Consider the following 57,671-nt stretch of genomic DNA (forward strand, 5'->3'; position numbering starts at 1 on the left):
TTCGTCGACCAGGTGAAGATGTAACCCGACGCGGCGCCGGTGCGACGGGAACGCCACCCGTCGGCGCCGGCGCCGCGCGGGCCGAATTCTGATTCACGGAGACGAAGCATCATGTGTGCAATGGCGTATGCGGAATTTCAACAGGAGTTGAAGAAGGCACAGCTGACGGCGCGCGAGTTCGCCCGCCTGATCAAGATGAACGAAAGTTCGATCACGAACTATTCGAGCAAGGGCACGGTCCCGTCCCACCTCGCGGTCATCGCGAAACTGATCGGCACGATGGCGGCGCACGAGATCGATTTCCGGCGCGTGATCCGACAGATGCGGATCGAACCGAAACGGCCGCGCGGCGGCGGTGCGTTTCCTGCGGTGGAAAAACCACGTTCCAGAAAAACGGCGAAAGCCGACGCCTGAGCACAGGCATGCGTCGACAACGGCACGGGGCTTGCCGCTCGACGCTGAATCGAATGTCATCTCACGGGCAACGCGACACGCGACGCCCGACCAATCACCCCACCGCCCGCATGTGATCGAGCAGCGCCTGCAACGGGTGCCGCACCTGCTTCGACGACATCCGCTTCACCTGGCTGCGGCACGAATAGCCGGTCGCCAGCGCCTCGCCTTCGTCCTCCGGCCCGTCCACGTGTGACGCCCACGACTGCGCGTAGATCGTCTTCGACGTCGCGAGATTGCGCGCCTCGTGCCCGTAGGTACCCGACATCCCGCAGCACCCGGTCGCCTGGACCTTCAAGCGCAGCCCGCGCCGCGCGAATACCTGGGCCCATTGCTTGCCGCTGTCGGGCGCATTGGTCTTCTCGGTGCAGTGCGGCAGCAACCGGTACGACGTGGGCACGCCGCCGACACCGTCGCCAGTACCAGCCTCCGGCAACGCCTGCAGCAACCACTCCTGCGGCAGCGCAACTTTCGGCACATCGGTGAGCCCCGTCACCTTCAGGTACTCCTGCCGATACGTGAGCGTCATCGCCGGATCGAGGCCGACCAGCGCGACACCCGAGCGCGCCAGCGCGGCCAGCTGCGTCGCATTGCGGATCGCCGCCTGCTCGAACGCGCGCAGGAAGCCCTGCACATGCAGCGCCTTGCCGTTCGGCGCGAGCGGCGCGAGCCACACCTGGAAGCCCATACGCGCCGCCAGCTCGATCAGCGTCGCCAGTTGCTCGGTATCGAAATAGCGCGTGAAGGTGTCCTGCACGATGACGACGCTGCGTGCGCGCTGCGCGTCGCTCAACGCGGCGAGCGCCTGCGGATCGGCCGGCTTCACCTGCCATTGACGGATCACCGCCGCGAGATCGAAGCGGCTCAGCAGCGGGCTGTCGACCATGCCGACGTGCCGCTCCAGCACCGCGCGCACCCATCCCGAGCGCATCAGCCCGTTGTACAGCGCGGGCACCCGCGCCATCCACGGCATCGTGAATTCGAGCGAGCCGATCAGGTAGTCGCGCAGCGGCCGCAGGTAACGCTGGTGATACAGCTCGAGGAAGCGCGAGCGAAACTCCGGCACGTTCACCTTCACCGGGCACTGCCCCGCGCACGACTTGCACGCGAGGCACCCGGCCATCGCGTCGTACACCTCGTGCGAAAAATCGGCTTCGCCGCTGCGCGCCGCGCGGCTGTTGCGCCAGCGCGTGGCAAGACCGCCCAGGAACGGCTGCCGCGCACGCGCCGCCGCGACGACGTCGACGCCGGCCTGCCCTTGCAGGCGCAACCATTCGCGCATCAGCGACGCACGCCCCTTCGGCGATTGCACGCGTTCGCGCGTCGCCTTCCACGACGGGCACATTGCATCGTCCGGATCGAAGTTGTAGCACGCGCCGTTGCCGTTGCAGTGCATCGCGGTGCCGTAGCTCTGCCATACACGCTCGTCGATCTGCCGGTCGTGGTCGCCGCGCGTCGGCACTTCGTCGATCTTCAGCAGCCGCATCGTGTTCTCCGGCGGCGTCGCGATCTTGCCCGGGTTGAACTGGTTGTGCGGATCGAACGCGGCCTTCAGTTGCTGCAGCGACGGATACAGCTCGCCGAAGAACGCCGGCGCATATTCGGAGCGTACGCCCTTGCCGTGCTCGCCCCACAACAGGCCGCCGTGGCGCTGCGTGAGCGCCGCCACCGCATCCGACACGGGCCGCACCAGCGCCGCCTGCTTCGGGTCCTTCATGTCGAGCGCCGGCCGCACGTGCAACACGCCGGCATCGACGTGCCCGAACATCCCGTATTGCAGCCCGTGGCCGTCGAGCAGCGCGCGGAATTCGGCGATGTACGCGGCAAGGTTTTCGGGCGGCACCGCGGTGTCCTCGACGAACGGCTGCGGGCGCGCCTCGCCCTGCACGTTGCCGAGCAGGCCGACCGCGCGCTTGCGCATCGCATACACGCGCTTCACCGCGTCGTCGCCGGCCGCGAGCGTGTGGCCCAGGCGCTCCACGCTCGAATCGGTGCGCAGATGATCGACGAATGCGCGCACGCGTGCGTCGACGTCCTCCGCATCGTCGCCGCTGAATTCGATCAGGTTGATGCCAAGCGTCGGCCGGGCATCGTCCTGCGGGAAATACTCGGCCACGCTGCTCCACACGAAGTCCTTCATCGCCAGCATCAGCACCTTCGAGTCGACCGTCTCGATCGACAGCGGCTGGTGCGCGAGCAGCGCGCGCGCGTCGCGCAGCGCGTCCATGAAGCCCGCATAGCGCACGTTGACCAGCACCGAGACCTTCGGGATCGGCAGCACGTTGAGCTTCGCCTCGACGACGAAGCCGAGCGAGCCTTCCGCGCCGCACAGCACGCTGTTCAGGTTGAAGCGGCCGTCCGGTTCGCGCAGGTGCGCGAGGTCGTAGCCGGTCAGGCAGCGGTTGAGCTTCGGAAACTTCGCTTCGATCAGCGCCGCCTTGTCGTCGCTGATGCGCCGCGCGGTGCGGTAGACCTTGCCGATGCGGTCCTCGCGCGCGCAGCGGCGCTCGAGCTCGTCGTCCGCGAGTGCTTCGCTGTGCAGCTGCTCGCCGCCCATCAGCACGAAATCGAGCTCGAGCACGTGGTCGCGCGTCTTGCCGTACGTGCAGCTGCCCTGCCCGCTCGCGTCGGTGTTGATCATTCCGCCGACGGTCGCGCGGTTCGACGTCGACAGTTCCGGCGCGAAGAACAGCCCGTGCGGCTTCAGTGCCGCGTTGAGCTGATCCTTGACGACGCCCGCCTGCACGCGCACCCAGCGCTGCTCGACGTCGATTTCGAGGATCCGGTTCATGTTGCGCGACAGGTCGACCACCACGCCGTCGGTCAGCGACTGCCCGTTGGTGCCCGTGCCGCCGCCGCGCGCGGCCACCGCGACGTCGCGATGCGCGGGCTCGGCGAGCAGCCGTGCCAGCAGCCGGACGTCGTCCGCATGCGCGGGGCAGATCACCGCTTGCGGCAGACGCTGGTAGATCGAGTTGTCGGTGGCCTGCACCGTCCGGTTCGCATGGTCCGCGCGGATTTCCCCGGCGAATCCGGCGGCCCGCAGCGCGGCGAGAAAGTCACGGTACGCATGCGCGGGCGGGCTGGCGGGACGGGGCAACGAGGCGATCGACATGGGGCAAAAGCGGCAACGTGAGTGGAACCGGCCGGCTCGCATGGCCGAAACATGATTTTTTAGCAAGTTTCCACGCGACCGGGAATTCCAGTATCTTTGGATACTTCGCGAGAAACAAACGAATTCTGCTCCGGCGAATATTGCATAAAACTCATGAATTACCGTCGCCTCACCCCGTCGATGTCGCTGCTGCTGGTGTTCGAGGCCGCCGCGCGGCATGAAAGCTACACGCGCGCGGCCGAGGAGCTGTCGCTGAGCCAGAGCGCGATCAGCCGGCAGGTCCAGACGCTCGAGGATCAGCTCGGCGTGCCACTGTTCCGGCGCGAGGGCCGCTCGGTCAAGCTGACCGAAGTCGGGCGCCGCTACTTCAGCGAGCTGAGCGGCGCACTGGGGCGCATCCGCGGCGCGACGCTGCAGGCGATGTCGCACCAGGCGGGCGCCGGCACGCTGCGGCTCGCAACGCTGCCCACGTTCGGCTCGAAATGGCTGCTGCCGCACCTGCACGATTTCTACGCCGCGCATCCGGGCGTGACCGTGCACCTCCATTCGCGGATCGGCGGCATCGATTTCCTCAACGACGACCTCGATGCGGCCATCACCGTCGGCGCAGGCGACTGGCCGGGCCTGCACGCGCACCGGCTGTACAACGAGTTCCTGATCGCGATCGCGCCGCCGGACACGGGCAGCGCAAGCCGCCGCAAGGCCGACGCACGCACGCCGGCGTGGGCCGCCAAGCAGACGCTGCTCGGCGTGACGAGCAACCAGCAGGCGTGGGCGGAGTGGTTTTCGCACTTTCGGCTCGACCATCGGCAGATGCGCATCGGCCCGAGCTTCGAGCTCACGTCGCACCTGATCCAGGCGGTGCGGGCCGGGATGGGGATCGGGCTCGTGCCGAAGGTGCTGGTGGAAGACGAGCTGAGCCGCCACGAGCTCGTGTCGATCGGCGACGCGATCACCAGCCAGCGCAGCTACTACCTCGTCTACCCGCCGGGGAACGAGACGCTGCCGTCGCTCGTCGCCTTCCGCGAATGGCTGCTGAAATCCTGCTGAAACGCGGCCGGCGGCGGCCCGCTCAGGTGCGCCATTCGCCGAGAATCTGCTCGGCCAGGTAGTCGCACGGCGGGCGCGCGGACTGCGCGCTGCGCGCAAGCACGACCTCCATTTCACCGAGCGGCGGCAGCCCGTGGCTTTCCGACAGCTGCACGAGATGATCGGGAATGCAGCAGCGCGCCAGCGGCGCGACCGCGAGCCCGGCCTCCACCATGCTGAGCAGGCCGAGGTGGCTCGGGCTCTCGTACGACATCCGGTACGGGATCTTCCGCCGGTTCAGCGCCTTGACCGCGTGATCGCGCGCCGCGCTGCCGCCGTGCGTGAAAAAGGCCACCGGCAGCGGCCGCTCTTCCCACACATTGCGCTTCGGCGACCCGGCCCAGACGAGCGGCTCGAGCCGGATCAGCTCGCCGGTCACCCCCTTGATCCGCGTGAGGCACGCGAGGTCCACCGTGTTGTCCTTCAGCATCGGCACGAGCGCGCTGCTCGGCTGGCCGATCACGCGTATTTCCACGCGCGGATGCATCGCGGCGAACTTGCCGAGCACCTGCGGCAGCAGCGACGAAATGTAATCGTCGGGCACGCCGATCGTCACGCGGCCGCGGACCTCCGGGCGCACGACCGACGCCCAGGCCTCGTCGCGCATCGCCAGCATCCGGCGGCCGTATTCGGCGAGCATCGTGCCGTCGTCGGTCGGCGTCACGTTGCGCGTGTCGCGGATGAAGAGCGGCTTGCCGAGCGCGTCTTCCAGCGCCTTGATCTGCATGCTCACCGCCGACGGCGACCGGTGCACGGCCTGCGCGCCCTGCGCGAACGATCCGGATTCCGCGACGGCCACCACCATCGCGAGCACATCGAGGTCGAGCTTTTTCATCGTCTTCAGAAAAACTGATTAATCGATTCAGTTTATCCCGTTTTACTGTTCTCCTCCACGGTCGGACAATGCATCCCGTCAGCCCTTACTCGTTGCAGGAATCATCAGACATGCATACGTCCGGATCGCTCTACGGATTTCTCGTCATCGGCGGCATGCTCGCGGTCACGCCCGGGCCGAACATGGTCTACGTGATGTCGCGCTCGATCGCTCAAGGTCGCACCGCGGGGCTCATCTCGCTCGGCGGCGTGATGATCGGCTACCTGTTCTACATGTTCGGTGCGGCGTTCGGGATCACGACGCTGTTCATGAGCGTGCCCTACGCGGGCAGCGGGCTGGCCGTGGTCGGTGCGGCGTACCTGTTGTATCTCGCGTGGCAGACCGTCAGGCCCGGCGGCCGCTCGCCGTTCGAGGTGCGGGCGTTGCCCAGCGAGCGCCCGCTTCGTTTGCTGGCGATGGGCGCGACGACCAGCGTGCTGAACCCGAAGCTCGCGATGCTGTTCATTTCGTTGCTGCCGCAGTTCATCGACTACCGGAAAGGCAGCGTGCTCGGGCAATCGCTGTTTCTCGGTTCGCTGCTGATCACCGCGTTCGCTTGCGCGAACGGGCTGGTGGCGATCTGTTCGAGCAGCATCGCGACGTTCCTGCACGGGCGCCCGATGCTGCTGCTCGCGCAGCGCTGGGCGATGGGGCTCATTCTCGGCGGGCTCGGCGTGCAGATGGTGGTCGATGCGTCGAAGATGGCGGGCATGGCATAGTGCGCCAATCACGCCATCGAGCGGATGCCACCGGAACCAGGACAGCCGCGCGCCGGTTTTACGCGAGATAGCCGGAAACGCCGTCCCAGAGCAGTTTCAACGCGGTCACCGCGAGCAATCCGTAGCAACTCCGGTAGATCAGGCGCTGATCCAGCCTGCCGTGAAGCCGCCAGCCGCACACCACGCCGGCCGGAATGGCAAGCAGGCACACCGCCATCAACGCCCAGACATTCGCGGTCGGCCGCACGATCAGCAGCCACGGCACCGCCTTGATCGCATTGCCCACGGTGAAGAACAGGCTCGTCGTTCCCGCGTACATCTCCTTGCTGAGGCCGAGCGGCAGCAGATACATCGCGAGCGGCGGACCGCCCGAGTGCGCGACCATCGTCGTGACGCCCGATGCAAGGCCGGCCGAGACGGCCTTCGGCGACGAACGCGGACGAACCGTCGGTTTCGCGCCGCCCCTCACCCACAACCCGACGAAGACCAGCGTGACCACCGCCATCAACAGCTCGATGGCGCGATGGTCGAGGAAGCGGAAAGCCAGGTAACCGAACCCGATACCGATCACCAGCCCCGGCAGGAGCAGCACGAGGTCGGGCTTCGACCATGTCGACGGCTTCCAGTACCGCAGCGCGAACAGATCCATCGCGATGAACAACGGGGCGAGCAAGCCGCCGGCCGTCACCGGGTCCATCACGAGTGACAGCAGCGGAATGCCGATGATCGCGAATCCGCCACCGAACGCGCCGCGCATGAGCGCGATCACGAACACGCCGGCAAACGCGATCAGGATCGTGGCCAGCGTCAATTGCAGGCCCATCGCAGCAGGGGTCGCCATCACGACCTCCGTGCCGGTTCGAATCGCGGCGTGGCGGACTGCCACGGAGCGGGTCGCACGGGCGGCATCGCCGCACGGTGGATCCGGGTTGAACGCGTTGCACGCATGCTGCTTCTCCAATGGGATGCCGGGGAGATGCGGTACACCAACGCACCGTGGGCCGCACGGGCCGCACAAGCATGTCAGCCCCGGTACAATCGACTTGATGAAAGCAGAATGCACCGCCGTTAGACTCAGTGCAATTAAAACATTGACCTCGGTGCAATAATCATTGTTATCGGTGCAATCCATGTCGAATTCCGAGTATCTGCAGTTGGCAGACGCGATCGCCGCCCAAATTGCCGACGGCACGCTCAGGCCGGGCGACCGCCTGCCTCCGCAGCGTCATTTCGCTGACCAGCATGGCATCGCCGCATCGACGGCGGGACGGGTTTATGCGGAATTGCTGCGCCGCGGCCTGGTGGTCGGTGAAGTCGGTCGGGGCACTTTCGTGTCGGGCGAGACGCGACGCGGGGCCGCTGCGCCGGGCGAGCCGCGCGGCGTTCGGATCGATCTCGAGTTCAACTACCCGACCGTCCCGGCCCAGACCGCGTTGATCACCAGAAGCCTGCGCGGATTGCACCGACCTGGGGAGCTCGACGCCGCGTTACGCGAGGCGACGAGTACCGGGACCCCGGCCATCCGAAGCGTTGCCGCCGCGTATCTGGCGCAGCATGAATGGGCCCCATCGCCCGACCAGCTCGTGTTTACCGGCAACGGGCGGCAAAGCATCGCCGCGGCCGTTGCCGCCGTCGTGCCGACCGGCGGGCGCTGTGGCGTGGAGGCACTGACCTACCCGTTCATCAAGGGCATCGCGGCCAAGCTGGGGATCTCGCTGGTGCCGCTGGCGATGGACGAAGACGGCGTTCGGCCCGACGCCGTGCAAAAGGCTCACCGCGAGGCCAGGCTGTCGGCGATCTACGTTCAGCCGGCCATCCAGAATCCGCTGGGCACGACGATGAGCGCCGCTCGCCGCGCCGACCTGCTGCGTGTCGTCGACAAGCTCGACATACCGGTCATCGAAGACAACGTTTACGGTTTTCTCGGCGACGAGCCGCCGCTGGCCGCACTCGCTCCAGATGCCTGCATCGTGATCGACAGCCTGTCCAAGCGGGTCACGCCAGGCCTGACCCTCGGCTTCATCGTGCCGCCGCCGCGGCTGCACGAAAGCGTGATGGCGTCGGTACGCTCGGGGGGATGGACCGCTTCCGGGTTCGCGTTTGCAGCCGCGCAGCGATTGATGCGCGACGGCACCGTGGCCGAACTCGCGAGATTGAAACGCATCGACGCCAGCGCGCGTCAGGCGCTGGCGATCGAGCGCCTCGCGGGTTTCGATGTCCGGACCAACGGCAAGTGCTATCACCTGTGGCTGACGTTGCCGGCGCACTGGCGTTCGCAAGCCCTCGTCGCAGCCGCGGCCCGGCGCGACATCGGGCTGACGCCGTCGACCACCTTCGCCGTGTCGTCCGGCCATGCGCCGAACGCAGTCCGGCTCGCGCTGGCCGCGCCGACCATGGATCAGCTCGATGCCGGCCTGCGCACGCTGACCGCGATGCTGAACGGCCGGGAGGACGATTTCGACGCGACCGAGTAAGCAGCGCGCGGATGCGTCGGTATGCACCGCCCCCTGATTCGGTATCCGGATCAATATCACGCCGTCACCGCCGACCACCCGCCAGCGGCGCCACGCCGTCACTTCGTCAGCAGCTCGGCCTCCAGCTCGCGCAGCCGCTCCGGGAACCGGACGCGCAATACCAGGAACCACCCGAGCCCGATCGCCAGCAAGGCGACGAACACATAAGGCAGCCACGCATAGACGCCCGCCGGCACCGGATACACGCTGCCGGCCAGCGGAATCGCGAGCAGCACGACCGCCACGACGCTGATCGCCACATGCCGTGCACGCAGCCGGCGCTGCCGGCGCAGATAAAGCGGCGCGCCGATCGCCACCAGCACGTACGCAAGCAGCCAGCCGTACGTCGCGATCGAACTCAGATAACCATACGAATCGAGCAGCGCGGTGCCGCGTGCGGTGAACACCAGCGCGGTCACCAGCGCCAGCACCGCGATCAGCGCCACCGCGACGTGCGGCGTCGCATTCCGCTCGTGCGCCTGGCCCGTCGACGCATGCAGCACACCCTGCCGCCCGAACGTATAGACGATCCGCGCCGCCGCATTGATCGACGAGAAGAACGCCGCGAAGAAACTCAACGCCACGCCCGCGTCGATCAGCACGCCGACCCAGCCGGCCCCGAGCCGATGCGCGAGCACCGCGAGCGGGCCGTCGACCTGATCGAGCGACGGCGTCTGCCCGTGGAACGCGCTCACCATCCCGTACGCGCCGATCACGAACAGGATCGCCGGCCCGACGACGCTGATCAGCACCGCGCGCGGAATCGCACGGAACGGGTCACGCGCTTCCGCGCCGAGCACGGTCGCACTCTCGAACCCGGTGAAGCTGAAGAACGCGAGCACCATCCCGAGCTGCAACTGCGTCGGCTTCACGCCTTCCAGCGTCAGTTGCGCGCGATCGACCGGATGCCCGCCGAACGCGATCGTCCCGATCACGACGACGGCGATCAGCAGCAGCGTCGCGAGTTCGACGAACAGCGTGAAGCGCGTGGACAGCCGGATGTCGCGAAACGCGATGTACCACGCAGCGAACGCGGTGACGACCGTCAGCCCGAGCACCGCGCCGAGCGGCGTCGCGCTGCCGAGCAGCCCGGTTTCGCGGCCCAGCACCAGAAACGTGTTGATCGTCCCCTGCAGGATGCCCGCGGCGGCCACCGCATAGGCAATCAGCAGCGACCAGCCGCAGATCGCGCCCCAGACCGGCCCGATGCCGGCCGACACGTACGCATACAGCGCGCCCGGCGACGCCGAGTCGCGTGCGAACACCGCGATGCTCCACGACGCGAACAGCAGCGCGACGATCGCGAACAGGTACGCGAGCCAGGTCCCGTTGCCGGCCGTCGCGAATACGGCGGGAATCAGTACGCCGATCCCGCCCGACACGCCGACGAGGCCGATCGACTGCGCGATCAGTTCGGGCAGGCTCAGGTAGTTGCGCCGCAGGCCGCCTGCCTGCGGCACGGCGCTTTGCGCAGGGAGTGCCTGCGCGGTGCTTGCTGGATGACTCATTGGTTTACCTCGTCAGGAATGAAGCAGTGACGCGTGGGCCAACTACGCGGCGGTGGCGGCTGCCGGTGCGGCCACCCCAATTCCTTGCCCATGTTTCGTTGCGTTGAATACGCCGGCGCGAGCCGGTCAATTCCAGGAATGGCGCGCGGGCCTCACGCCGTTGAGGTAGTAGTTACCGATCGCGTGATACTTCCAGCGCACCGGATCGTGCAGCGTATGCACGCGCGCGTTGCGCCAGTGGCGGTCGAAGTTGTATTTCGCGAGCGTCGACTTGCTGCCGCCGAGCTCGAACAGCTTGCTCGCCGCGAGCAGCGACACCTCGGTCGTCGCGATCTTCGCCTCGCCCACCGCGATCGCGGCCTGCGCGACCGTTTCCTCGCTCGGCTCGCGCTTCGCCGCGTCGACGAAGCGCCCCGAGCGCGCGAGCAGCGCTTCGGCCGCGTGCACGCGGTACGCGATGTCGCCGATCTGCGCGACCGTCAACGGATCCTCGCTCGCGCGTTCGACGCGGCTGTCGATCCACGGGCGCGCATGCTGCTGCACGAACGCGATCGTGTCCTCCAGCGCGGCGCGCGCAATACCGAGGTCGATCGCGGCGGTCGTGATCTGCGCGAACGGGCCCGCGAAGGTCGGGCGGTCGTACGAACGCTGCGTGTGGAAGATCTCGAACGGGCTCACGCGCACGTTCTCGACGATCACCGTGCCGCTCGCGGTCGTGCGCTGCCCAAAGCCGCTCCAGTCGTCCACGACGGTCAGCCCGGGCGCGCCCTGCCGCACGAACGCGAGCACGGCCTGGTCCGACTCGTCGAGCGCGAGCACCGGAATCCAGTGCGCGAACAGCGTGCCGGTCGAATAGAACTTGCGGCCGTTCAGCACGAACGCGTCGCCGTCGCGGCGCACACGCGTCTGGATATCGAGCACGTTCTTGCCGCCCGCTTCCGAGAATGCGTTCCCATAGCGCGTGCCCTTCAGCACGAGATCGAAGAAGAAGCGCTTCTGCGCATCGCTGCCTTCGAGGCGGATGTCCTCGATCAAGCAGTAATGGTTCTGCGGGATCTGGCCGAGCGACGGGTCCGCCTGCGAAACGATCGCGATCACCTCCGCGAGCGTCACGTTCGACACCTCCGCGCCACCGTATTCGCGCGGCACGGTGATGCCCCACAGGCCGCTCGACGAGAACAGCTCGATCTCGTCGAACGGCAGCTTGCGCTCGCGGTCGCGCAACGCGGCGTGCTCGGCCAGTCGTGCCGCGACCCGGTGCGCGACGTCGAGTGCCTCGGCATCCGAGCCGATGACGGGAACGGGAGCTTGGGTAGTACCCGCTTGCGGTTGCACGTTTTCTTCGATGAATTCCGTAGACATGTAGATTCCGGTAAAGCGCATGAACCGGCCGGCGGTGCCGCGAGGCCTCCGCCAGCCTCCTGTTTCGATATCCGAAACGTTGAACCTGGATGACCCGCAAGAGCGGTCGATGTCACCCGTTCGATCGGCCCGCGCACGGCATGCGTGAACGCGCGCCGCGCACCGGCCTCCGCATCACGCGGCAACCGCCTGCCGCTGCGCCTCGAGTTCGCGCACGAGCGGCAGCACGCGTTGGCCGAAGTACTCGACTTCCTCGATGAAATGCAGGAACCCCGCGAGCACCAGATCGACGCCGATCGCCTTCAGCGCGACGATGCGCTCGGCGATCTGCTGCGGCGTGCCGATCAGGTTCGTGCGGAAGCCGTCGTTGTACTGCACGAGATCCTCGAACGTCGACTTCGCCCAGTTGCCCTCGCCTTCGGGCGATGCCTTGCCGGCCTGCTTCACCGCGTCGCCGAACGCGTGCACGGCCTCGACGTGCGCGTGCCGGATGATGTCGTCGAGCACGGCCTTCGCCTCTTCCTCGGTATCGCGCGCGATCACGAACGCGTTGACGCCGATGCGCACGCGATGATTGTTCGCCGCCGCCTTCGCGCGGATGTCGTCGATCTGCGTCTTCAGGTTCTCCGGCGTATTGCCGTTCGTGAAGTACCAGTCCGACACGCTCGCCGCGTTGTCGCGCGCCGCCCGCGAGCTGCCGCCCTGGAAAATCTCCGGGTGGGGCTTCTGCACCGGCTTCGGGCTCAGCGTGTAGTCGTTGAAGCGGTAGAAGTCGCCCTTGAACGTGAAGTTGTCCTGCGTCCAGATGCCCTTCAGCGCCTGGATGAATTCCTTCGAGCGCCGATAGCGTTCGTCGTGCTCGAGCCACGGCTCGCCGATCGCGGTGAATTCGCCCTTGAACCAGCCGCTCACCACGTTGATCGCGATGCGCCCGTTCGAGATGTGGTCGATCGTCGCGAGCTGCTTCGCGACCACGGCCGGATGCCACGGCCCCGGCAGGATCGCGGCGAGCACCTTGAGCTTCGTCGTCGCATGCAGCAGCGCCTGGCTGAACGACACCGACTCGTGCTGGTATTCGGCGCCGTAGCCGGCCGTGAAGCGGATCTGGCTCAGCGCGTAGTCGAAGCCGGCCGCCTCGGCCGTGCGCGCGAGCTGCTGGTTGTATTCGAGGCTCCAGTCGGTGCGCTGCTCGATCGTGCTGACGACGAGGCCGCCGCTGACGTTCGGCACCCAGTAGGCGAACTTGACGCCGTCGGCGGAAGGGTCGGGATGGCTCATGAGTGTGTCCTGGTCGGAAAAGAAAACGCAGGCGGCCTACGCGGCCGCGACGGAAAGCGCATGCGGGCGCAATTGCGGCACCGCGCGATCGACGGCGAGCGCGATACGCGCGCGCAGCGCCGGGTTCGTGATCTGGTACTGGTCGAAATCGCTTTCGGACGCATACACGCCGATCGGCAGCGTGCGGGCCTGGAAGAAGCTGAACAGCGGACGGAGCTGATGGTCGATCACGAGCGCATGACGCTCGCTGCCGCCGGTGGCCGCGAGCAGCACGGGCACGTCGATCAGCGCTTCGTGATGCACGAGATCGAACAGGTGCTTGAAGAGGCCCGTGTACGACGCGCGATACACGGGGCTCGCGACGACGAGCGCATCCGCCGTCTCGATCGCGCGGATCTGCGCGTCGAGGTCGGCCGGCACCTGCGCGCGCGTCAGCGCGCCGGCCAGCCGGCCGCCGATCTCGCCGAGTTCGATCAGCCGTGTTTCGATCGGCAGCGCGGCGCCGAGCGCTGCGACGATCGCGTCGGTCAGCGCCAGCGTGCGCGACGGCCGCTGCAGGCCGCCCGATATCGCGACCACGTTGATTGCATTGCTCATCGGTTGCATTCCCATTGTCGAGTCGGGTGCCGACGCACCCGTCACGTCTTGGGTCAGCAAGGAGCGTGCCATTTCAACGATCGAGACGGAAACCGATCGTCTGCATGACGAAATGCATCGCGATCGACCGCCAGTCGAGGCGCCGCCGTTGTTCGCGCACGTCGATAAGCGTGCCAGCCATGGCGTCACAACCATATTCCGCAGCGCGATGAACTCGGGGAAACAACGCTGCTGCTGCGCTGCTGCGTGATCAGCAGCACGGTGTGCGGCAGGCAGGTTTTTCCGCTTCGACACGGATTCCGGCAGGCGCACGGCATCCATCGGCAGGCATGGGCGCCCGCTTTTCCCGTTCACGCGCCGGCGCGACGCCTCCCACCCTTGCAGCAGCGCCGGCATGGCTGCTGCATCGTCGCTTTGCGTGCCGCCGATCGCCGTGCCGCGCGACCTTGCCGTGCGCGACTGCGTCCAGCGCAGCAATCCCGCATTGGTTATCAGAAATCGATGTTTCCCGCGTTGCGCGAAACGTTGAACACTCTGCTGATCACGCAGCACCCGGCCAGCAACGCCCGCCGCGGCCTGAGCGTTTTCGTGCGGCAACCCGACACATTCATCGCCATGACACCCATTTCCGTATCGCCCCGCGCGGAAGGCCTGCGCGTCGTCGCGCCGCCCCGCGACGAACCGGCGCCCCCTGACGCGTTGCAAACCGCCGAGCGCCTGGCAACCGGCTTTGCACGCACCGCGGCCGAGCGCGACCAGCAGGGCGGCACGCCGAAGGCCGAGCGCGATCAGCTGCGCGACAGCGGCCTGCTCGCGCTGAGCATCCCGGCCGCCTACGGCGGCCTCGGCGCGAGCTGGCGCACGACACTCGACGTCGTCCGCGTGCTCGCGGCCGCCGACAGTTCGCTCGCGCACGTGTTCGGTTTCCACCACTTGATGCTCGCGACCGTGCGGCTGTTCGGCGCACCCGCGCAGTGGGAATCGTGGTTCGAGCGCACCGCGCGCCAGCAGTGGTTCTGGGGCAATGCGCTGAATCCGCTCGACGCGCGCACAGTAAGCCGCTCGCGCGGCGCGTGGCATGAATTCAGCGGCCAGAAGAGTTTTTGCTCGGGGGCGCTCGATTCACAGATGCTGATCGCGTCCGCGCACGATGCGCAGACGCGCGCATTCCTGATCGCGGCCGTGCCGACGCAGCGCAGCGGCATCTCGATCGCCGACGACTGGAACAACATCGGCCAGCGCCAGACCGACAGCGGCACGGTCACGTTCGAGAAGGTGCGCGTCGAGGATCACGAACTGCTGACGGACCCCGGCCCGCTGTCGACGCCGTTCGCGTGCCTGCGCCCGCTCGTCGCGCAGCTCGTGCTGACGAACGTGTATCTCGGCATCGCCGAAGCCGCGTTCAACGACGCGCGGCACTACACGCTGCACGAGGCGCGGCCGTGGCCCGGCGCGCAGGTCGCGAGCACCGGCGACGATCCGTACATCCTCGGCCAGTACGGCGAATTCTGGGTCGGGCTCGAAGCCGCGCGCGTGCTCGCCGACCGCGCGGCGGACCGGCTCGACGCCGCATGGTCCCGCGATGCGGCGCTCACCCAGGCGGAGCGCGGCCAGGTCGCGCTCGCCACGGCCGCCGCGAAGGTGTCGGCCGCGCGCACCGGGCTCGATCTCTGCACGCGGATGTTCGACGTCGCCGGCGCACGCGCGACGCACGGCGCGCTGCGGCTCGACCGGCACTGGCGCAACCTGCGCACCCACACGCTCCACGATCCGCTCGCGTACAAGATTCGCGAGATCGGCGAATGGGCGCTCAAGCGAACCTATCCGACACCGGGCTTCTACTCGTGAACCACACCCCTACCGATGCGTGGCCCGACGCCGCGCCCGTCCTCACGCTGCCCGACCGCCCCGCGCTCGCAACATCCATTCGTGCCCGCGCGCAGGTGTTCGTCGATCCGCGCTCGGTCGCGCTGCTCGACCGGATTCGCCTGGTCGCGCCGAGCGATGCGAACGTGCTGATCGTCGGCGAGACCGGCACCGGCAAGGAACTGATCGCGCGCCACGTGCATGGCCTCAGCCGCCGCAGCAGCGGGCCGTTCATCGCGGTGAACTGCGGCGCCTTCTCCGAGACGCTCGTCGAGAGCGAACTGTACGGTCACGAGAAAGGCGCGTTTACCGGCGCGTTCAGCGCGAAGCCCGGCTGGTTCGAGGCCGCGAACGGCGGCACGCTGTTTCTCGACGAGATCGGCGACCTGCCGCTGTCGATGCAGGTCAAGCTGCTGCGCGTGCTGCAGGAGCGCGAGGTCGTGCGGCTCGGTTCGCGCACCGGCGTGCCGATCGACGTGCGCGTGGTTGCCGCGACCAACGTGGATCTGCAGCAAGCCGTCGCGAACGGGCAGTTTCGCGGCGACCTGTTTTACCGGCTCAACGTCGTGCAGCTCGCGGTGCCGACGCTGCGCGAACGCCCGGGCGACATCCTGCCGCTCGCACGCCACTTCTTCGACGACTACCGCAGCCGCCTCGGCTACGGGCCGCGCAGCATCGACCCGCGCGCCGAGCGCCGGCTCGAGGCACACAGCTGGCCGGGCAACATCCGCGAACTCGAGAACGTGATCCATCATGCGTTGCTCGTGAGCCGGAACGACTCGCTGCAGGAGGCCGATCTGCATATCGCGTCGCCGGGTGTGCCGACGGCCGCCTCGAGTACGTCAACGCCGGAACCCGACCCGGCCACCGGCGCACAAGCCGCACTCGAACGCGCGCTGCGCGACCTGTTCGACGAGGATCACGGCAACCTGTTCGAACGCATCGAGGACACCGTGATGCGCGTCGCGTTCGAATTCAGCCACCGCAACCAGATCCAGGCCGCACGGCTGCTCGGCATCAGCCGCAACGTGCTGCGGGCGCGGTTGATTCGCGCGAAGGAAATTGCGGCGATGAAGTAGCCGCGTATGGGGGCGCACCGCTGCCCGGCTCCGGCGCGATCGCGCAGCGTTATGTGCATCAACGTTCAAACCTGATGTATCGCGGCGCGATCCAGAGCTTGAGCAGGCGATCGTACCGTAGCGGCAAACGATCAACGCAGCGTCTTTGTCGGCCACAGGTGCCCACCTCCCCAATCGGTGGACACCCATGCTCGTTGGTCAGCGCGCCGTGACATAGCCGTCGAGAATGGCCCCCTTACGGTCGATCAACTTCAATTGCTATAGATCAGACCGCGAGCGGCGCCGTTGACGTAAATCCTGCCATACGTGTTCCAGTCGCCGGCCATCACGGCGGAATCGCCGAATTGGTGCGCGTCATCGTTGAAGCGCGCCCACGTTGCACCCCCGTCGTCGGAATGGTAAATGCCCCAGACGCCGTTCAATGTGCCTTCCACATAGACCGCGGCCGAGTACGACGAACCGGTCGGTGCCCTGCCCAACGCGATCACGGTGGCGCCCGGGGTGCCATTGGTCGACGCAAAGACGCCGAGCTTCGTCCAGGTCGCCCCCGAGTCCACCGAGTGGTACACGGCCGTGCCGTCGGCCAGCCAGAGGTCACCCTCGGCGTTCGGATTGACCGCCATCGACGTATCCCGCCACGAATTCCAGGCCAGGTTCGCGTTCACCGAGCCCTGGCTCAGCGCGAACGTGTGGCCGCCGTCGTTCGAGACGTAGATCTTGCCGCGCTGCCAGCTCCACGGTGCGCCGCCGGAGTCGTAGGCATAGACCTTGTTCGGGTTCTTGCGGTCCGCGGCCAGGCGGTAGGCACGCGGGAAGCCGTTCCATGTGGCACTGAACGCCGGCAGGTTGGTCGCCGTCCAGCTGGCGCCATTGTTTGTCGTGTACGACGGCACCGAGTCCGGCGGTGCCCAGGTCACGTTGTTGCGGGACGAGACGACCAGGTTGCCCACGTTGCTCTGGCTTGCCGCGGCGCCGATGGGCAGCGACGCGAACGTCGACCAGCTATTGCCGCTGTCGCCGGACCAGAAGCCCTTGGTCGCATGGCCGTTGGCGTTGTCGACGCCCGCGGCGGCGATGTACGTCGGATCGGACCACGACATGTCGGCCGAATTGCCGCTGCTCCACGTGCTCAACGGGCCTTTCGTCGGCCTCGTCGTGAGATCCGTATTGACCCACGTGCCGATGTCGCCGGCGCTGTTGATGAACTTGTACGACGCACCGGGCGGCGCCGTGACGAGCGCCAGCGTCACGGTTTCCTCGAGGTTGTCGACCTTGGCGCGCCAGGTTGGCGTGGGCGACGAGGCGTTCATGGTTTCGCAGATGCCGCCGCCGTGGACGTGCATGACGTGATCGCGATTGGCCGGGTCGATGGCGACGCTCTCGACCCAGCCGGCGCAGCCACCCGAGGCAGTGCCGATATGCGGCATGCCGGCCTCGATCTCGCGCCACGTACTGCCGCCGTCGTCGGATAGCTGGATGGTCTTGCTGGTGTCGCTCCAGCCGGTCATGCCCAATGCGATGCGGGCGGACGCGCCCAGACCGGAGACGGACAGGCCGCCAAAGCCGTTGCTGCTGGAGCGGTTGAGCAGCGTCCAGTTGCTGTCGTTGCTTCCGCCGAACTTGTAGAGAGAGCTCGGCCCGCCGATGCCCTGGCCGACGCCCGCGTTGAACACCACGTAGAAGTTGCCGTCGGACGTGCGCACGGCGTGCGGGATGTAGTAGCCGGACACCGTCGGCGGGACGGGCACCGGCGTCCACGAGAAGCCGCCGTTGGTGGACTTGTACAGGGTCGACGTCAGGCCCGCCGCGTTGGCGTAATCCGGGGCGACGGTGGCCCACATGATCCAGGTCGGCTGGCCACTCCCCTTGCCCGACGTATCGAAGATCACCTGTTCGACGCCGATCGGGGAACTGCCGCCGCTGATCGTGGTGGAGGACAGACCCGTGACCTGCGCCCAGGTGCGGCCCGAATCGGCACTCTTCCACAGGCCGGCCGTGCGCGATCCGTAGAACAGCGTCGACGGATTGTTCGGGTCGACCTGCAGGCGCTCGCCCGTGGCGCGGCCGTTGTCGTTGCCGCCCACCGGGAACGGCAGGTCGTAGTGCGTCCAGGTATCGCCGCGGTTGCTCGAGATGTAGATGCGGCCGTTGTGACCCTGCGTCACGGTAATGCCGGTCACCATGTAGACGAGCTGATCGTTGTTCGGGTCGAGCGCGAGGCTTTCGACGCCGTGGAAATCGCCCTCGCCCGAGCCGAAACCGATGCCGTCGGTGATGGGCGTCCACGTCGAGTTGGTCGCGTTCCAGCGGTACGCGCCGCCAACGTCGGTACGTGCGTACAGCAGGCTCGCGTTGACGGGATGGTAGATCAGGCCGGTCACATAGCCGCCGCCGCCCCACTTGACGCTGGTCCAGCTGGCCGCCGGCAGGTTGCTGCCGCTGCCATTTCCGCCGATCTGGCTACGATTGGCGGCTGCATTGGCGCCCGAATGGGTCACACCTGTCGTGCTATCGGATCCGTCACCACAGCCCCATAACGCACACGCCATCGCCGCAACGGCAATCCATCGTTGAGAAAACACGGTCATCAGAAGTCCTTAGGAAAGCGGTCCATCGCAGGGCCCGCCATCGGGCCCGCGCAATCAATTCGCCATGAGCGACGCAATCTGCGCAGCGCTGAGCGCACCGCGATAGATGCGGAAATCGTCGATCAGGCCGTGGAACGTGGCGTCGGCACTGTATTGCGATTTGCCCAGCCAGTTCTGCGTGGTACTGCCCAAGCGGAACGGCGCCTGGAACATCGCCGTGTTGGTGCTGACGGGCGTGCCGTCCACGTAGATCGTGCCGGTCGAACCCGATAGCGTGACGGCCACATGCACCCATCGCTTGCTCGGCAGCTCGGTGGGGGCGTCGATGATCTGTTCCGGCGAGCCGTCACCGGGGCCGTTGGCCGTCATGGCGAAGCGCATGCCGGCCCAGCCGTTGCGCAACTGCCCGCGCGGAGTGAACATCATGTAGCGGTGGAAGCCCGTGCCGAAGTCGAACAGGCGTGCCCACGTTTGCGCGCCGTTCCAGAACACCCAGCTGGCGAGGGTGAAGTCCGACACGTCGACCAGCAGATCGTCGGGCAACGCGACATACGCGCCCGAGCCGTTGAGCGAGACCGCGTTACCGTTGTGCCCGGCCGCCCACGTTGCGCCGTTGAGCGTGCCATTGCGCCTGTTGCCCGAGCTATCGGCGGCCGTGATGCCGCTGCCTTCATCAAACGTGAGGTGCGCGAGCAGCTGCTGCGCCGTGATCACTTTCACTTCGTTGGAGAACGCCGATTCGCCCGCAATCGTTTGCGCTGTCACGACGTAAAAATACGTGCCGGCAGCGGCTGGCAGATCGGTATAGGTCAGCAGATCGGTGATCCCGCTCTGGATGGCTTTGTACGGCCCGCCGGCAATGGTGGCGCGCTTCACGTTGTAGCTGACGGCGTTGCTGCTGCCCCACCACGACAGCACCACCTTGCCCGCGCTCGCGTAGCCGGTCAGGCCGGTCGGCGTTGCGGCGGGGGTGCCGGGGTCGAGCGTGCAAGTGAGCGTGCCGTAGCCAAGCTGATCGAAGCCGCCACTGTTGGGGCCGTAGTTGCCGCCGCCGCCTTCCGGTGCCACCAGTTCGGCAGCGCGCTTGGTGTAAGGCGCCGCCAGACCTTTGCGGTTGATGTAATGGTTGGCCACCAATGCCCAGCAGGGCCGCCCCAGGGCGTCGCCTCGCCCACCGGTGGAGAACTGCGTCTGGGTGACGCCGGCGCTGTTCTGGTACGTGACGAAAGGCACCGTGTAGAACGCGCCGTCCGCCTGCTTCAGGTTGGCCTTGGCCACGTATTCCGCGCCCGCCAGGAAGCGATTGTTGTCATGGCCGTACAGGTCGATGCCCTGATTCCACGCCATCTCGCAAATGGCGCCCGTCAATGCAATGCCGAGCGTGCTATGGCCCTGGTCCCGGCCGGCTTCCTGCCATTGCCCGAGGTTGCCGGGGTGCAGGTAGTACACGGCTTGCCGGATGCAGCCGTTACTGCCGCCGGTCTTGAAATGGGTGACGGCCTCGTTGACGAGCTCGGCATCGTCGCACAGCACGCCGATGGCCAGAACGCACGCGATGTTGGCGAGGCCCCAGTTGGCCCAGTAGTGCGTGTCCATCGCGGTGTCGATACGGGTCAGGAAAGCATGCCTGACCGGGTAGAAGACCTTGCGCATCATGGCCTGAAACGCGGCAAGCCCGGCCGGACTCCAGCCGCTGTAGCCGCGCATGATTTCGGCTGCGTTGGCGAACTCGTAGCCGTAGATGCCGGCGGCGAGCGCCACGTCGCTGCCGCCAAGCGTCGTCAGCGTCGACGCCCATTGGTCCAGATACTCGACGGCTTTGTCGGCATAGCGTTTGTCGTCCGACACCTTCCAGCGCAGCGCGTCGCCATAGGCGGCGGCGATGTCGTTGTAGAGCGCGCCGTAGTTCTGACCATGCGTGGGATCATTGCCGCGATAGATGCCGACCTGCGGATTCGGCTTGTTCGTGAGGCGCGTGTGACCGTTGGCGACGAGCACGTTCCAGCTGTCGATCCACGGGGAAGCGTGGGCCCCGACTTTAGCGCGCATGCGTTCGAAATCCGCGTCGGTATGCAGCAACCCGGGATGCGTGAAGGCGCGGGTTTGGGCAATGCCTGCCGACGTCGCGCCTGCGTCGATACCGTCCGGAGCCGGAGCACCTCGGGACGCCTGACCGATGCCGTTCGCCGATGGTCGCTCACCGCCTGTCACCACGTCGCTTCCGTCGCCGCCGCATCCGGCCAGAAGCGCTGCACCAAGCCCCATCACGAAATGGCGTCGTGCAATATTCTCGATGTCGCCGAGTGGGACGATTTCCTCGGATGGCATCGTCGATGCTCCGTTGTCTCGCATGTTGGGATCCCCAGTTTTTTAGCTATGGTCGAAGCGACAAAAATGTACGAACCATTCCGTATTCATCAGGAACGCGTAGCATTCTATCCAGTGCGATAGGGAGGTAATCAAGCGAAAAAAAACATATTCACTCATGACACGCACTTGACACATCGGTGATGCAAGGACTGAGGGATGCGCGAAGCGGCTGGGCACCGCCATGGAACAAAACAAAGTCGAGCCTGGGCATGATCTGTTGTCCGTAGCGCGCTCACGGCGGAGCACGCCATCTCGAATCCGACGACCCGCCTGCCAATAGAAGTTCGGCGTTGACGGCCGCGGCCGAACTTGCATCTCGTTCCTCGCTCGGAATGCGCGGCCAAAGGCCTCGCATCTCACAACATGCATGGGCGTGCGCCGCACTCCATACATCAACGTCCGAACCTGATGTATCGTGGCGCGAAGCGTGCGCGTCGCTTCGCCCGTGCGGAACGTCATCCATTCCATGACCGCCTGCCCCCGGCGACAGCACCCGCACGATCCTGCGCAACACGAAAGGCCGTCCGGCGCCCGTGCGGGCCCGGCCGAGCCTCGTTCACCCGTCCGGAACCCGTCGCCATGAAAAAGCTTGTCAACCGCCCGTCCGATGTCGTGCGAGAAATGCTGGAAGGCATCGCGCGGCAGTCGCCGCATGTCGCGATCCTCGGCGACGAGCACGTGCTCGTCCGCCAGCCGCTGCCCGAGCCCGCGCAGCGCCCCGTCGCCGTCCTCTCCGGCGGCGGCAGCGGCCACGAGCCCGCACACGGCGGCTATGTCGGCGAAGGGATGCTGAGCGCGGCCGTCTGCGGCGAAGTGTTCACGTCGCCGTCCACCGACGCCGTGCTCGCCGCGATCCGCGCCACCGCCGGCCCGAACGGCGCGTTGCTGATCGTGAAGAACTACACCGGCGACCGGCTCAATTTCGGGCTCGCCGCCGAACTCGCGCGCGCCGAAGGCATTCCGGTCGAGACGGTCATCGTTGCCGACGACGTATCGCTGCGCGGCCGCGTCGAGCGCGGCCAGCGGCGCGGGATCGCCGGCACCGTGCTGATCCACAAGCTCGCCGGCGCGGCCGCCGCGCGCGGGCTGCCGCTCGCCCGCGTCGCAGCGATCGCGCGCGACGCGGCGGCCGAACTCGGCACGATGGGCGTCGCGCTCGACGGCTGCACGATCCCGGGCGCCGACAAGTCGGGCTTCAGCCTCGGCGATCACGAGATCGAGCTCGGCCTCGGCATCCATGGCGAGAAAGGCGTCGAACGTCGCGCACCGCTGCCGGCCGATGCGCTGGTCGACACGCTGCTGTCGAGCATCGTCGCCGATCTCGTGCTCGACCGCGGCGAACGCGTCGCGCTGTTCGTCAACGGCCTCGGCGCGACGCCGGACATGGAGCTCGCGATCGTGCTGCGCGCCGCGCACGACAACCTGCACCGGCGCGGCCTCGTCGTCGCACGCGCGTGGGCCGGCACGTTCCTGTCGGCGCTGAACATGCCCGGCTGCTCGATCTCGGTGCTGCGGCTGAACGACGAACGCGCGGTGCTGCTCGACGCGCCGACGCAGGCGCGCGCATGGCCGGGCGGCGGCGCGGTGAATACGCAGATCCGTACGGCCTCGGCCGCCGTGCAGGAAGCGCCGTTGCCGCCGCTCGATGCGGCCGGCCGCGCGTGGGCCGCGCGCCTGCAACCGGCGCTGCACGCGGTCGCGCAGACGCTGATCGATCACGAGCAGACGCTGACGGACCTCGATGCGGCGGCCGGCGACGGCGATCTCGGCGCGAGCATGCTGCGCGCGGCGGAAGCGATCCTCGCGCTGCCGGAAACCGCATACGGCACGCCGGCCGGCGCACTCGCGGCGCTCGGCGCCGCGTTGCGCCGCGCGATCGCCGGCAGTTCGGGGCCGTTCTATGCAACCGCGCTGCTGCGCGCATCGCGCCGGCTGGCCGATAGCGCCGAGCCGTCGGCGCGTGACTGGGCCGCGGCGTTCCGCGGCGCGGTGGATTCGATCAGCGAACTGGGCGGCGCGCATGCCGGCGACCGGACGATGCTCGATGCGCTGGTTCCGGCCGTCGCGGCGTTCGAGCGTGCGCTCGACAACGATCGCGATCCCGCCAGCGCGTGGGCCGCGGCAGTCGAAGCCGCCGAGCACGGCGCGCAGGAAACCGCACGCATGACGCCGCGCGCCGGGCGCGCGAGCTATCTCGGCGAACGCGCGATCGGCACGCCGGACGGCGGCGCGGTCGCGGTGTCGTATTGGCTGCGTGCGTTGCAGGCGCACATCGGGTGAGGGTCGAAGGCGCGCCATCGGTGTCGCGCCTTCAACGCATCGGCACGCGAGACGCCACACCGCGTCACGTGCCGATGTCGAGGATCGTTACGATGTCGGGCGGCATCACCTCTGTGCCCATCCGCAATCAATCAGCCCGTCTTCGTCCGCCCGGGCAACAACGCCGCACCAACCGCCGCCACGGCGAAACTCGCGAGCCAGCACCAATAGCCGATCGCGTCGAGATGCACGGGTTCGACGTTCCCGGCTTCGTCGACGGCAATCTGGTGCTGCGACAGGAAGCTCATCCCGAACAGCAACGCCAGACCGGCCAGCACGACCGCCTGCGCGCGGTAGCGCTTCGCGGTCAGCTGCCAGGCGGCGAACACGAGCGGATTCGCGAGCCACGCATAGATACCGACGAGCACGCCCATCCAGCCCGTCAACAGCACCTGCCAGCCGTCGGCCCATGGATGCGGAGCGGGCGCGCCGGTGCGGAACGGCGCGGTGAACATGGCGACCAGATAGAACAGCACGCTGATCGCGAGCAACACGGTCGTGGCGCGGCCCATCGGCGGGCGAACGGGCGCGGTGGCGGAAGTCGATGGTTTCATGGGTGGGCCGGGTGTCCGGCGTCGCGGCGCGCCGCCGGACACCCCGTATGCACGTCGCTCAGACGCCTTCGACCAGCACGGCGCGATAGCGCGCGCCCTTGAAGCGGTGCTGGGCGACGGCCTGGTATTCGGGACCGTGATACCACGCGTGCGCGGCTTCCTTCGACGGAAACTCGACGATCACGACGCCTTCCGGGCCTTCGCCCTCGAGCGTTTCCTGCGGCCCGTAGGCTGCGAGCACCTTCACCGGATGCCCGGCGAGCGTTGCGCCAACCTTGCTCTGGTAGAGGTCGAATTCCTGCTGGTCCTGCATGCTTTCACGTGTAAACACGATGTAGGTGGCCAAGATGCGTGCTCCTGATGCGCTGCGTGGAAGGGGGAAGGGCCGGCCGCGCATCGCCTGGTTCGGCGAACGGCACGCGGCCTGCCAGCAGCTTACAGGGGTTTGCCGACGAACGTCGGGGCTGGCCGGGTGCGCATCCGGCCGGCTTGCCGCGTGCGACAACGGTCACCCGCGTACGGCTTTTGTCGCACGCGGATGACCGGAACGAAGGCCGTCACGCAAGCGTCGCGGTGGCCTGCATCGTCAGCCAGCCGTCGCGATCCTTCGCCCACAGCTCGATCGTCCGGCCGTCATCCGAAGGCTCGCCGCACAGCGTGAACGGCTCCCCGTCGAACGTCGGGCGCACCGCGCGGAACGCGAAGCTCGCGAGCGTCGCATCGGGCCGCTCGCGATGCACGAGATCGACGAGCAGCGTCGCGATCAGCGGGCCGTGCACGACGAGCCCCGGATAGCCCTCCTCCTGCGTCACGTAGCTGCGGTCGTAGTGGATGCGGTGACCGTTGAAGGTCAGCGCCGAATAGCGGAACAGCATCACGGCGTCGGCCGTGACCGTGCGCGACCACGTCTCGCCTGCCGGCGCCGCGACCGGCTTCGGCGCCGGCGAGCCCGGCTGCGGCGCATCGCGATAGACGATGTCGTGCTCTTCCTCGACGCACAACGCGCCGTCACACTCGATCCGGTGCTGCACCGTCACGAAGACGAGCCGGCCGCTGCGTCCCGTCTTGTCCTCGATGTTCTCGATCGTCGATTCGCGCGTCGCGCGCCGCCCTGTACGTAGCGGCGCATGGAAAGTCAGGCGGCCGCCGGCCCACATGCGGCGCGGCAGCGGCACGGGCGGCAGGAAGCCGCCGCGCTTCGGATGGCCATCGGGGCCGACTTCGGCCAGTGGCGCGACGGGCAGGAAATAGAGCCAGTGCCACATCGGCGGCACGACATCGCCGGGCGACGGGCGGTCGAGCGTGGCGGCCAGCGCATTCAGCGGGAACGCGGTGATGTCGTCGCCGAGCGTTTCGGTCTTGCCCAGCCATGCGTCGAGCGACGCCTGGCCAGGGGGCTGAGAGGATGAAAGGGACACGTGCGGAATCTCCGGGTGGCTTGCAACGGCCTCAATATGCACGCCGCGCGCCGTTTCGCGAAGCCGGATTTCCCGAACCCCGGCTTCGAACCTGCCTGACCTGCCGAGCGGCCCGGCCGGACGACTTTCGTCTGACCATTCGATCGCAGCCGCCAAACGCACCACCCGTGCCGGCACATCCTTACAGCTTGACCATCCCCGGCACGCCGCCTAAATTGCTTCAAACGAGCGGGCCGAACCGCGCGCAGCATGTCATCCGGGCGACAAAAACGATAGTTTGCTATCGAATTAATTTGCCCCTATCATCTCGCCCATGACCAATCTGCACGACCTCCGCCTCGCCGTCAGCAGCCTTCTCGTGCTGTCCGCGCGCAAGTGGCGCCGCACCAGTGACGGCGTGCTGACCACGTACAACGTGTCCGAGGCGTGCGCGACGCCGCTGCTGATCGCCGGGCGCCTCGGCGAAGGCGTGCGCCAGGGCACGCTCGCCGAATACGTCGGCATCGAGGGGCCATCGCTCGTGCGCCTGCTCGACCAGCTGTGCGCGGCCGGCCTCGCGCGCCGCGACGAGGATCCGCACGACCGCCGCGCGAAAACGATCTCGCTGACGGCCGCCGGCCGCGCGGTCACCGCGAAGATGGAGGAAGACCTGCGCGTGCTGCGCGCACAGGTGCTCAAGGGTGTCACGCGCGCCGATCTCGAAGCGACGCTGCGCGTGCTCGACGCCTTCAATGCGTCCGAGTCGCACACGCCCGCCGCACGCGCCTCCCACACCGGCGACGCCACGTCATGACCTATCCGAGCCTTCGCGACTGGCTGTTCTCGGGCAAGACGTTTGCCGCGTCGATGCTGGCGCTGTATCTCGGCCTGTATTTCCAGTTGCCGCGCCCGTACTGGGCGATGGCGAGCGTCTACATCGTGTCGAACCCGTTCGTCGGCGCAACGCGCTCGAAGGCGCTGTATCGCGCGCTCGGCACCGCGCTCGGCGCCGCCGCCGCGATCTTCTTCGTGCCGCCGTTCGTCGAGACGCCGCTGCTGTTCGCGATCATCGTCGCCACCTGGTGCGGCACGCTGCTCTACCTCGCGATCTCCGATCGCACCGCGCGCAGCTATGTGTTCATGCTCGCCGGCTACACGATGCCGCTGGTCGCGCTGCCGACCGTGACCGATCCGTCCACCGTGTTCGACGTCGCGATCGCACGTACCGAGGAGATCGTGCTCGGCATCGTGTGCGCGAGCGTGGTCGGCAGCGCGATCTTCCCGAACCGGCTCGCGCCGACGCTGATCGAGCGCACCGACGCGTGGTTCAAGGATGCCGCGTTCTACGGCCGCGAGACGCTGTCCGGGCACATCGCCGGCAAGGCGCTGTCCGCGTGCCGGCAACGCCTCGCGGCGACCATCACGGGCCTCGAATTCCTGCTGAGCCAGCTGAGCTACGACCATGCGCACCCGCGCATCCTCGCGCGGGCACAGGCGCTCGCGGGCCGGATGCAGCTGTTCCTGCCGCTGATGTCGTCGCTCGCCGATCCGTTGATCGCGCTGATGCGCGACCTGCACATCCGGCCGGCCGGGCTCGACGAGTTGCTCGCCGATGCCGCGACATGGTTCGACGCGCCGCTGCCGGCCGTCCGGGCCGGCACCGACGGCGACATGACCGACGACCCGGTCGCGCAACGCCTGCGCGAACGCATCGCCGCGCTGCAGCCGGCCGACGACGCGCTCGCGAGCTGGGACGGCGCGCTGCTGTCGAACGCGCTGTGGCGGCTGCGCCAGGTCATCGACATCTGGCAGGACTGCCGCTCGCTGCGCGCGCTGATCGGCAACGAAGCGGGCGTCTGGCAGCCGCGCTACCGGCACTGGCGGCTCGGCGGCACCGAGCGCTTCTTCGATCGCGGGATGATGCTGTTCTCGACGCTGACGGTGGTCGCCGCGATCGTGTTCGCGAGCTGGCTGTGGATCGCGTCCGGCTGGCACGACGGCGCCGCCGCCGTCACGCTCGTGGCCGTGTCGTGCAGCTTCTTCGCCGCGCTCGACGAGCCCGCGCCGCTGGTGTTCAAGTTCTTCCTCGCGACGACCGCGAGCGTCGTGTTCGCGGGCCTGTACCTGTTCGTCGTGCTGCCGCACGTGCACGATTTCGCGATGCTCGTCGTGATGTTCGCGGGCCCGTTCATCCTGATCGGCACGCTGCTGCCGCGCCCGCAGTTCAACATGGTGACGATGCTCGTCGCCGTGAACACGGCCACCTTCATCAGCATCCAGGGTGCGTACGATGCCGATTTCTTCGTGTTCCTGAACAGCAACCTCGCGGGTGTCGCCGGGTTGTTGTTCGCCTATGTATGGACCCGTGCGACACGGCCGTTCGGCGCGGAACTCGCGGTACGGCGCCTGCTGCGCTCGGGCTGGGAAGACGTCGCGCGCTCCGCGTCGACACAACCGCTCGACGACCAGCGCAACCACGCGTCGCGGATGCTCGACCGCGTCACGCAGCTGCTGCCGCGCCTCGGCGCGTCCGACGATCATCGCCACCCGTCGATCGAAAGCTTCCGCGACCTGCGCATCGCGCTCAATGCGCTCGACCTGCGCCGCTCGCGCCGCCGGCTGTCCGGCGACGTGCCCGACGCGATCGACCGCGTGCTGGCCGGCGTCACCGATCACTACGAACGCTGCGCCGCCGCGAACGCGCGCCAGCCGGCGCCGCCCGCGCTGCTCGCGACGATCGACGACGCACTGCAACGCGTCGCGGGCCGCAACCTGCCGGGTGCCACGCCGGCCGACGACGGCACGGCGCCCACCGCGCCCGCCGCACCGGCCACGCCCGCCACGCATCGCCGGCTGCGCGACACGCTGCACGCGCTCGTCGGCCTGCGCCTGTCGCTGTATCCGGCCGCGGCCGGGCAGCCGCCGCAGGCGCCGGACGGAGCACGCGCATGATCCCGCTTTCCCATCCGTCTTTCCGACCGCGACCATGATCGGCGAAATCGATATCTTCGGCGTATTCGTGCCGGCCCCGCTCGTGCTGATGCTGATCGCCTACCTGATCAACATCGTCGTGCGCGCCGTGCTCGAGCGCGTCGGCTTCTACCGCCTCGTCTGGCACCGTTCGATCTTCGACCTCGGCATCTACGTATTCGTATTTGCCGCCGTCGTGATCGTGTCCCACCATCTCGTGGCTACCTAACGTGAAAAAAACCTGGCTCTCGGCAGGGCAAATCCTGCTCACCCTGATCGTCGTCGTCGTGGCTGCCGTCGTGCTGTGGCGCATCGTCAACTACTACATGTTCTCGCCGTGGACCCGCGACGGTCACGTGCGCGCCGACGTGATCCAGGTCGCGCCGGACGTGGCGGGCCTCATCACGTCGGTGCAGGTCGCCGACAACCAGGAGGTCAAGCGCGGCCAGGTGCTGTTCGTGATCGACCAGGCGCGCTACGCGCTCGCGGAACGGCTCGCCGAAGCCACGCTTGCGCAGCGCCGCGCGACGCTCGCGCAGGCGAAGCGCGAGTACGCCCGCAACCTGCAGCTCGGCAACCTGGTCGCGAGCGAGCAGGTCGAGGAAAGCCGCACGCGCGTCGAACAGGGCGAAGCCGCCGTCGCCGATGCGCAGGTGTCGCTCGACACCGCGAAGCTGAACCTGCAGCGCACGACGATCGTCAGTCCCGTGGACGGCTACCTGAACGACCGCGCGCCGCGCGTCGGCGAATACGTGCCGGCCGGCCGCGCGGTGCTGTCGGTCGTCGACCGCAATTCGTTCCGCGTCGACGGCTACTTCGAGGAAACCAAGCTGCGCGGCATCCACATCGGCCAACAGGTCGACATCATCGTGATGGGCGAGCCGCGTGCGCTGCGCGGCCACGTGCAGAGCATCGTCGCGGCGATCGAGGATCGCGACCGCACGCAGGGCGCGAACCTGCTGCCGAACGTGAACCCCGCATTCAGCTGGGTGCGGCTCGCGCAGCGTGTACCGGTGCGCGTCGTGCTCGACGAAGTGCCCGACGATTTCCGGATGATCGCGGGCCGTACCGCGACCGTCTCGATGCGCGAAGCCGACACGCGCCGCAACGACAAGGCAAAGTCGGCGGTCGCCGCACCGGTATCGACGGCTTCCGGCGCGGCCGCCAGCGCGGCAGGAGCATCGCAATGAAGCGGCACGGTCTGCGCCTCGCCGCGACGCTCGCGCCGCTTGCACTCGCACTCGGCGCGTGCAAGTCCGTCGGCCCCGATTACACGCTGCCGCAGCAGGCGTACGTGAATGCGCCGCTCGCGAACCATGCGCTCGACGATGCGAACGATACGCTCGTGTCGCGCGACGCCGTGCCCGGCAACTGGTGGCAGCTCTATGACGACCCCGTGCTCAACGGGCTCGTGCGCGATGCACTGAAGTCGAACACCGACCTGCGCGTCGCCGCGGCCAACCTCGCGCGCTCGCGCGCGGCGCTGGAAGTCGCAAGCCAGCAGGGTGGCTTCTCGGGCGGCGCGGAGGCCGCCGTGCAGCGCGCCCAGGAATCGGCCGAGCAATACCTGCTCGAGAACAAGCTGCCGGTCGTCAACGAAGGCACGGTCGGCATCAACGTGTCGTACGAGATCGACCTGTTCGGCAAGCTGCGGCGCGGCGTCGAAGCCGCGCGCGCGGACAGCGAAGCCGTCAGGGCCGCCGGCGACCTGGCACGCATCACGGTCGTCGCCGACGTCGTGCGGGCGTACGTCGAGTCGTGCTCGGCCGGCGACGAGCTCGCCGTCGCGAAGCAGTCGCTCGCGCTGCAGAAGCAGCGCGTCGCGCTGTCGCAGCGGCTGCGCGATGCCGGGCGCGGCAACCAGACCGACGTGACGCGCGGCGTGACGCAGGTGCGCACCCTCGCCGCCGATATCCCGCGCTTCGAAGGCCGCCGCAAGGTCGCGCAATACCAGCTCGCCGCGCTGCTCGCACGTTCGCCGGCCGACTTGCCGAAGGCCGTCGCCGAATGCGAGCGCCTGCCGAAGCTGCGCCAGCCGATTCCGATCGGTGACGGCGCCGCGCTGCTGCGCCGCCGCCCCGACGTGCGCGCAGCCGAGCGGCAACTCGCGGCCGCGACCGCGCGGATCGGTGTGGCGACTGCCGCGCTGTACCCGTCGATCAGCATCGGTGCGTCGGCCGGCTCGGTCGGTGTCGCCGCCGACCTGTTCTCGTCCACGACGAATCGCTGGTCGTTCGGCCCGCTGATCAGCTGGTCGTTCCCCGTCAACGGCCAGCGTGCGCGCGTACGCGAGGCCGAAGCCGCGACAGGTGGCGCGCTCGCGCACTTCGACGGCGTCGTGCTGAACGCGCTGCGCGAAACGCAGTCGAGCCTCGCGACCTATGCGGCCGACGTGCAGCGCACGGAAGCGCTGCGCACGGCGTATGAATCGGCACGCAATTCCGCCGACGAAACGCATCGCCTCTATCTGGCCGGCCGCGAGTCGTTCATCTCCGATCTCGACGCGACTCGCACACTGACGAGCGCGCAGGCGCAGGTGGCGGCAGCCGAAGGCCAGGTCGCGACCGACCAGGTGCGGCTTTTCCTCGCGCTCGGCGGGGGGTGGGAATCCGACGGTACGACGGCCGCAGCGGACGCCCGTCCCGCCGCGACTCGCACCGCCGCGACACCCGCGACCAGCGAGTAATCACGGCAGCGCTGTCATCTTCAGTACATCACGCGCACCTGGCGAAGCGCTCGGCGGCGGCGGGCTTTCCTGATTCGCGCCATAGCGCCGGGAGGACGACGAGCACCCACGTTGACGGTAAACTGGCAAATGCATTTCCATTCATCTTTCGCCGCTGCACTCCCAGCGGCATCCACCCGGAGATCCATCATGCGAACCAGCGCCCGCAACCATTTCGCCGGCCAGGTCAGCGCCGTCAAGACCGGTGCCGTCAACGACGAAATCACGCTCCGCACGCAGGACGGCCTCGACATCGTCGCCGTGATCACCCATGGCAGCGCGGCTTCGCTGGGCCTCGCGGCCGGCTCGAAGGCATTCGCGCTCGTGAAGGCGTCGTCGGTGATCGTGATGGTCGACGTCGACAGCAGCAAGGTGTCGGCCCGCAACTGCGTCGCAGGCACCGTATCGTCGGTTGCGAAAGGCGCGGTCAATTCGGAAGTCGTGATCAAGGCCGCGGGCGGCGCCGAAATCGTCGCGATCGTCACCAACGACAGCGTCGATCGCCTCGGCCTCGCGAGCGGCACGGCTGCGTCCGCGATCTTCAAGGCATCGAGCGTGATCGTCGGCGTCGAGTGAACGCGTGACGATCGCGATGGCGATCCGTTTGGCACGGCGCATTCACACGAATCGCGCCGTGCGGCTGCCGGTCGGATGCGTGCGATGACAACCGCGTTCGATCACGCTCGGCAACGGGCGCTGCAGGCGTTGCTGTCCGCGGCGGCCAGTGCCGATACACCCGATGCACGCCTGTTCGGCGCACTCGTTGCGGCACGCGCGCGCCGCAACGAACTCGGGCTGCTCGGCCTGTCTCGTCGTCAACTGGTCGGCCTGCTGACGCGGCAGTTTCCGCACCTGCCTGCGGCCGATGTCGCAGCGCTCGCGCCAACTGCCGCGATGGCCGTGCTGCCATCCACTCACGCGGCGTTCGTCGCCACGCTGCACACGCGGCTGATGAACGACGCGAATCCCGCCGCCGACCGCGACGACACCGGCTGTCTCGCGTCGATCGTCGCGCATGCCTGCCTGCGCCCCGATCATCTATGGCGCGATCTCGGGCTCGACGGGCGCGACGCGGTATCCGCTATGCTCGATCGCTATTTCCCCGCGCTTGCCGCGCGTAACGTCGCTCACCTGCGCTGGAAGAAATTCCTTGCACAGGAAGTGGCCGCCGCGCTCGATGTGCCGCCGGGCCCCGCCCCCGGGTGCCCGGGCTGCGAGGATTTCGGCTTCTGCTTTCCTCACGCGCGATAACCACCGCGGCGGCCGGGCTGCCCATTCGAGTCGTCGCCTCCCCATCCGGAGAACCCGCCCCATAAACGGTTACCTTGCACACCGTATCGCCTGCTGTTCATGACGCGGTCAATGCCGGTGCCGGTGATGAATGTCCGGAAAATGCGCGTGGCTATGCGTGATCGGCAGATGCACGTGCGGATGCGTGTGCGGCTCGTTGCCGTCGTACGCAAAATCGTGCGCATGCTGGTGATGTTCGTCGTGCCGATGCCGATGCGTGTGCTCGAGTGGCTCGTGCGTGTGCGCGTGTTCATGCCGTTCGCGAACGTGCAGCCAGATCCCGAGCGCCATCAGCACGGCCGCGATCCAGAACGTCGCGGGCGGCAGCGCGGGCCAGATCAGCAGCGACAGCACGACGCCGAACAGCGGCGCGATCGAGAAATATGCGCCCGTGCGCGCGCTGCCGAGATGACGCAGTGCGACGACGAACAGCACGAGGCTGATCCCGTAGCCGCCGAGCCCCGTCAGCATCGCCGCAGCCGTGACCGGGACAGCCGGCAGCGTCGCGCCGGTCGCCAGCGCGATACCGATGTTCACGGGGCCGGCGATCAGCCCCTTCGCGCACGCGATGACCATCGCATCGTTTGCGGCCACCTTGCGGGTCAGGTTGTTGTCGACCGCCCAGCACAGGCATGCGCCGACGATCAGCAACGCGCCGACCGGCACGCCTGCCTGGCCCGGCGTCCACGACAGCAGCGTGCCGCCGGCGACGATCGCGACCATTCCGAGGAACACCTGCGAATCCACGTTCTCGCGAAACACGACCCACGCGATGACAGCCGTCAGCACGCCCTCGAGATTGAGCAGCAACGCACTCGTCGCGGCGGGCGTGCTCGACAGCCCGAGCATCAGCAAAGCCGGGCCGGCCACTCCGCCCGCTGCAATCGCGCCGGCCAGCCAAGGCAGGTCTGCACGCTGCAGCGGCGCGGCGCCGCCGGTCGTCGCATGCCGGTTGTGCAGGCGGCGAAGCAGGATCCCGATACCGAGCCCGACGCCGCTGCCGAGATAGAACAGACCGGCGACCATGAACGGCGACATCGCACCGATCAGCGCCTTGGCGAGCGGTGTCGCGGCGCCGAACAGCGCGGCAGCGGTGAGCGCGACGAGAATCGCGGAATGTCTCGAGTGCATGATCCGGTTCGAATTGACGTTGAAAGGCGCTGGTCGTCGCAGCGGTGGGCTCGTCATACCTTTCGCAATGCAAGCTGCATCGCAGCCGGCCAGCTTGCGCGCGACCTGACGACCTCGACGAGATTATCGCGCGCCATCATGTCACGATGACCGGGCGCGAACGTCCACGCGCCGGTCGATGGCTTCGGCATGCCTCTATTTTAGGAACACGAATTAATTGAACGAAGCGTTGCCGTGTTCGGTATAGGCGTACCGTTCATGCGCAAACGACAAAGTCGAAACAACGCGCGTGCAGCATCGATCGGCAAACTTTCTTCGTCTGGTCGCGTGGTCTGTTCGAGGTGGGATAGGTGAGAGCCCGGCACGTCGAGCACCGGTGGGAGCAGTCCTGACCTGCCTCGGTCGAGGCAGGTCAGTCTGTCGGGTCATTCACCGCAGGCGATGTGCCTGCGGGACGGCGCCGTGCGGTATGCAGCGGCGCGGTGCGGATTACGCGTTTCCGGCCGTTTGCTGCTCGACCTGCGGCGCTGCGTCGGCTTGCGCTTCCACGTTTGCCGGTTGCGGCTCGGCGGCGGCCTCGGCCTGCTGCTCTGCCTTCGGCTGCTGCGGCGCGCCCTTGGCCGCTTGCCCCGCGCCCTTGTTGCCAGGGCGACGAGCCTTCAGGCGGCGAGCCCGAGCCGCATCGTCATGCGTGACACGCCCTGCTTCGTTACCCTGCAGATCGACCCGCACGGCGTCTTCGACGAGGCACGACCAGTAACGGTTGCCACGGCACCACGTCGACATCGCTTCACGCAGTTCGGCTTCGCTGAGCCCGACGGCCTGTGCTTCACGTGCGAGGTCGTCCCAGATACCGACCTTGAGCGGCACTTTGGGGGCCGGATTCTTCGGGAACGCACGCGGAAACTTGCGCTGCAGCTTACCGATCGCAACGATGACCGGATCGACCGGCGCCGCCGGCTTCGCCGAAGCCGGCTTCGCGCGGTGCGCCGCTTTGCCGCCGGCCGCAGCCGGCTTGGCGCCACGCTGCGGCTGGTCGCCGGACTTCGGCTTCGCGCCGGTGTCCGCCGGCGCTGCCGGCCGCTTCGCGTTGCGCTCCTGCTTGGCCTTCGCTGCGAGCTGCGCCCGCAATTCGGCAAGTTGTTCAAAACCCATAAATTCAATCCACCAGGAATATAAGGTGTGGTTCGTGCGGTCATGCCGCGCGGCGCACAAGCTTCGCCGCCATGCGTGCGACCCGTCTGCCGCCGATGCGGAACACTACGGGGCCGCATCGCGCACGCCACTCTGTTTTCAGGCACCCGGCCACGATGCCGGACAAGGCAGGAGTGGAAGTATACCGGTACGCGCGGCGGCCGGTTGACTCACTGGTCTGCGTTGGCCCGATTCGGGGTACCGGAAATGCGTCCATGCGGTCGTGTTGCGCATTATATGGATACGTTTCCGGAAGTCACGCCGTTCACTCTCGTTGGCGGAAATCGGGGCCATTTTCCGTGCTGCGATTGCCCCGGCGGCACCGATCGACGCCCGACACGGGGTATTCCGCCTCGGGACATCGAACGCGATCCCGCGGCATCGGTGCGTCTCGGCCCCGGCTGCGATTCTGCAATCCGGGCAGCGGCGTCGGCTGCGTGCGAATCAACGATCACGGCAATCGATCGGCGCAATTCCCGTACCCATTCGACAGCATCGATGCCCGCACGCAACTCGTTGCGTCCGCATCCATTCCGTGACGCACGAAGAGGCAGAAAAGTGCGTAGTATGGCCGGATCGATGACGTCGGCAGCATACCTCGGCCCGTTTCGCCGCGCCCCGCCGGCGAGCCGCCGACATCCCGCTTGCCAGCCAAAAGAACGAACCGGTTGTACGAAACGGAACAGAGACATGGTTCCCCCACACGACATCCCGCACGACGGCATCACGCGCGAGGAGATTCACCATCGGCAAATCGACATGCGCGGCTATCGGCGCAGCGACGGCCGGTTCGAAGTTACGGCCTGCCTCGCGGACCGCAAAACCTTTGATTTCACGCCGCCGGGCGGCACGCGGACGGTCGCTGCGCTGTCGCCGATCCACGACCTCGGTGTGACGCTGGTCTTCGACGCCGACATGGTCGTCCGCGCCGTGTCCACGTTCCTCCGGTCGCATCCGTATGCGCAGTGCCCGGGCGGCGGCGACTCGCTGCAGGCGCTCGTCGGACTGAGCATCGGCGCGGGCTGGAACAGCGAGATTCGCAAGCGCCTGCCGTCCTGCGATACGTGCACGCACCTGAAGGAGTTGCTCGGCCCGATCGCCACCACGGCCTATCAGACGATGGTCGGCATGCGGAAGTCGTCGCTCGAGGCGCGCGATGGCAACGGAAAACCGCTCAAGATCGACAGTTGCCATGCCTATGGCGCTTCGCGCGATCTCGTGAAACGTCTTTGGCCCGAATATCACCGGCCTTCCGAGGCGACAAAGGGCAGCTAAGGGCCGGGCATTCGGCCAGTACCGTGCCCCGCACGATCGGTGCTGCCCGAGGAGACGCGCGTCGCATGCACAAACGTGCGTCGACCGGCCATCGCAGTTGCAGTCGCAGCGCTCGCGATCAAAAAACGCCCAGTGAGAGTCCCGCTGCAAGCCCAGCGCCCAATTCGGCGCAGCGCGCGAGATCGTCGCCGTCGATCGTCTTCGCCGCGAGGATGCGTTCCGGCGTCTGCGCGTGCGTACAGACGATCAGGCCCGGCGCCACGTTCTTCAACCGCCATCCGGTCGCGATCCGGTCGATCTGGCGCAGCGCGTTCTGCCCGTCGCTTCCCGCGCAGATCATCACCGCATACGGGCGGCCGTTCACGCGATCGAGCGCCGCGTAGTAGCAGCGGTCGAAGAAATCCTTCATCAGCCCGGACATTGCCGCGAGATTCTCCGGCGTGGCGAACAGATAGGCGTCGGCGGCCAGCACGTCGGCCGCGCTCGTCGCGTCGGCGCGCTGCAGCCTCACGTCGACGCCAGTTTGCTCGCGCGCAGCGCCGGCGGCCGCTTCGGCCATCTGTTGCGTGCCTCCGGTCATCGTGTGGTAGACGATCAACAGCGTCTTCATTCGTCGTGACTCACGTTCGGTTCAGGTGTGCTGACGGCATCGCCGATTTCCGCTGAATGGCCGGAGATCCGATAAGACATCCCGCGGTCGCTTTCCCGGATCTGCCGGTTTGCCGGCGCGTCGTTACGAAGCACGTTCCGATCATGCACGTTGCGCCAGGTTCGATTCGCGCAAGTTCGACCGGATACACGATCAGTCCGTTACGCCGCGCGACGCGTCGGCATGTTCCGGCTGCGCGTAGTACGCGAGAAACATGTCGGCGGCGGATTCAGCGACTTTCTGTTGCTCCGGCTCCGCGAGCGGCGGCTGGCCCATCGTTATCTGCGGCCAGAACGCGAATGCCTTCACGACACCGTGCAACTGATGCGCGGCAAACACCGGATCGGTGACGGACAGGCGTCCGGCCGCCGCGGCCGTCCGCACCCAGACCGTCATGTCTTCCTCGCGTTCGCCGAGGCGCTCGACCATGTCACGCGCACGTTCCGGCGAATGGATGGCCGCACCGATCGCGACGCGTGCGAGCGACAGAAATGCCTCGTCGCTGAGCAGGCGCATTTTGCGATCCAGCAATGCGAGCAATTGCTCGCGCAGCGGCACATCGGCACGATAGGTTGGCGAACTGCCTGTCCGGGTCGCGTCCCACAATTTTTGCAGGATGGCGGCGAACAACGTTTCCTTGCCCGGGAAGTGGTTATAGACCGTGCGTTTCGACACGTCCGCACGCGCGGCGATGCGATCCATGCTGGTCGCGTCGTAACCCGACGCGAGAAATTCCTCGATGGCCGCGTCGACGATGGCCGCGCGCTTTCGATCGGTCAGGCGCTGAGGGGGAGTGCTGGTATCCATCCAGAAATTTTACACCGGGTAGTTTACTTATCCCAAAAATAAACTACACTGTTTAGTGTACTTTATCCTCCGGACGAACCGACATGGCATCGCCTCTCGTTTTGATTCATCGCATTCTGGGTTTGGCGGCCGCCCGGCGCGGCCGCGCGCTGTCCGGCGGCTCGCCGCAGCACAATGGTGAGCGCTTCAGCAATGTCGCGCCCCGTCCGGTCGATGGATTGGGCAAAACGCTCGGGATCGCCTGGAACGTGCTGTTCAACAAGCCGCGCAATACCGTGCCCGCAGGGCAGCTACCCGTCGATTCGTTGACACGCGCGGAGCTCGACGCGGCCCCCGATCGCAGCCTGTACCGGCTTGGCCATTCGACGCTGCTGCTCAAGCTGCGCGGCGAATTCTGGCTGACCGATCCCGTGTTTGCCGAGCGCGCGTCGCCGTTTCGGCGCGTCGGCCCGAAGCGCTTCCATGCGCCGCCGATCGCGCTTGAAGATCTTCCGCCGCTGCGCGGCGTGATCCTGTCGCACGATCACTACGATCATCTCGACCGCGACACGGTGCTCGCGCTCGCGGCCACCACCGGCGTGTTCGTGACGGCGCTGGGGGTCGGCGACCGCCTGATCGAATGGGGCATCGACGCGAAGAAAGTCCGCCAGCTCGACTGGTGGCAAAGCGTCGACGTGGCCGGCCTGACGCTGACCGCGACACCAGCCCAGCACTTTTCCGGGCGCAGCCTGTTCGACGGCAACAGCACGCTGTGGGCGTCCTGGGTCATCGTCGACGACGACTTGCGCGTGTTCTTCAGCGGCGACACCGGCTACTTCGACGGGTTCCGGACGATCGGCGAGCGCCTCGGGCCGTTCGATGTCACGCTGATCGAAACAGGCGCATACGACGCGCAATGGCCGTATGTGCACATGCAGCCGGAAGAGACCGTGCAGGCGCACATCGATTTGCGCGGACGCTGGCTGGTCCCGATTCACAACGGCACGTTCGATCTCGCGATGCATCGCTGGCAGGAACCGTTCGAGCGCGTCACGGCACTGGCGATCGTACGAGGCGTCGATCTATCGACGCCCAGGATGGGCGAGCGCCTCGCACTCGACGAACCGCATCGCGGCGAGCGGTGGTGGCGCACGGTCGACGAGCGCGCGACGTCCGTTGCCGCGAAATCGCGCCGTTGGACGCTTTGCGCGTCGCAGGCCACGAAGTAAAACCCGCCGATCGTTGTACATTTTCCCGGAGCGCGGCAACGCCGCGACTCCGGCAGGCGCGTTGCCGGCGTACCCGCACGTCGACGGGCTGTCTGTAGACCCGATTACCTGAGTAGAGAGTCATGCATCCGGCACCCGTCCGATACGCACCCGGCCACCCCGTCGACAACGCCACCCTCGCCGCATTCAACCCCGTTGCCCCCCGATCGACGAGCCGCAGCCGGGAGAACGACCTGCGGCAGACGCTCGCAGAGCGCGTCTCGAGATGGACGAAAGACGTCGATCACCTCACCACGGCCATTCCGAACCTGAGCCTCCATCGAAGGGAGGTGACAACGCAGCCGATGGATTGCATGGTCGAGCCGAGCTTCGGTCTCGTCGTCCAGGGCACGAAGCGGCTCATTCAGAGCGGCGATGTGTATCTCTGCGACGCCAACCGCTTTCTGATCACGTCCCTCGACTTGCCCGGTTCGACGCAGGTCATCGAGGCCAGCCGCGAAAGGCCGTTTCTCGGAATCGGGCTCAAGCTTGATTTTCGCGTCATGGCTGAACTGATGGCGCAGGTCGCAGCGGATCACGACGAAGCCCCGGCAGGCCGCGGCCTCGTCGTCGGCGATATGAACGAACCGCTCTACGACGCGGTGAACCGGTTGCTGGCATTGCTGGATGACCCAAACGCCATCGCAGTTCTCGCACCGTACGTCGAGCGGGAAATCTATTACCGGCTGCTGACGAGCGACCAGGGTGCCCGTCTGCGTCAGATTGCGTCCGCCGGCAGTCAGGGCAACCGCGTGTCGCGGGCGATCCAGTGGTTGCGGACCCATTACGACGAGTCGCTGCGGGTCGACGATCTGGCGGCGCAGGTGCAAATGAGCAGTTCGACCTTCCACCACCACTTCCGCCAACTCACCGGCATGAGTCCGCTGCAGTACCAGAAATGGATACGGCTCAATGAGGCGCGTCGACTGATGTTGTCCGAGCGGCTCGACGCCACGTCGGCCTCGTTCAGGGTCGGATATGCGAGCCCGACGCAGTTCAATCGCGAATACAGCCGGTTGTTCGGTAATTCTCCGCGGAGAGATATCGATAGCCTGCGAAGCGGAGCAGATGTCGTTCTTTCGGTAGCGGCGACGTATTGATCATCGGAACGGTACCGGAGATGTGAAATACCGCGTTTGGTGGTATCCGCAGAATGCTTGGGTCGCCCCCTTCACGCGTGGAGGGGGCGACCCGCTTGAGCCCAACGAGCGCAGCGAGATGCGCGCTTGTTGTTTTCCCCGAATTGATTGCTCGGCAGCCCGCCGCGAATTCAAATTAGGTATCGAGCGGTGCGTGGGTGCCTCGCGGCGTCGGACCTGTATCCAAAATCGCAAATGTTCATCGGCTAGAGGTAGTCGTCTCATGCCGCCCTCTTGAATTGATGAGGACTTTGCCGTCTCCGCAACCAAGTCGTCTCAGTGCCCTCCGGAGGCTCGGCCATAAACTCTGCAGTGTGAGGAGTGTCGCGCCATGCTTCGAACCGCCGATTTGCGCGGTGAGCGTGTGCGTTGTCACGTGACAACTCTCGCTGATAGATCGGCGCAGACACCTAAGAAGGCGCTCGACGCCTTGTCGAGATGCATCTGATTCACCTCAGTTCGATTCATCTTGGCATCAGATCGACTGATTGCATTTTGAATACTACGAATAACGTATCATAAATTACATATTGAGCCGTATTCACACCGCCCCTGGCTCGAAGAATGCGAAATGGCCATACGCCCCTATTTACGAGGTTGAACTCGGCGATTTTGCGTGAAACAACATGAAGAATATCGCGCAACCCATTGCCAGATAAGGACTTCCGCGAACACCGAATTTCTTGGAAATGTTTCACGATCCGGCCCGTTTGAGTTGTTATGTGGCCATCAACACTGAAGTTCGTCGCAAACGAAGCCCCATTTGCATGGCTGGCGCGCAGAGGTCCCGGAAGTCGAGAGTACGCGCGGCAAAGCCCGTACCCTCCCCTTCCGTACAACACTCTCGCAATGTTGGCCTGACCACTCCAATTAAATGGGGCCATATCATTAGCGCCCATGACACTCCCTCGTGGGCGCGACCCAGCAAGCTGACCGGCGTCTTTCCTTTCGCACGTGACTGCAAATAGTCAGCGATGTAGCCTCCGCGTCTGCAGACCTATTGATGACTAGGGCTCTTCGACATAGGCGCCCCGTCGCTTCGACAAGCAAGCTCCCCGACACAACACTCCAGTTGTCACGTGACAACGCCGCGTCGAATGGAGCCAAGAAACTGCAGTCGCGACGACACCGCGATGCGAATCTCTTCTTTGGCGATCCAGCTGCTCACGCTCTATGAAGTTCGATCAAAACTCGTCCGGAGGGGCGACTCGGCACCGACGCGACCTCCCGCTCCGAACCGATTGTCACGTGACAACTCATCGCACGAGAAGCGGTCATGCCAAAAAACAGAACCAGTTTCGAACGTCGAATGATCTCCCATTGCTTTAAGTGCAGTCGAAGGAGAGATTTCCTTGCGCCGGATTACGTCGAGAAGGAACAAATGCCTGCTACTTGTCACGTGACAACCGAGTTCCCTCGCGACGCCTATGAACTGACTAACGGAAACCGTGGCGATTTTTGCCGCGAATACCGCGACCTCAAGCGCCTCGTCTCCATTTGCCAACGCTGCCATCGACATTGGGATTGATCGAAGTTTTGCTCGAGCTTCGTACGTGCTTTTTAATCTCGGTCGTCAATTTTATTTTTACTCGACCATCAATCACGAATGACTCATTAGCCATTCGGCACACTTGTCACGTGACAACCACACCGATCCTTAAGGCATACATCGCGTCGAAGGCTTTTCTGGACATTTCGACAATAACTGCATATATTACGCAAAACTCCGTGGAGGAATTTAATGGCTTTCAAGATCGCCGTCAGTAATCAAAAAGGTGGGACTGGAAAGACAACCATCTCCGTCAATATCGCCGCTGCATTCGAAGCCGGCGGCAACAAGGTCGCCCTGATCGATGCCGACCCTCAAGGCACGTCCGTCCGGTGGGTGACGAGCGGTGAGAACACGCTGCCGATGACGGTTCTCTCTCTAGCCCCTGCCGGCCGCGGTATCGGCGGCGAGATCAAGAAACAGGACTCGAACTTCGACGTGATCGTTGTCGACTGTCCTGGCAACCTCGAAGACCCGCGAATCGCCTCCGTGCTCGAGGTCGCCGACTTCTGCCTCGTGCCGCTGTCACCGTCGCCAGCCGATCTCTACAGCACGGTCGCGATGATCCGCATGATCGAATCGATGCGGTCCGTTCGCAACCCGAATCTTTCTTCCGCATTAATGCTGAATAGTGTTAATGGAAAAACTAAAATGCGTGAAGAAATTTTAAAAATTCTACGGGCTGAAGAAATAGGGGAGCATCTGCTCGACAGCCAGATCGCGCAGCGCGAGGTCTACCGTCAGACGTTTGCGCTCGGCACCACGATCCATCACCACAATCGCTATCTGAAGGGCCTGAAAGAAGCCCGTGCGGAAATCGAAAAGCTGGTCACGGAAATGGCCCAATACATCGCGTCGACGCGCGCTACCGGAGCCGCCCATGGCTAAGGACACATCGAAAGACAAGAAGCCGACCGGCAACCTGCATCTCGCAGCCGGCCTGCTGCGCGGACTCGCGCAGGAGAATGCGGCGCTCGAAACGCGGCTGCCCGAACCGGCGGCTGCACCGAACGTCGTCAGCGAAGCGGCGCCCGCCGGCGCTCCGGCCGCGGCCGCGCCGGCCAGCACACCGGATCTTGGCGCGCCCCAGAAGGTATTGGTCAAGGATTGCATTCCGAACCCGTTCAACCCGCGCGTGTTCTACTCGGAGTCGAGCCTGCACGAGCTCGCCCTGACACTGAAACGGGAAGGGCAGATCGAGCCGATCAAGGTTACGCGGCTCCCGGAGTTTCCCGGCAAGCTCGTGGTGATCGACGGGCAACGCCGGCTCCGCGCGACGAGCATCAACGGCGATGAAACCATCAACGCCACGTTCCGCACGGATCACACGCCTGAGCAGCTCTACACGATCGCGTATCGCGCGAACCACGACCACGAACGCCAGACGATCTTCGATGATGCGGTCGCGTGGAAGCGTCTCCTCGACGAGAAAGTCTTTTCCGACCAGAACACGCTCGCGGAAAAGATCGGCAAGGACAAGGCATCGATCAGCAAGACGCTGTCGCTCAACGCACTCCCGAACACACTGCTGGAACGGATGGCGAGCGCGAACGACGTGGTCGGCCTGCAGGCGGCGTACTTCCTGAAGCTGATCTTCGAACGCCTGGGCGAGCCGACTGCCGATCGGCTGTTGACGGCCGTGATCGACCGGAAAAAGTCGGTTCGTGATCTGGAGAATTTCCTGCGTGCGCAAAGCGACGGCAGCAAGAAAGCGGGACGTACGCGTTACAGCGTTCGCCATGACTTCGCGCTCGAATCGCGAGCGATCGGCCAGTTGAAAACCTATCCGGACGGACGTCTGGATCTGCAGCTCAAGGGCGTCGACGCATCGCATCAGGAAGCGCTCGCCGACAAGCTCAAGACCGTCATCGACGCGTACGTTGCCGAACTGGCAACGGCCACGCAACAGTAACGCGCGAAAAGCAGAAGGCCTCGCATCCGCGTAGCACCGCGAAGCCGGACGACGACGTCCGGCGCGCGACGCACATCCGGCTGCGAGGCCTTCGTTCAGTTGCCGGCGAGACTGCTTTTCAGCAGGAATTCCAGCAAGTCGTCCGAGGTCGGTTCGCCCCACGTATCCAGTGCGAGCCATCGGAAGAAGCTGGTCTGCGCGAGCTTGCTCGCCTTCTTCTTCGGCGACAGCGTCAGGTCCTTCGAGCCTGCCACCGTCTCGTTGTAACGCTCGATCAGCTTGGTCTGGTCGTCGATCTCCAGTTCGCGGAAATACGCGCCGGCTTCCTCGACCTTCGCCGCCAGATATTTGTCGCGAATCTGTTCCTGCTTGCTCTGCGCGGATTCCTTGGCCGGGGCCGCCGCTTCCGTTCCCTGCCCGTCGGACAGCGTGTAGCCGTGCGTCAGCGCCTTGCGGAAATACGCGGCCACGTTGTCGACCGGGGCCGCATTCTTCTTCGTAGTCCGATTGAGCGTATAGGCAATCGCCGCCTTGATGCGCTGCACGCCATATTGCGTGATCAGCCGGCGCGCTTCCGAGCGCGGGATGCCGAACTTGGCAACCTCCTCGACCAGCGCTTCGTTCTTGACGTCGCCATCCTCCACCGTATCGGTGCTCTGCTTGCGCGTCACCTTGAACTGAACCGCCTCCACGCTCCGGCCGGACTTGTGTTCGATCAACTCGAGCGTGTGATCCGAAACTTCGTTCACCTCCTGAATGCACGGCACCAGGACCTTGCTCTTGAACAGCTTGTATTCCTTGTACGACTGCGACGCCTTGTCCTGGCCGAGAATGAGGTCACGAAATTTCGGCAGCGGGATCTTCGCGGTGATGCCGATCCCCTCGTAGCGCACCGTGTTTTCCCACAACGCGAGCGAGTGCGACCGCCGGAACTCGCGGGCGATCCGCATATCGATCAGTGCGTAGATCTCGGGGTTGAGCAACTCGCTGCGAATCTGGTCGGAGAAGCTGTACTTCAGCACCGATTGCTCGAGCTCCGCGCCGGCGAGCAGGCCCGACGCTTTCCAGACGGTCGACCGATCCGCAGCCAGATAGTCCCAGTTGACGACGGTACTGATCAGCGAGTTGACCGTGTCCTTCACGTACTTCGTATTGTTGCTGTTCAACCCGCTCTCGTGCGAAAGCGATGCAAGCGAAATCGAGAAGCTCGTCCGGCCTGGCTCGAACGCCTCCTGTCGAAGCGCGTTCTTGATCAGCGAGCTGAACATCTTGCGCTGCTGCAGGCCGATCTTTCCGGACTTCGGCGCGATATGAATCGCCTGGACCGCCTTGCGCAGCAAGTCGGGAGGCTCGGGTGTCTGAAACAGTGAAACCTGTTTGTCTGAGCCTTTGCTTGCGGGCTTGCGCGGCATCGTAATGTCCGGATAAGGTGACCTTGTTGAGAGCGGACTTTATACCTTTTCGTGCCGCGGAGCAACGTCCTTGTTCCGGCTTTACTTGCACTACCTCCGCTAACCCGCAGATATAAAAGGAAAATTCACAATCAGAAGATCGGTGCGGAACCCCATATCCAGCTACCTTTCGACAAAAATGCTTCCCACAAGCCGCTACCTTTCATGCCCGGACGTGGAAACCCACCATGGGATTTGCCCTTGGCAAGGTAACCATCCATGGGAAGCAAATGAGGAGAATCGGGATCATTGGGGAAATTCGTGGTGCCCTGCAGCACAGACCGGCTTTCCTCCCATAACTTGCTACCTTCACCGATTCCCACAGGAGGGTACCTTTCGACAGGCTCCGCCCGCGTTGGCTGCGCAGATTTCCGCCCTGAAGGCAACCATCGCTCCCATAAACGGCAACCCATTGTTTTCCCCATAAAAGGTTACCTGTCGATCCCATCGATCCTGTCCATGGGAGCCAGCCACGGAAAATCCTGGAGAAAGGCAATCGAGCTGCCCCAAATGTGACCCATAACTGGCTACCTTTGAAGTGCCCCATAACCGGCTACCCGAGAAAAATCACTGTGCGACGCGGCGGTTCCCGGATCCCGAAAGGCGCCCCATAAAAGGCTACCTACCGGCATCCCCATAGACGGCTACCCAATGCGTTTCCGGGCCGATTTCCCATAACCGGGTACGCTTGCCCCATATCCACAACCCCTATTCCCCACAACGCGGTACCCGAATCCCCAAATCCACAGACCTTAACTCCCAAACCCTTACACCTGTGCTCCCATAAATGGGTACCGAACACCCCTCAAACCCTTGTCAGGTAAGGCTGAGAGCCGTCTAAAAGTAGTTAAAGAAGTAAACGTGGTTTACAAAAGATGTAAACACACGTGCGTCTCTGCAGAAAGACGAACCCCATAAACCGCTACCAATGGGAGCCGTCTATGGTGTTGCCGGCATCTCAAACCATCGATTCACACCTGGAAACAGTGACTTGGCGCCCTGTTCTACACAGGCTCCAGGCCCGACAAGGCTCCCGAAAGAGGTGAGTACACACTCACATGAGCCTGAAAAGTAGAAACCTATGGGAGAAAAACGGGAAGAAAGCCCCGCTTCCAGGCACAGGTTCCCATTTATGGGATCAAAAAAGCGGCTCCGTGACCTCGACGGCGCCCGTTGTCGACACGCAGAGTGGATCAACGATCCGGAAACATGAATCTCTCCGGCTTCGTTCACGGCAGTTTCAAATCATCCCGGACGGCAGCCGAAGGGTTTTTTTGCACTCATGCTTCGCAGTCCACGGACAAGTTTTTCCGTTCGCCCGCGCGCGTCGCTCGTCAAATTTAGCCTGTGGACTGTGCACAGAGGAAATAGATGTCGTTCGCTTGGCTGCCTCCGTGGTCCTCCAACTTTCTACCTTTGGAGCCACCAACCGAATTTCGATGCTGTGCGCCACGGTCGCAAGGAGACTCTGGAACGGCTTCCCAAAGATGAATTGGTGATCCGCGCTGCCGGCACGCATCGTCGGCTCCTGGGTCGATCTAGGGCACACCGCGAACCAACGTGAAGATGCGGGAGGCCACGAAGCTCACCGTAATCGAATTCGAGCGATGATCCCGAACATGCTCACCTTCCGACAGTTTCGAATCCTGTAAAAGCTCACCAACCAGGCAAGGCACCGGGAATCGGCATGCTGTGCAGGCACCGAGACCCGTCTGGGATGCCGGGCAACCCAAGCTGCGGAATGAAAAGCCTGTGACTCGCGCACGTTGCGCGATGCGTTCCTGAGCAGAATCGGACGGTTCACAAGCGTGGCCGCGACACCGCAACCCAACGTGCCACGGTCACCAGACGAGCGCCGCGACATCAGTGCGGCACCGTCGGCGCAGCCGTGAAGTGAATGCCTCCGATGTCTTCACCGCACGCAATGTGTTCACACCATTCGTCATACGGACCACAGGCCTACGCGGTGACGCGTTGTATCGGTTCAGGTGACGCTCGGCATCACAGTGCGGCGATGGGTTGCCGGATCGAATGCTGCGCGCCGTGGCGATGCAATCGTGCGTGCCTTGATCGCTGCAAAACCGAATCGTGGTCGTTTATGGGAGGAACCGCCGCTTGAGCCGCGTCGACCGGCAACGCGGCACACAGTTCGACTGCTGATGCTGTGATCGCGACTAGCCTGATAACAGTCACATCAGACGTGAGCATGCCGGCGACACCACCTATGAAACAGTCCTGGGTATTTCACCTCGCACTGTGCCGCGGGTACATCGCCCATCCTCGTCGCTGAATCGCGGGTACATCGACCGCTTCCTGTCGCCGCCGCAGCGCGATCGGCACACGCAACGATACGTGCGACACAGTTCGTCCTGTCCGTGACAGTCGGCCGGCATCCACGTTTTCTCCCATACGTGTATCCCCAATTCCGTTCTCACGTTGGCGCCACATTTTTCGCGGCGCGGTTATGATGCACAGGTCCCGAACGCGGCATGACAACCGATCGGGGCAGGGGCGGTATCTCGATGGTCTTTCAATCCGTGATAAACCAGATAAGAGAGTTCAGCGATGCAAATCCAGATCAGAAAACTCACGCTGGCTGCTACCGCAGCCGCGTTCCTGTTCGGCTCGGCAGTTCCTGCGTTTGCGCAGACCGACGCCAGCGCACCCGCGGCACAGGACGCGAAGGCAGCGAAGAGCCAGGCACGCAAGGCGGCCCGGGCCCAACGCAAGGCAGAGCACAAGGCAGCGCGTGCGAAGAACAACGCCGAGCTGAAGAAACTCGAAGACGCCGGTTACAAGCCCGCGGCCAATGATCCGAACTATCCGCAGAACCTGCAGAACGCGGAGAAGAAAGCCGCCGGCGCTAGTCAGTAAGCGCCGTCCGGCGGCAAGCCACGGTTCGATCCGCGGCTTGCCACGTGCGTCGCGGCTCCGCGGCGCACATCGAAAACAGCATTCCCGGCACCGACGAAGGCAAACGCGATTCAGGCGCTTGCGTTATTTGTTTCGCATTCCTGTATGTCTCGGCGCGCGCGCTCCGCACACCGACGCAGTCAGTTCCGCACGCCCGGCGCGGCCGTATTTCCCGCCACCTTCAACCAATCCTTGAATGCCCGCACCGCTTCGTCGTTCGCGCGTGCCGAGGCCACGTACGTGAAGTAGCGCCACGGCGGCAGTGCCGGTTCGCTGAACGGCTGTACCAGCCGACCTTCTGCGATGTCGTCCGCGACGAGCGCGATCGGTCCCATCGCGACGCCGAGCCCGTCGAGCGCGCCTTGCAGCGTCAGGTAGAAATGCTCGAGCGTGAGCGAGTGGCGCGGCACGAGATTCGGCTGTCCGGCTGCCGCGAGCCATTCAGGCCACATGCCGGGATAGGTGGCAGCGTGCAGCAGCGTGAAGCCGGCCAGGTCGGCAGGCGTATGCAACGGCCGGCCCTCCAGCAGCTTCGGCGCACACACCGGCAGCCGGACTTCGGACAGGAATTCCTCGGCAACGTAACCGTCGATGGCCTGCGGGCCGCCGCGAACGATCAGGTCGACCTTGTCGCGCAGTTTGTCGATCGGCTCGTTCGACGTCGACAGCCGCACCTCGATGGCCGGATGGGCGACCTGGAACGACGACAGCTTCGGCACCAGCCAGCGCAACGAAAACGTCGCGGGTGCGCTTACGCGCAACACGCGCTGCTGCGCGTGGCCGAAATGCTGCGCGGTGGCGAGCGCGATTCGGTCGAACGACGCGCCGACCTCGGCGAGATACGCGCGGCCCGAATCGGTCAGCTCGACCCGCCGGTTATGGCGTTCGAACAGTGGCCGCCCGAGCCAGGCTTCCAGCTGTTGCACGTGCCGGCTGATCGCGCCGTGGGTCACGCACAGTTCGTCCGCGGCCAGCGTGAAGCTGCCGAGGCGCGCGGCGGCTTCGAACGCACGCAGCGAATTCAGCGGAGGGAGTCGTCGGGCCATTGCATCGTTCGTGTGAATTTTAATCACACGATGGTTCAGGTTTAATCGTTTGATCGGGTACTCAAGCTCCGCCAATATGGCACACAAACGTCCGGCTCGGCCGAACGATTGTCTGAATTTCTCACATGGAGTGCGGAGCATGCCGAACGTGGTGGTCGTGGGCGCCCAATGGGGCGACGAAGGTAAGGGGCGCGTCGTGGACTGGCTGGCGGCACAGGCCGATCTCGTTGCACGCTACAACGGTGGCCACAACGCGGGTCATACGCTGGTCGTGGGCGGCAAGACGTACAAGCTCGCGCTGCTGCCGAGCGGTGTCGTGCGCGGCAAGCGCGGCGTGATCGGCAACGGCGTGGCGCTCGATCCGGAAGCGCTGCTCGCGGAAATCGGGCGGATGGCCGAGCTCGGGCTGCCGGTGACGCCGGATAACCTGTCGATCGCCGAGAACGCAACGCTGGTGCTGCCGATCCACCGCGCGATCGACCAGGCTCAGGAGCGTCTGCGCCGCGAGCCGATCGGCACCACGCTGCGCGGGATCGGGCCGGCCTACGAGGACAAGGTCGGGCGTCGCGGGCTGCGGGTCGGCGATCTCGCGGAACCGGGCCAGCTCGCCGCCAAACTGGATGTGCTCGTCGACCATCACAACGCGTGGTTCCGCGGCCTGGGGCTCGACGAATATTCCCGCGACGCGATGCTGGCGACGCTGGTCGACCTTGCGCCGCGGATCCTGCCGTTCGTGCGCCCCGTCTGGGCCGATCTCAACGACGCGACCGACCGCGGCGAGCGCATCCTGTTCGAAGGGTCTCAAGCCGTGATGCTGGATATCGACTGGGGCACGTACCCGTTCGTGACGTCGTCCGGCACCGTTGCCTCGGCGGCGGCGGCCGGTACAGGGCTCGGTGCGTCGAAGCTCGGCCACGTGCTGGGCGTCACGAAGGCGTATGCGACGCGGGTGGGCGGCGGCCCGTTCCTCACCGAGCTGTCCGACGCGACCGGCGAAACGCTGCGTGCGCGCGGGCAGGAGTTCGGCGTGAATACCGGCCGGCCGCGCCGCTGCGGATGGCTCGACGCCGCGCAGTTGCGTCAGGCCGTCAGGATCTCGGGCATCGATTCGCTGGCGCTCACCAAGCTCGACGTGCTCGACGGTTTCGAGTCGATCGAGCTGTGCGTCGGCTACGAACTCGATGGCGTGCGGGTCGATCATCTGCCGGCGAGCCTCGATGCGCAGTCGCGAGCGAAACCCGTGTACGAGCGGTTCGACGGCTGGCGCGGCACCGTGAAGGGGGTACGTGAACGTGCGGCGCTGCCGCGCGCCGCGCAGGATTTCATTGCGCGCGTCGAAGCGGTCGCCGGCGCACCGGTATCGATGATCACGACCGGCGCGGAGCGCGACGACACGATCGTGTTGCGTAATCCGTTCGATGCGGCCGCCGGCGCCTGATACGTCGGACATGCCGTGAATCGCGCGGCGGCATCGGGGTTGCCGGGTAGTTTTTGCCGATCCGATGCCGGTCGTGTGCCGGTGCGACGGGGCGCGTATGCGCGCGGTCCATACACCGTGCGCACGGCGGCTCGGCGACACGATTCGGCGTCCGGATCACGCCGCATACGGCGAACTGGACACGTCTGCACTGCTGCTGTACTGTTCCGCACAATTCGCGCCAGACCGGCCTGCGCCGGCGCTGCCGGCACCATGGCCGCGCGGTGGCGCGACGTGATCTCAATCCCGGGGACAGGTCGATGGACACGTTACAGATGATGCGCATTTTCGTCCGGGTGGCGGAAGAGGGCAGCTTCACGAGCGCAGCCCAGCGCCTGGATATCACGACGGCTTACGCATCGCGGTCGGTCGCGCAGCTCGAAACGCACCTGCGCACGCGCCTGCTCAACCGCAGCACGCGCCGCATCGCGCTGACCGACGCCGGGCAGCGCTATCTCGACCGCTGCCAGCGCATCCTCGGTTATATCGACGAAGCGGAAGCCGAGGCGGCCGACGCACAGGCAAAGCCGTCGGGACGGCTGCACGTTCACGCGACGACGAGTTTTGGCCAGTCCTACGTGGTGCCCGCAGTCGTGCGCTACCGTGAGCGCTATCCGTCGGTTGCGGTCGAACTGACGCTGTCGCAGCATGTGCCAGACATCATCGACGAAGGCTACGACGTATCGCTGCAGTTGAGCACGACCGAGTTGCCCGATTCCGGGCTCGTGTCGCAGCGGCTCGGCGAAGTGGGCAGCGTGCTGTGCGCGTCACCCGCATACCTGAAGGCGCGCGGTACGCCGCACACGGTGAGCGACCTCGACGGGCATGCGTGCCTGCAGATCGTCACGCCGCTCTTTCCGCGCGACCGTTGGCATCTCGATGGCCCCAACGGACGCGAAACGTTCGAACTGCCATTGCCGGATTTCCAGGTGAACATCGCCGATGCGCTCGGCGCCGCGCTGCGTGCCGGACTCGGGATCGGTTCGCTGCCGATGTCGGCCGCCCTGCCCGGGCTCGCGAGCGGCGCGCTGGTGCGCGTGCTGCCCGACTACCGGTTGCAGAAGCTGACGGTCTATACGCTGTACGCGTCGCGTCAGTATCTCGACGCGAAGATCCGCACGTTCGTCGATTTCCTGCGCGAATGCGTGCCAGAGTTGCTGGCTGCCGACGAGGCTGCGCTGGCCGCTTCCTGCAAGTCCTGAAGTCGAACCTTCCGCATGTGAGTACGACGTTGCGCGTCGATCGCGCCAATAATACGCAGTCCTGTATTTGACGCGGATATCGGCCGCATCCCCACGACCGACCCGGGCAATGACGCCCGGGTGACCGGCGTGCCCTTATGAAAGCGCTTGCTTTCGATATCGAACATCGTTGGTTCGGTGCGTGGTGCCAACCCCCTAGAATCGGTTCGACCGGCTTCATCGCATGCGCGCGCGAAGCTGCATCCTCTTCATCGAACCCGATACGACATGGCAGACCAACACTCGACAACCCGCCGCCGGCTCCTGCATGCCGGCCTGGCGATCGCGGCGGGCGCCGCCGCGCATCCGGGCTTCGCGCTGGCGAGCACCGCCGGCGCGCGTACGTTGCGCATCGGCTATCAGAAAGGGCCGCTCAGCCTGTTGAAGGCACGCGGTACGCTGCAGAGCAAGCTTGCGACACTCGGCGTGACCGTCACGTGGACCGAGTTTCCGTCGGGGCCGCCGCAGCTCGAGGCACTGAACGCGGGATCGATCGACTTCGGCGATGTCGGTGAGGCACCGCCGATCTTCGCGCTCGCGGCCGGCGCGCCGCTCGTCTATTACGCGCAAACGCCGGCCGGCCCCGCGGCCGAGGCATTGATAGTTGCGAAGGATTCGCCGGTGAAGACCTTCGCGGACCTGCGCGGCAAGCGCATCGCGCTGGTGAAGGGATCGAACACGCACTTCCTGCTGGTCCGGCTGCTGCAGTCCGCGAAGCTCAATTACACCGACATTTCGCCAGTCTGGTTGTCGCCGTCCGACGCGCGGGCCGCGTTCGAGAACCACTCGGTCGATGCATGGATCATCTGGGATCCGTTTCTCGCGGTGGTCCAGCAGGCGTTCGGCGCGCGCATCGTCGCGGACGGCACCGGGCTCGTCGAGAATCGCAGCTATTACTTTACGTCGCGCACCTATGCGCAGCGTAATGCCGACGTGCTGGACGCGGCCGTGTCGGAATTGACGACGGTCCAGCGATGGCTCGATGCGAACCGCGCGCAGGGCGCGGCCGAGTTCTCGAAGCTGTGGGGGATTCCGGAGCCGGCGGTGGCGCTCGCATTTCGCCGCGCGCGCTTCGGTGTCGAGCCCGTCACGCGTGACACGCTCGCGTATCAGCAGCGCATCGCCGATGTGTTCTACCAGACTGGCGTCCTGCCGAAACGCGTCGACGTCAGTCTGGCCGCGCCACCTGCACTCGCGTGACCGCGCAGCCGGCCCGGAATGTCGGGCTCAGCGGCGGAACGGCAGCGCCACATCGTCCGGAATCGGGCACACGTACGGCCGGCCGCCACGCCGCTCGAGCAGTTCCGCCTTCGCCTGCGCAAGCGTGTCCGGCGCGCCGAACAGGTCGATCGCGGTCGCGGCCATCGTCTTCGCTGCCAGCAGCATCCCCTTGTGTGCGAGCGGTGTCTTGCCTTGCGCGACCCACTGCCACGAGTGCGGTGGCGTGCCGAATGCGTAGCAGCTCGTATGGCATTGCGCGGTCGGCGTGACCCAGCTCACGTCGCCGACGTCGGTCGAGCCGCAGATCGGGCGGCCCTTGCCGGGCTCGTACGGATCGATCCCGTCGAACAACGCCTTCGGATCGCGCCATGCCTGGTTCAGCGAACGTGACGACGTTTCGATATCCTGAGCAGTGAGCGTCTGGCGCTGATACGCATCGGCGAGCGCTGCGTCGTCCGCGTCGAAGCCGGCGGTGCCGATCGACTGCAGATGCCGGTACATGACCTGGTTCAGCACGGCATTTTCCAGCAGGTTCGAGCAGGCTTTGTCGAACACGATCTCGAGCCGGCAATCGGTCATCATCGCCGCACCGCGCGCGACGTTCTTCACGCGCTCGAACAGCTCGGCCGCCTGATCGTTGCGGGCCGCGCGCACGAGGTACAGCACTTCCGCATTGGCCTGCACCACGTTCGGCGACAGGCCGCCCGTGTTTGTCACTGCGTAGTGCACGCGCGCTTCGGGCAGCATGTGTTCGCGCAGGTAGTTGACGCCGACGTTCATCAGCTCCACGGCATCCAGTGCACTGCGGCCGAGGTGCGGCGACGCGGCGGCGTGTGATGCCTTGCCCGTGAAGCGGAAGTACGCCTGGATGTTCGCGAGCGAACCGGCCGGAAAGATGCCCGTGTACACGTGCGGGTGCCACGACAGTGCGGCGTCGAGATCGTCGAACACGCCGGCACGTGCCATGAACGTCTTGCCGGATCCGCCTTCCTCGGCCGGGCAGCCGTAGAAGCGCACGGTGCCGGGCTGGCCCGTGCGTTCGAGATGCGACTTCACCGCTGCCGCGGCGAGATGCGCTGCGGTGCCGAGCAGATGGTGGCCGCAGCCGTGGCCGTTGCCGTTCGAGATCTCGCCCGACGGCTGGCAGGTGAATGCGCCGGCTTCCTGGCTGAGTCCGGACAGTGCATCGTATTCGCCGAGGATGCCGATCACGGGGCCGCCGTGACCGGCTTCGGCGATGAACGCGGTCGGAATGTCGGCCACGCCGCGCGTCACGCGAAAGCCGGCTTCTTCCAGCATCCGGATGTGCAGGTCGGTCGACGCGAATTCCTCGTAGCGCAACTCGGCGAGGTTCCAGATCCGGTCGGACAGCTCGGTGAATTGCGCACGCTGGCTGTCGATGAAATCGAGGGCGAGTGAAGTCATGAATTGCTCCTGTGAAGAGACTGGCGCGGTCAGAATTTCTGCCGGAGGCCAAGGGCGAAGACGGTGCTGCTCATGCCGGGCGCGGATATGGGCGCGGAGCCGAACGACAGCGCTGACTGTCCGGTGTTCCTGAAGCCGCCGAGCCGTATGTACACACCGGTGAGTTTCGAAAACTGGTAGTCGTAGCCGAGCAGCGCACCGAGCGCATGGCTCGCCTGGCCGGCGATCGTGCGATACGCGAGGTCGGCGCGGATCGCGTGCGGGCCGCGCTGCCAGATCGCGCCGAGCGAATAGACCTGAGCGACGAGCGTGCCGGGCGCGGTGGGGCGCATCAGCGTGTACGCGAACGACGCGAGCGTCGGGCCGAACGCATACGACGCGCTGGCCATCACCGAGTCGGTGCGCGCACCGTCCGGAGCGCCGCCCGGCGTTGACGACGTGGCGGCCCACATCGCGTTGTACGCACCGCTCAGCATCACCGGGCCACGCGCGAAATTGGCGACGGCACCTGCGTTGCTGGCGATCGGGCTCGCGCCTGCCGCGTTGCGGAACGCGTAGAGCACCGTAACGTCGAGCCCGCCGTAGGTCGGCGTCTTGTAGCTGATCGCGTTCTCGATGCGCCCGGGCAGCGAAGCGGCACCGCGCCCGAGATCGCTGCCGATCAGCGCGGTGCTGGCGAACGGCGACAACTGGCCGACGAGATAGAACGGATCGGCCGCTTCCGGCACGATCGCCGGATACTGCTTGCCGAGCTTGATCGTCCCCCAGTCCGCGGAGCCGATCGCCACGTTGGCTTCGCGGTTGTAGAACGATGCCGCGCTTTGCGGGCGGCCGGACATCAGGTCGAAGCCGCTTTCGAGGCGGAAGCTCGCGCGCAGGCCGCCGCCGAGATCCTCGCTGCCGATGAAGCCGAAGCGCGACGTCGATGCACCGCCGCTCATCAGGCCGACGCTCGTCTGGCTGCCGATGCGCGCGTATTGCAGGAAGCTGTCGAGCGCGCCGTAGATCTGTACGTTGGCGCGGGCCGGCGCGGCCCACATGCAGGTTGCCGCGCAGCACGCGGCCATCAGGGTTGAATTGCGCACGTTTGTCTCGTGATGTCGCGATCGTCGGCGCGCGAATCGCAGGCTTGCAGGGGCCCGCCCGCGCACGCGTCGACGTCGCGGATTCTGTTGTCTGATTGAGGGGGCGCGGCCGGTGTCCGGCGTCGCCGTGAATGAAGCGGTGCGCCGCTCAGCGGCCGTCGTGATGCGAATCGGCCGGGCGCTCGCGGAAGCGCCACAGCGCGATCATGCTGACGGCGCCGCACGCGAGCACGTACCAAGCGGGCGACATCGGGTCGCCGGTGCGATGCAGCAGCCACGTGACGTTGAACTGCGCGAAGCCGCCGAAGATCGTCACGCCGAAGCTGTAGATCGTCGCGAGCGCGGTGGCGCGCACGCGCGGCGGGAACGCCTCCATGATCAGCAGCAGGAATGCGGAACTGCCTGCAGTGGCGAAGGCCATCACGACAGTGACGATCGCGACCATCAGCCCCGCCGACGGCGCGGCGATCAGCAGCCGGAAGGCGGGATACACGCACGCGAGCGACAGCAGCCACGTGACGGCGATCAGCGGCTTGCGGCGCGGCAGGCGATCGATGATCCACAGGCCCGACACGAGCGCGGCGACGATCATCGCCAGCCCCGACGCGCAGCCCGCCAGCAGCGACGTCGCCATCGGCAGGTGAAGCGTGCGTACCGCATAGGCCGGCATGTAGAACACGAAGATGTAGAGCGTCGACGTGCCGCCGATGATCATCAGCGTGCCGAGCACGACGCGGCCGAGGTAGCGCGTGAACACTTCGCGTACCGCGCTGCCGTCGGCGTCACGCGTCGACACATGCGTTTCGTCGAGATGCCGGCGGATGTAGAAGCCGACCGGGCCGAGCAGCAGGCCGAGCAGGAACGGCACGCGCCAGCCCCAGCTTTCGAGCGCGTCCGCCGACAGCACGGCCGACAGCAGCGCACCGCTGAGCGCGCCGAGCAGCGCCGCGACGCCCTGGCTGATCATTTGCCAGCTCACCATGAAGCCGCGGCCGGACAGCGGGCCCGATTCCATCAGGAACGTGGTCGACGCACCGATTTCACCGCCGGCCGACAGGCCCTGCAGCAGCCGGCCGATCACGACCAGTACCGGTGCGATGACGCCGATGCGTGCATAGGACGGCGTCAGCGCGATCAGCGCGGTGCCCGCGATCATCAGCTGGATCGTCAGCGTCAGCGCCGCGCGCCGGCCCGCGCGATCGGCGTAGTTGCCGATCAGCACGCCACCCAGCGGGCGCATCACGAAGCCGACGCCGAACGTCGCCATCGCGAGCAGCAACGGGCCGGCGCCCGAATCGACCGGAAAGAAGGTCTTGCCGATCAGCGCGGCGAAGTAGCTGAACACGGTGAAGTCGAACATCTCGAGCGCGTTGCCGGCCGAGGTGGCGATGATCGTCCGGGTCTGCGCCGAGCGGCGGCGCGGGGCCGGCGGCGCGTCGATGAGCGGCGTGGCGGCGTCTTGCATCGGGGTTGTCTCCATGGGTATCGGTATCGTGAGCGCCGCATGGATCGTCAGGCATCCTGCGAGAGCTGGCCGCATGTTAAAACCGGGCAAAACATCGCGATACGCGCAAATTTTTATCCTGATAACATTTGCTTATCTCCTGATGCCTTTCGTCTGCCTCGTTCCATTCGGGTCGTTGTCTTGCAGAAAAGATGTCCGCAGTCTCAATCAGTCGTCTTTGAAGAAGACGTGGCGTGTCGCAGGTCCCGGGCGAACTGCGCGGACGTCAGATAGTCGATATGAACCTGCTCGTCCCGCGCGACCGGCCTCATGATGTCGTCGGCAAAGCCATGTAGGAACTTGAGAAGCAGGGCAGGCGTGGGTGCAGAATCGGAGAACTGGCGAGGCAAGGGCGGGAGCTCCCGACGATCGGGAGTCCGTATCGAACGGGCCGAACGCCACCGTTATATCCATGCCGGAAGGCATGATGGTGGAACGCCTCGTCTGGGTGCGGAAGAATCACGTCGAATTCCGTGACCCCGTGGATCAGCATTGCGAAGGCAAGTGCGCCGTCGCGGATCACGACTGCGATGGCCGCCGTGGACTGTTGATTGCGTCACACATCTACCGGCGGGCACGGTCCAACCCGACGGCAAAGACGGACGTTGGTCACGGTCTGCTGCTGTCCTCCCCCATCGACAGGCTCTTCGACCAAGGCCTAATCTCGTTCGCCGACGATGGGATGATGCTTACGAGTAACGATCTGGCGCTACGGACGAAGCAGGTGGTCGCAGTCAAG

47 protein-coding genes (2 of these 47 cut by a window edge) are annotated in these 57,671 nt (G+C 65.9%); 25 read left to right on the forward strand and 22 right to left on the reverse strand.

The annotated features are described in order from the left end of the window. Positions 1 to 24, forward strand: partial view of a branched-chain amino acid ABC transporter substrate-binding protein gene (locus tag CFB39_RS35315; RefSeq protein WP_089476444.1) — the 3' portion only. Its footprint begins 1,131 nt before the window's first position; only the last 24 of its 1,155 coding nucleotides appear in the window; its start codon lies beyond the left edge, outside the window; it ends in the stop codon at positions 22 to 24. 87 nt (positions 25 to 111) lie between these two features. Further along, a complete protein-coding gene (locus tag CFB39_RS35320) occupies positions 112 to 414 on the forward strand; it encodes a DNA-binding protein (protein WP_089476445.1) in 303 nt (100 codons plus the stop codon). 94 nt (positions 415 to 508) lie between these two features. On the opposite strand, the gene CFB39_RS35325 is transcribed toward CFB39_RS35320, so the two are convergent. Beyond that, positions 509 to 3,568 carry an FAD-binding and (Fe-S)-binding domain-containing protein gene (locus CFB39_RS35325; RefSeq protein ID WP_089476446.1) on the reverse strand — a complete coding sequence of 1,020 codons (3,060 nt, stop codon included), beginning with the start codon at positions 3,566 to 3,568 and terminating at the stop codon, positions 509 to 511. Positions 3,569 to 3,721: 153 nt separating this feature from the next. Between CFB39_RS35325 and CFB39_RS35330 the strand changes: the two genes are divergently transcribed. Further along, positions 3,722 to 4,618 carry a LysR substrate-binding domain-containing protein gene (locus tag CFB39_RS35330; RefSeq protein ID WP_089476447.1) on the forward strand — a complete coding sequence of 299 codons (897 nt, stop codon included), beginning with the start codon at positions 3,722 to 3,724 and terminating at the stop codon, positions 4,616 to 4,618. A gap of 22 nt (positions 4,619 to 4,640) precedes the next feature. Here the strand turns inward: CFB39_RS35330 and CFB39_RS35335 are convergent, their stop codons facing one another. Next, complete coding sequence (locus CFB39_RS35335; RefSeq protein WP_089476448.1) at positions 4,641 to 5,492, reverse strand: LysR substrate-binding domain-containing protein; 852 nt, start codon at positions 5,490 to 5,492, stop codon at positions 4,641 to 4,643. Between the two features lie 110 nt (positions 5,493 to 5,602). On the opposite strand from CFB39_RS35335, the gene CFB39_RS35340 reads away from it, so the two are divergent. Continuing rightward, entirely contained in the window at positions 5,603 to 6,250 is a 648-nt protein-coding gene (locus CFB39_RS35340) for a LysE family translocator (protein WP_089476449.1), read from the forward strand. A gap of 58 nt (positions 6,251 to 6,308) precedes the next feature. On the opposite strand, the gene CFB39_RS35345 is transcribed toward CFB39_RS35340, so the two are convergent. Then, complete coding sequence (locus CFB39_RS35345) at positions 6,309 to 7,382, reverse strand: sulfite exporter TauE/SafE family protein (RefSeq protein WP_241026008.1); 1,074 nt, start codon at positions 7,380 to 7,382, stop codon at positions 6,309 to 6,311. Between CFB39_RS35345 and CFB39_RS35350 the strand changes: the two genes are divergently transcribed. After that, positions 7,381 to 8,724 (forward strand): PLP-dependent aminotransferase family protein, encoded by a 1,344-nt coding sequence (locus CFB39_RS35350; protein WP_089476450.1) that lies wholly within the window; start codon positions 7,381 to 7,383, stop codon positions 8,722 to 8,724. The two genes, CFB39_RS35345 and CFB39_RS35350, sit on opposite strands and share 2 nt — an antisense overlap. A gap of 98 nt (positions 8,725 to 8,822) precedes the next feature. Here CFB39_RS35350 and CFB39_RS35355 read toward each other — a convergent pair whose 3' ends face one another. From CFB39_RS35355 to msuE, 4 genes are all read right to left on the reverse strand, one after another. Continuing rightward, positions 8,823 to 10,271, reverse strand: a complete 1,449-nt coding sequence (locus CFB39_RS35355; RefSeq protein WP_089476451.1) for an APC family permease — start codon at positions 10,269 to 10,271, stop codon at positions 8,823 to 8,825. A gap of 126 nt (positions 10,272 to 10,397) precedes the next feature. Beyond that, positions 10,398 to 11,633 (reverse strand): SfnB family sulfur acquisition oxidoreductase, encoded by a 1,236-nt coding sequence (locus tag CFB39_RS35360; RefSeq protein WP_179257782.1) that lies wholly within the window; start codon positions 11,631 to 11,633, stop codon positions 10,398 to 10,400. Positions 11,634 to 11,807: 174 nt separating this feature from the next. Continuing rightward, positions 11,808 to 12,911, reverse strand: coding sequence for a dimethylsulfone monooxygenase SfnG (gene sfnG / locus CFB39_RS35365; RefSeq protein WP_089476453.1), 1,104 nt, complete (start codon positions 12,909 to 12,911; stop codon positions 11,808 to 11,810). A gap of 36 nt (positions 12,912 to 12,947) precedes the next feature. After that, complete coding sequence (msuE, locus tag CFB39_RS35370) at positions 12,948 to 13,508, reverse strand: FMN reductase (protein ID WP_069250299.1); 561 nt, start codon at positions 13,506 to 13,508, stop codon at positions 12,948 to 12,950. A 615-nt stretch (positions 13,509 to 14,123) separates the two neighbouring features. On the opposite strand from msuE, the gene CFB39_RS35375 reads away from it, so the two are divergent. Further along, positions 14,124 to 15,356, forward strand: a complete 1,233-nt coding sequence (locus tag CFB39_RS35375) for an acyl-CoA dehydrogenase family protein (protein ID WP_373452758.1) — start codon at positions 14,124 to 14,126, stop codon at positions 15,354 to 15,356. After that, the gene (locus tag CFB39_RS35380; RefSeq protein WP_089476454.1) at positions 15,353 to 16,453 is read left to right on the forward strand and encodes a sigma-54-dependent Fis family transcriptional regulator; all 1,101 of its coding nucleotides are present in this window, start codon (positions 15,353 to 15,355) and stop codon (positions 16,451 to 16,453) included. The genes CFB39_RS35375 and CFB39_RS35380 overlap by 4 nt, the downstream gene beginning before the upstream one ends. 251 nt (positions 16,454 to 16,704) lie before the next feature. Here CFB39_RS35380 and CFB39_RS35385 read toward each other — a convergent pair whose 3' ends face one another. Then, positions 16,705 to 18,951 carry a dockerin gene (locus CFB39_RS35385; protein ID WP_256991533.1) on the reverse strand — a complete coding sequence of 749 codons (2,247 nt, stop codon included), beginning with the start codon at positions 18,949 to 18,951 and terminating at the stop codon, positions 16,705 to 16,707. 144 nt (positions 18,952 to 19,095) lie between these two features. Then, complete coding sequence (locus CFB39_RS35390) at positions 19,096 to 21,369, reverse strand: LamG-like jellyroll fold domain-containing protein (protein ID WP_089476456.1); 2,274 nt, start codon at positions 21,367 to 21,369, stop codon at positions 19,096 to 19,098. Positions 21,370 to 21,990: 621 nt separating this feature from the next. Between CFB39_RS35390 and CFB39_RS35395 the strand changes: the two genes are divergently transcribed. Then, positions 21,991 to 23,691 carry a dihydroxyacetone kinase family protein gene (locus tag CFB39_RS35395; protein WP_089476457.1) on the forward strand — a complete coding sequence of 567 codons (1,701 nt, stop codon included), beginning with the start codon at positions 21,991 to 21,993 and terminating at the stop codon, positions 23,689 to 23,691. Between the two features lie 131 nt (positions 23,692 to 23,822). Here the strand turns inward: CFB39_RS35395 and CFB39_RS35400 are convergent, their stop codons facing one another. From CFB39_RS35400 to CFB39_RS35410, 3 genes are all read right to left on the reverse strand, one after another. Continuing rightward, positions 23,823 to 24,284, reverse strand: a complete 462-nt coding sequence (locus CFB39_RS35400) for a hypothetical protein (RefSeq protein ID WP_144030366.1) — start codon at positions 24,282 to 24,284, stop codon at positions 23,823 to 23,825. Between the two features lie 58 nt (positions 24,285 to 24,342). Beyond that, entirely contained in the window at positions 24,343 to 24,630 is a 288-nt protein-coding gene (locus tag CFB39_RS35405; protein WP_039369252.1) for a DUF1330 domain-containing protein, read from the reverse strand. A 211-nt stretch (positions 24,631 to 24,841) separates the two neighbouring features. Then, the gene (locus CFB39_RS35410; protein WP_179257783.1) at positions 24,842 to 25,702 is read right to left on the reverse strand and encodes a MaoC family dehydratase N-terminal domain-containing protein; all 861 of its coding nucleotides are present in this window, start codon (positions 25,700 to 25,702) and stop codon (positions 24,842 to 24,844) included. Positions 25,703 to 26,015: 313 nt separating this feature from the next. Here CFB39_RS35410 and CFB39_RS35415 point away from each other — a divergent pair, with 313 nt between their 5' ends. The 7 genes from CFB39_RS35415 to CFB39_RS35445 all read left to right on the forward strand — a co-directional run bounded on the left by CFB39_RS35415 (position 26,016) and on the right by CFB39_RS35445 (position 32,627). Beyond that, entirely contained in the window at positions 26,016 to 26,495 is a 480-nt protein-coding gene (locus CFB39_RS35415) for a MarR family winged helix-turn-helix transcriptional regulator (RefSeq protein ID WP_089476459.1), read from the forward strand. Then, positions 26,492 to 28,633, forward strand: a complete 2,142-nt coding sequence (locus CFB39_RS35420) for an FUSC family protein (protein WP_089476460.1) — start codon at positions 26,492 to 26,494, stop codon at positions 28,631 to 28,633. Before CFB39_RS35415 ends, CFB39_RS35420 begins: the two co-directional genes overlap by 4 nt. 34 nt (positions 28,634 to 28,667) lie before the next feature. Continuing rightward, positions 28,668 to 28,880, forward strand: coding sequence for a DUF1656 domain-containing protein (locus CFB39_RS35425; RefSeq protein ID WP_011350409.1), 213 nt, complete (start codon positions 28,668 to 28,670; stop codon positions 28,878 to 28,880). A 1-nt stretch (position 28,881) separates the two neighbouring features. Then, on the forward strand, positions 28,882 to 29,841 hold the full coding sequence (locus CFB39_RS35430; protein ID WP_089476461.1) for an HlyD family secretion protein: 960 nt from the start codon (positions 28,882 to 28,884) through the stop codon (positions 29,839 to 29,841). Beyond that, on the forward strand, positions 29,838 to 31,337 hold the full coding sequence (locus CFB39_RS35435) for an efflux transporter outer membrane subunit (protein ID WP_089476462.1): 1,500 nt from the start codon (positions 29,838 to 29,840) through the stop codon (positions 31,335 to 31,337). The genes CFB39_RS35430 and CFB39_RS35435 overlap by 4 nt, the downstream gene beginning before the upstream one ends. A gap of 189 nt (positions 31,338 to 31,526) precedes the next feature. Next, complete coding sequence (locus tag CFB39_RS35440; RefSeq protein ID WP_069249909.1) at positions 31,527 to 31,952, forward strand: molybdopterin-binding protein; 426 nt, start codon at positions 31,527 to 31,529, stop codon at positions 31,950 to 31,952. A gap of 84 nt (positions 31,953 to 32,036) precedes the next feature. Next, positions 32,037 to 32,627 carry a nitrogen fixation protein NifQ gene (locus CFB39_RS35445; RefSeq protein ID WP_089476551.1) on the forward strand — a complete coding sequence of 197 codons (591 nt, stop codon included), beginning with the start codon at positions 32,037 to 32,039 and terminating at the stop codon, positions 32,625 to 32,627. Positions 32,628 to 32,735: 108 nt separating this feature from the next. On the opposite strand, the gene CFB39_RS35450 is transcribed toward CFB39_RS35445, so the two are convergent. Together CFB39_RS35450 and CFB39_RS35455 are read right to left on the reverse strand one after the other, a co-directional pair. Next, on the reverse strand, positions 32,736 to 33,797 hold the full coding sequence (locus CFB39_RS35450; RefSeq protein ID WP_089476463.1) for a DMT family transporter: 1,062 nt from the start codon (positions 33,795 to 33,797) through the stop codon (positions 32,736 to 32,738). 489 nt (positions 33,798 to 34,286) lie between these two features. Beyond that, the gene (locus tag CFB39_RS35455; protein WP_089476464.1) at positions 34,287 to 34,952 is read right to left on the reverse strand and encodes a ProQ/FinO family protein; all 666 of its coding nucleotides are present in this window, start codon (positions 34,950 to 34,952) and stop codon (positions 34,287 to 34,289) included. A gap of 729 nt (positions 34,953 to 35,681) precedes the next feature. Here CFB39_RS35455 and CFB39_RS35460 point away from each other — a divergent pair. Further along, positions 35,682 to 36,266 carry a DUF2889 domain-containing protein gene (locus CFB39_RS35460; RefSeq protein ID WP_089476465.1) on the forward strand — a complete coding sequence of 195 codons (585 nt, stop codon included), beginning with the start codon at positions 35,682 to 35,684 and terminating at the stop codon, positions 36,264 to 36,266. Between the two features lie 118 nt (positions 36,267 to 36,384). On the opposite strand, the gene CFB39_RS35465 is transcribed toward CFB39_RS35460, so the two are convergent. Together CFB39_RS35465 and CFB39_RS35470 are read right to left on the reverse strand one after the other, a co-directional pair. Next, positions 36,385 to 36,876, reverse strand: coding sequence for a flavodoxin family protein (locus CFB39_RS35465; RefSeq protein WP_046547221.1), 492 nt, complete (start codon positions 36,874 to 36,876; stop codon positions 36,385 to 36,387). A gap of 192 nt (positions 36,877 to 37,068) precedes the next feature. Further along, positions 37,069 to 37,722, reverse strand: coding sequence for a TetR/AcrR family transcriptional regulator (locus CFB39_RS35470; RefSeq protein WP_089476466.1), 654 nt, complete (start codon positions 37,720 to 37,722; stop codon positions 37,069 to 37,071). An 83-nt stretch (positions 37,723 to 37,805) separates the two neighbouring features. Here CFB39_RS35470 and CFB39_RS35475 point away from each other — a divergent pair, with 83 nt between their 5' ends. The 4 genes from CFB39_RS35475 (at position 37,806) to CFB39_RS35490 (ending at position 43,569) form a co-directional block, all read left to right on the forward strand. Beyond that, a complete protein-coding gene (locus CFB39_RS35475; RefSeq protein ID WP_089476467.1) occupies positions 37,806 to 38,930 on the forward strand; it encodes an MBL fold metallo-hydrolase in 1,125 nt (374 codons plus the stop codon). 122 nt (positions 38,931 to 39,052) lie between these two features. Then, positions 39,053 to 40,069, forward strand: a complete 1,017-nt coding sequence (locus CFB39_RS35480) for an AraC family transcriptional regulator (protein WP_089476468.1) — start codon at positions 39,053 to 39,055, stop codon at positions 40,067 to 40,069. A 1,780-nt stretch (positions 40,070 to 41,849) separates the two neighbouring features. Next, complete coding sequence (locus CFB39_RS35485; protein ID WP_089476469.1) at positions 41,850 to 42,545, forward strand: ParA family protein; 696 nt, start codon at positions 41,850 to 41,852, stop codon at positions 42,543 to 42,545. After that, a complete protein-coding gene (locus CFB39_RS35490) occupies positions 42,538 to 43,569 on the forward strand; it encodes a ParB/RepB/Spo0J family partition protein (RefSeq protein WP_089476470.1) in 1,032 nt (343 codons plus the stop codon). Before CFB39_RS35485 ends, CFB39_RS35490 begins: the two co-directional genes overlap by 8 nt. 95 nt (positions 43,570 to 43,664) lie before the next feature. Here CFB39_RS35490 and CFB39_RS35495 read toward each other — a convergent pair whose 3' ends face one another. After that, complete coding sequence (locus tag CFB39_RS35495; RefSeq protein WP_039369202.1) at positions 43,665 to 44,981, reverse strand: replication initiation protein; 1,317 nt, start codon at positions 44,979 to 44,981, stop codon at positions 43,665 to 43,667. Positions 44,982 to 45,112: 131 nt separating this feature from the next. Further along, complete coding sequence (locus tag CFB39_RS39875) at positions 45,113 to 45,298, reverse strand: hypothetical protein (protein ID WP_144030367.1); 186 nt, start codon at positions 45,296 to 45,298, stop codon at positions 45,113 to 45,115. Between the two features lie 2,287 nt (positions 45,299 to 47,585). Here CFB39_RS39875 and CFB39_RS35500 point away from each other — a divergent pair. After that, on the forward strand, positions 47,586 to 47,894 hold the full coding sequence (locus tag CFB39_RS35500) for a hypothetical protein (RefSeq protein ID WP_046547226.1): 309 nt from the start codon (positions 47,586 to 47,588) through the stop codon (positions 47,892 to 47,894). Positions 47,895 to 48,073: 179 nt separating this feature from the next. Here CFB39_RS35500 and gcvA read toward each other — a convergent pair whose 3' ends face one another. Next, positions 48,074 to 48,979, reverse strand: coding sequence for a transcriptional regulator GcvA (gene gcvA / locus CFB39_RS35505; protein WP_089476471.1), 906 nt, complete (start codon positions 48,977 to 48,979; stop codon positions 48,074 to 48,076). Between the two features lie 139 nt (positions 48,980 to 49,118). On the opposite strand from gcvA, the gene CFB39_RS35510 reads away from it, so the two are divergent. From CFB39_RS35510 to CFB39_RS35530, 3 genes are all read left to right on the forward strand, one after another. Beyond that, positions 49,119 to 50,417: an adenylosuccinate synthase gene (locus CFB39_RS35510; protein WP_089476472.1), complete on the forward strand. Its 1,299-nt coding sequence runs from the start codon at positions 49,119 to 49,121 to the stop codon at positions 50,415 to 50,417. A 299-nt stretch (positions 50,418 to 50,716) separates the two neighbouring features. After that, positions 50,717 to 51,658 carry a LysR family transcriptional regulator gene (locus CFB39_RS35520; protein WP_089430038.1) on the forward strand — a complete coding sequence of 314 codons (942 nt, stop codon included), beginning with the start codon at positions 50,717 to 50,719 and terminating at the stop codon, positions 51,656 to 51,658. Positions 51,659 to 51,925: 267 nt separating this feature from the next. Further along, a complete protein-coding gene (locus CFB39_RS35530) occupies positions 51,926 to 52,897 on the forward strand; it encodes an aliphatic sulfonate ABC transporter substrate-binding protein (protein WP_089476474.1) in 972 nt (323 codons plus the stop codon). Between the two features lie 27 nt (positions 52,898 to 52,924). Here CFB39_RS35530 and CFB39_RS35535 read toward each other — a convergent pair whose 3' ends face one another. The 3 genes from CFB39_RS35535 to CFB39_RS35545 all read right to left on the reverse strand — a co-directional run bounded on the left by CFB39_RS35535 (position 52,925) and on the right by CFB39_RS35545 (position 56,908). Further along, positions 52,925 to 54,343 (reverse strand): M20 family metallopeptidase, encoded by a 1,419-nt coding sequence (locus CFB39_RS35535; protein ID WP_089476475.1) that lies wholly within the window; start codon positions 54,341 to 54,343, stop codon positions 52,925 to 52,927. Positions 54,344 to 54,372: 29 nt separating this feature from the next. Next, positions 54,373 to 55,428 carry a porin gene (locus tag CFB39_RS35540; protein ID WP_143329945.1) on the reverse strand — a complete coding sequence of 352 codons (1,056 nt, stop codon included), beginning with the start codon at positions 55,426 to 55,428 and terminating at the stop codon, positions 54,373 to 54,375. Positions 55,429 to 55,576: 148 nt separating this feature from the next. Continuing rightward, positions 55,577 to 56,908, reverse strand: a complete 1,332-nt coding sequence (locus CFB39_RS35545; RefSeq protein ID WP_373452706.1) for an MFS transporter — start codon at positions 56,906 to 56,908, stop codon at positions 55,577 to 55,579. Positions 56,909 to 57,344: 436 nt separating this feature from the next. On the opposite strand from CFB39_RS35545, the gene CFB39_RS35555 reads away from it, so the two are divergent. After that, positions 57,345 to 57,671, forward strand: the 5' portion of a protein-coding gene (locus CFB39_RS35555) for an HNH endonuclease signature motif containing protein (protein ID WP_089476477.1). Its footprint extends 9 nt past the window's final position; 327 of the gene's 336 nt are visible here — the first part of the coding sequence; its start codon is at positions 57,345 to 57,347; its stop codon lies off the right edge, out of view.

The organism is Burkholderia sp. AU6039 (assembly GCF_002223365.1).
Classification (GTDB): Bacteria; Pseudomonadota; Gammaproteobacteria; order Burkholderiales; family Burkholderiaceae; genus Burkholderia.

What these genes read in the sequence shown, in the direction of transcription:
- CFB39_RS35320 (WP_089476445.1), top strand. Translation starts at nt 112, where the DNA reads ATGTGTGCAATGGCGTATGCGGAATTTCAACAGGAGTTGAAGAAGGCA.
- CFB39_RS35325 (WP_089476446.1), bottom strand. Translation starts at nt 3,568, where the DNA reads ATGTCGATCGCCTCGTTGCCCCGTCCCGCCAGCCCGCCCGCGCATGCG.
- CFB39_RS35330 (WP_089476447.1), top strand. Translation starts at nt 3,722, where the DNA reads ATGAATTACCGTCGCCTCACCCCGTCGATGTCGCTGCTGCTGGTGTTC.
- CFB39_RS35335 (WP_089476448.1), bottom strand. Translation starts at nt 5,492, where the DNA reads ATGAAAAAGCTCGACCTCGATGTGCTCGCGATGGTGGTGGCCGTCGCG.
- CFB39_RS35340 (WP_089476449.1), top strand. Translation starts at nt 5,603, where the DNA reads ATGCATACGTCCGGATCGCTCTACGGATTTCTCGTCATCGGCGGCATG.
- CFB39_RS35350 (WP_089476450.1), top strand. Translation starts at nt 7,381, where the DNA reads ATGTCGAATTCCGAGTATCTGCAGTTGGCAGACGCGATCGCCGCCCAA.
- CFB39_RS35345 (WP_241026008.1), bottom strand. Translation starts at nt 7,382, where the DNA reads ATGGATTGCACCGATAACAATGATTATTGCACCGAGGTCAATGTTTTA.
- CFB39_RS35355 (WP_089476451.1), bottom strand. Translation starts at nt 10,271, where the DNA reads ATGAGTCATCCAGCAAGCACCGCGCAGGCACTCCCTGCGCAAAGCGCC.
- CFB39_RS35360 (WP_179257782.1), bottom strand. Translation starts at nt 11,633, where the DNA reads ATGTCTACGGAATTCATCGAAGAAAACGTGCAACCGCAAGCGGGTACT.
- sfnG (WP_089476453.1), bottom strand. Translation starts at nt 12,911, where the DNA reads ATGAGCCATCCCGACCCTTCCGCCGACGGCGTCAAGTTCGCCTACTGG.
- msuE (WP_069250299.1), bottom strand. Translation starts at nt 13,508, where the DNA reads ATGAGCAATGCAATCAACGTGGTCGCGATATCGGGCGGCCTGCAGCGG.
- CFB39_RS35375 (WP_373452758.1), top strand. Translation starts at nt 14,124, where the DNA reads ATGACACCCATTTCCGTATCGCCCCGCGCGGAAGGCCTGCGCGTCGTC.
- CFB39_RS35390 (WP_089476456.1), bottom strand. Translation starts at nt 21,369, where the DNA reads ATGCCATCCGAGGAAATCGTCCCACTCGGCGACATCGAGAATATTGCA.
- CFB39_RS35395 (WP_089476457.1), top strand. Translation starts at nt 21,991, where the DNA reads ATGAAAAAGCTTGTCAACCGCCCGTCCGATGTCGTGCGAGAAATGCTG.
- CFB39_RS35400 (WP_144030366.1), bottom strand. Translation starts at nt 24,284, where the DNA reads ATGAAACCATCGACTTCCGCCACCGCGCCCGTTCGCCCGCCGATGGGC.
- CFB39_RS35415 (WP_089476459.1), top strand. Translation starts at nt 26,016, where the DNA reads ATGACCAATCTGCACGACCTCCGCCTCGCCGTCAGCAGCCTTCTCGTG.
- CFB39_RS35420 (WP_089476460.1), top strand. Translation starts at nt 26,492, where the DNA reads ATGACCTATCCGAGCCTTCGCGACTGGCTGTTCTCGGGCAAGACGTTT.
- CFB39_RS35425 (WP_011350409.1), top strand. Translation starts at nt 28,668, where the DNA reads ATGATCGGCGAAATCGATATCTTCGGCGTATTCGTGCCGGCCCCGCTC.
- CFB39_RS35435 (WP_089476462.1), top strand. Translation starts at nt 29,838, where the DNA reads ATGAAGCGGCACGGTCTGCGCCTCGCCGCGACGCTCGCGCCGCTTGCA.
- CFB39_RS35440 (WP_069249909.1), top strand. Translation starts at nt 31,527, where the DNA reads ATGCGAACCAGCGCCCGCAACCATTTCGCCGGCCAGGTCAGCGCCGTC.
- CFB39_RS35445 (WP_089476551.1), top strand. Translation starts at nt 32,037, where the DNA reads ATGACAACCGCGTTCGATCACGCTCGGCAACGGGCGCTGCAGGCGTTG.
- CFB39_RS35450 (WP_089476463.1), bottom strand. Translation starts at nt 33,797, where the DNA reads ATGCACTCGAGACATTCCGCGATTCTCGTCGCGCTCACCGCTGCCGCG.
- CFB39_RS35455 (WP_089476464.1), bottom strand. Translation starts at nt 34,952, where the DNA reads ATGGGTTTTGAACAACTTGCCGAATTGCGGGCGCAGCTCGCAGCGAAG.
- CFB39_RS35460 (WP_089476465.1), top strand. Translation starts at nt 35,682, where the DNA reads ATGGTTCCCCCACACGACATCCCGCACGACGGCATCACGCGCGAGGAG.
- CFB39_RS35465 (WP_046547221.1), bottom strand. Translation starts at nt 36,876, where the DNA reads ATGAAGACGCTGTTGATCGTCTACCACACGATGACCGGAGGCACGCAA.
- CFB39_RS35470 (WP_089476466.1), bottom strand. Translation starts at nt 37,722, where the DNA reads ATGGATACCAGCACTCCCCCTCAGCGCCTGACCGATCGAAAGCGCGCG.
- CFB39_RS35475 (WP_089476467.1), top strand. Translation starts at nt 37,806, where the DNA reads ATGGCATCGCCTCTCGTTTTGATTCATCGCATTCTGGGTTTGGCGGCC.
- CFB39_RS35480 (WP_089476468.1), top strand. Translation starts at nt 39,053, where the DNA reads ATGCATCCGGCACCCGTCCGATACGCACCCGGCCACCCCGTCGACAAC.
- CFB39_RS35485 (WP_089476469.1), top strand. Translation starts at nt 41,850, where the DNA reads ATGGCTTTCAAGATCGCCGTCAGTAATCAAAAAGGTGGGACTGGAAAG.
- CFB39_RS35490 (WP_089476470.1), top strand. Translation starts at nt 42,538, where the DNA reads ATGGCTAAGGACACATCGAAAGACAAGAAGCCGACCGGCAACCTGCAT.
- CFB39_RS35495 (WP_039369202.1), bottom strand. Translation starts at nt 44,981, where the DNA reads ATGCCGCGCAAGCCCGCAAGCAAAGGCTCAGACAAACAGGTTTCACTG.
- CFB39_RS35500 (WP_046547226.1), top strand. Translation starts at nt 47,586, where the DNA reads ATGCAAATCCAGATCAGAAAACTCACGCTGGCTGCTACCGCAGCCGCG.
- gcvA (WP_089476471.1), bottom strand. Translation starts at nt 48,979, where the DNA reads ATGGCCCGACGACTCCCTCCGCTGAATTCGCTGCGTGCGTTCGAAGCC.
- CFB39_RS35510 (WP_089476472.1), top strand. Translation starts at nt 49,119, where the DNA reads ATGCCGAACGTGGTGGTCGTGGGCGCCCAATGGGGCGACGAAGGTAAG.
- CFB39_RS35520 (WP_089430038.1), top strand. Translation starts at nt 50,717, where the DNA reads ATGGACACGTTACAGATGATGCGCATTTTCGTCCGGGTGGCGGAAGAG.
- CFB39_RS35530 (WP_089476474.1), top strand. Translation starts at nt 51,926, where the DNA reads ATGGCAGACCAACACTCGACAACCCGCCGCCGGCTCCTGCATGCCGGC.
- CFB39_RS35535 (WP_089476475.1), bottom strand. Translation starts at nt 54,343, where the DNA reads ATGACTTCACTCGCCCTCGATTTCATCGACAGCCAGCGTGCGCAATTC.
- CFB39_RS35545 (WP_373452706.1), bottom strand. Translation starts at nt 56,908, where the DNA reads ATGGAGACAACCCCGATGCAAGACGCCGCCACGCCGCTCATCGACGCG.